A 57,671-nucleotide genomic window follows, 5' to 3' on the forward strand; every position below is an offset into this window, starting at 1 on the left:
TTGATTAATGGTATAATTTTTAAACATAAGGCACACTCCTTTTTGGTTGAGTTTAGTCACTTTAATCTTATAAGGTCGTGTGCTTTTTGTATACCTTAAAATCAAAAAAAGTGGGACAATAATTAGATTTTTTTCTGACTATTGTCCCACACTCATTAAAGAAAGCTTTTTTATGAAGATAGGTAAAATTACTTCTTTCTTTGAAACAAGATTAATCTTGGTGTTCAAACTATTTTATGTTCTATACCTAGTCTTAGAACTTGACTTTTTCCTACTTCTCGATTGGTTCATAATATAAATCTATCTTTGTTGCGTCCTCGTTCTCCTTAGAAAATATCAGCTGGTAATCGATTCCGTCTCTTTCCAGGTTCATAGCTTTTTCTTCTGTCTTTTTCTGTGTTACTTTTAATAAATCTTCAGCATAGACATAAAATCCATTATTTTCATCCAAATAGACCGTACTGCTAGAAGTTGCTGAATCAGAGGAACCCTTATTACCACATCCGACCAAAAGCATTAAAAAGACAAATGAAACCAAAGTTATTCGTTTTTTCATATAGTTCACCTCATATTCTTAAAAGTCCATTGACAAAAAAAATAAACAATATATAATTAAATTATGACTAGGTTGCATTAATAATACCATAGAAGGAGCGTTTTATCATGTTTAAGATAAATTTTTTTACTTATTTGTTTGCATCTTCATTTTTAGCTTTATTATTAATCACTTCTCCAGTTAGTACTTCTGCTTCAGAAACAGTTACTCCGGCAGCCAATTTCTCTACAGTTTCAATTCCTGTTTCTAGTGATTCTGTCACCGTTACTGATGAAGCTGGAAATATAGTTGACAGTTCTGAATATACTATTTACGAAGAAGTCTCACTCTCTCGAGCTTTAATTATTGAGCGATCGTACACAATGTATAGAAACTTTAGTATTGCAATTTTTCCTAGATACTACCACGTTAGTTTTGAAAGCGGTTACTTAACCCCTTGGTCTGGATACGTTTATTATCAAACGTACTACAAAATATCAACATTCGCTGGAACTATTTATCAAGCCAAATACTCAGGAACTCTTTATTCCAAAACAAATTAGTTTGTAGTATTCATTCTAAGCTGCTTAATAAACACCGCACTGAGTGTAGCCTTAGTTTTAAGGAACGAAAAAATCCCTCCGATAGCGGATTTCTTCGCTCTTTTTTAATTTCATAAACACCAATTTTTGAGAAGCATTATTTTACTCTAAAATTGACTCATGGATCACCTCTAGAAAAAAATAGCTGCTTGCTATTTTTGGCGCTCAGTCAAAAGTATTTTCTTTTACTTCAGAATCATCTTCAATCTCAAACAAGTCTTCAGTTATATTCTCCCAATTGAACATGAATTTTCCATCTTCAAAAGATACTACTCCATATGTTTCCCAGCGATCACGTTCATAAATCTCAACTCCTGCACGATCATTACGACCGGAGTATTGACATAAATTCCTACGCTCAATTGGAACAGCAATGACCTTATTCTCTTTCTCACTATAGTACATAATTAAATGGTTCCCCATACCTTCATCAACATAGTAGCCATTCACCAGTTTCAATACTTTTCGCTTTAAATCTGATCTCTCTCATTTGATTTTGGGGTCCACATATCAATAGAACGAAATTTTACGGTATAAAGTCGAATGTTTTATCTTTCTCTTCAGAGATTGTCTGTCCTCTTAGTTGAAGTCTATCAAAAGCTATCCTTCAGCAGCTTTTATCTCTTCAAAATCTAATTGAATCTCTTCTAGTGTTCGTTTCATCCTCTCACTCCCACGCTTTCTTTTTGTTAGATTCGCTTTATATTCTGGATAAAAATATAACATCGGTCCTGGTAAGTTAACGACCTATTTAACATATAATCCTATTCCAGGTTCCTGGTATAGAGTATCAAATATCAATATATAGAAAAATGGACCCCTTCCCTAATAAAAAAGCACTCTAAATAAATTTTTAGGGTGCTTTTTCGCTTAAGTATGTTTATAAAAATTTATCTCACTAAATTTTACCATTGAATAAAATGAACTTATTCATTTTTAATTTCAAAACTCCCTATTTCTTCAATTAATTGTGTATTATTATCTATTTCATTCAGCTCTATTCTGTAAACTGCGTTTGATTTATCCAATGCACTTAAACTAAAAGTCAATTCAAAATCTCCAGTTGTAGGATCATGTATCTCTGTAGAAATAAAATTATCCACTTTAACACCGTCTTTATAAATAATAACCATAGGTCTGCTATCCTCTTTTTTTAGCAAAACAGTAAATTTAGCCTCTGTCTGCAAAGCATCACTAACCACGTTAATATTCTCAATATTGTGTATGTTCATAACTTCTGGTGTTACTGTTTGTGGTAAGGGTCTAGAATCAATATCGAATACCCAATCCCCTTCATATGCCGCTGCATAATCTACTGAAAAAGGGGCCATTGGATCAATAGCAGTAGCTTCCGCCTTTGCTCTTGCAACTTCTTCATTATCTTGCCAAGCTAATTGGGTAATATGCAACGTCAGCTTAGTATTATCTGGGATAGTATCACTAGCAAAAACAGCCATCACGGAACCATAGAACATGTCTCCTTCAATTCGGCTGGTTGAGCCCCCCGCAACACCCCTATATAAATTTTCATTGCTTCCTTCTGCATAAAGTTCAATATCTATAAAATCAAAGTTTTTTGTTGTAGACTCACTTGATTGACTATTCCGCTCCAATAATGTCTTCAATTTTTCATCTTCGATTTTAAATTGGTAATCAAACGCCATTTTGCGTTTTGTTGCAATAAATTTCGTTAACGCTATCTGCATTCCGTTAGATTCACTCACTAAGTTTAAATTACTTTCTATCCCATTCTTCTCTGCTGAACTAATACCTGGATCTTCACTAATCCCTAATACACTTCTTATTGCTAAATTGATCTGAGGACTAGCTATTAAAAGTACTGCTATTGCTGCTAATGCAACAAGTAAAACAATCGGTTTCTTGTATCCAACTACTTTTATTTTTTTATTATCCTCATACTCTACCATCTTCTTACGATTTTGATTTAGTTTTTGCATAACATCTTCTGGAATTTCTTTTTCTCTTTTTATCAAATCAATATTTTTTTTCTCCATCCCATTCTCCCTCCAATAAGATTTTTAATTTTTCTCTTCCACGTGCTAATCTCGTTTTCACCGTATTTTTTGGCATGTCTAACTGATTAGCAATCTCCTTAACATCAAATCCTGCATAATAATGTAATACGATAGGGATTTTATATTTTTCCGGTAAATACATAAATACCGTCTCTAAATCTGAACCCACATAACGCTTATCTACCACAGACCAATCATTATCATCATACTGGATCATATCCACCCTTTTTTTTAGGATAGTCTTCGCAACATTGATCATGATTTTAAAAATCCATGTGTTAAAAGCTGCGTCATTCTTAAGCTTTTTAATTTTCTCCCAAGCACGAATTTCTGTTTCTTGTAGACAATCTGCAACATCTTCATTATTTTGAAGTAGTTTATAGGCGGAATTGTACAGCACCACTTGATACGCTTCACAAAGTTGAAAAAACGCTCTAATATCTCCCTTTTTCGCTTTTTTGACTAATGCTACTTGTAAGTCATTTTTCATTATAGTCATTTTCCCCCTCCCACGCCTATTAGACTTCAAAAACCTTGTAAAGGTTTCATTATAAATACTTTTTTTGCAAAATTTAATTTGAGGGATTCCAGTATTAACGGAATGAATTTTTGCGGTATAGAGTGACACACAAACATTTATTAAAATGGAAAGGTTTCCAATTAGTACTTAAGCAAGACATGTTTCGCTGAAGATATTAGAGTTTCAACACTCATTTTTCTACTCATCATAGAACCATCTATTCTAACTTAAGTAGGCGGTTTCATCTTTTATGAATATAAGCAAAATGGATAGCTGCACCTTCAGAAATAACCTGGAATACATCCATCCATTTTACATGACTATTTTTGTGGATCAGAGAAAACATTTTTAATGTCCGATAAAATACATCGTTTTTGATTATTTTAGATAAAAAAGAGTGCATACAAAGAAGGCTTTTCGCCTTCCTTCAGTGACCCTATTCAAATGTTTTCTTCACTTGAAATTCTCTATTTAATCCAAAAAAATCAATTAATAAAGAAATAACAAAAACACCTTCAATTCAACATTGCTACATTGTGTGTCCTAAAAAAAATTGGCTTCGCTACAAAATAGCACTTTACCTTTAATCAAAGCAATTGTTATTCTAAATACATATTAAGAAGGAGGAATATTTATGAAAAAATATATTTTCACTAGTTTATTGATAGGGTTTCTATTCTGTCCATTAGGAGCTGTTAGCGCCCAAGCAGATAACACATATTCTAACGAACAAGAAAAAATTGAACAGGCAGCTAATGAACCTGTAATTCCTATTCCCTTTGAAGAATTATCTGAAGAGACAAAAGTTACAATCCTTGCAGAGAAAATTGACATAGAAAATACAACATTCTACAAAAGTATATTTGAAACTTATGAATTACCTACTATTAGAACCTTGGGATATATAGGAACAGTTGTAAATTATTATTTTGTTGATCAAACTACTACATTTAAAACTAACAAAATTTCAAAAGGAGCGCCATATGGACACACATATAAGACGATAAATGTCCGAAAAGGTTACACTTTTACTTCTGTTTACTACTATGTATCAACAAAAGCAAAAACTAAAAATTATAGAACTGACAAATTAAAAGTTATACTACAATACAAAACTTACTAGATCATAGAAATAAATGAGGTGGCGCCTTAATATCCCACCTCATTTATTTCTCCCCATTTATTCTTGACTTTTTCAAAAGTATCTTGGAAATATGAACTCTCCTTTTTAAGGATATCATTCACATTTTTTCTAATTTCGTAGGAATATCTAACCCTGTTACTATTCTCAGCTTCATCATTTAAAATAAAATTTTTATCAAAAATAAATGACATACCCTCAATTGGTCCGCTCCTAAAAGAAACTTGAATGTCGTCATCATTTCCATTATAAATCATTGTTATTTGACTATTGTCATCATTAGATCTATCTGCTAATAGTCCCAATTCATTTGATATGTTTCTAATATCTAGTGAATCAGAATAACCGACCATATAAGTCATGTCTTCTTCAGTAAGAGAATACGCCCCTCCAATCCTCTGCCATTCATTTACATTTTTGTAGAGATTATTTTTCTTGATATACACTGCTGAAAAATATACTACTAATAGCACTAATATAGCAAGCAACACTCCTAAATAGTATTTTGACTTTCTTCCTCTTCTCACACTTTTGTCTAACTCACTCACCATTTCAACATCCCCTTTCAGAAGATAATCAACAGAAGTTTCAAATACGCCACTCAACGCAATCAGCATAGATAAATCTGGGTACGTTCGGCCAGTCTCCCAACTCGATATAGTTGTTCTAGATACCCTTAATTGATCCGCTAAGTTTTGCTGAGTATAGTTATATACTTTCCTTTTCTGTCGTATAACTTCTCCTACGTTCATTATTATCCAGCTCCTTCTATATTTATTATTTTCTACCAGTTGCTGATAAATATAAAGTTTAAATTTGTAGCATTTCCTAAAGTTACAAACCATCACAATGAAGATCACACTATTTCAAGACTACGCTGCTTAATCTCTTGGACTCTGCATTTTCCAAGGAAGTTTAACTTCATAGGGCTCAAAAAGAGTGTTAAACAGATTAACGATTGGAGGTAAGATAACTATCAGCATATTTGTTCGTACCCTGTTGTTTTGATAATTGAACCACACCAGCATTAGAGATAGGATTCCAATTGAGATACCTCCATATCTTTTGACTCTACTGTCCATAAAATACAATCTTCTCCATCGTGGCGTATAACTAAATCTATTGTTACAAAGTTTATCGTAGTTATCTGATAATTCAGGTCTAACTAGCTGATTATTGATAAATTCTGGCGGTTCCCAATATTTTTCTATTTCTATTTCCAAATGATTACAGCTTTTTTTAATCCCTGAGTATTTTTTTGCCAGAATACAACGAACCACTATGTACAAGAAAAAAACACCATATAGCAATCGAATAATCATTACTGATCCTCTTTCTGATCCTTTTTGATAAATTGATAAAGTCCTTCTAAAGAAGGCTCTTTAGTCCCAGCAAGATACTTTTTTGTTATTGAATTTTCTTTCAATAAGTCCGAATACTTATCAGTACATCCAGTTTTTTCTAATTCAGCGTATTTTGCTGAATTAATTTGATCTGCTGGGAAAGCTCTATATGTATATTTGAGTATATACTTACATTCCTTTCTGATCCTTTTTGAGAACTAATAACTTTTCCGTAGTTTGCTTACTCATCGTCTTAACTCCTAATTTTTTTGGTCTTTTCTAAAATTATGCCATTGGTTCTGATTTCAATTTCCTATATGTGAAATGAGATTCTTGAATCAAGTGACCAGGACAAACCTCGTTCGAGATTAATTTCATCGCTGGTCCAACATAGCCGATTAAACGTTCATGTACATAGCCAGATTTTTTTTTCAATAAAATCGTTATTTGATTAATATCAATTATTACATCTTTTTCTACGTAATACTGATCAATTAACTTTATAATATCTCCTAAAAATTCATCATCACCAATACTTTTTGGTCTTTTCCTTGACTTCAACCATTCCTCGTGACGCTGTCGTTCTTCTTCACATTCTTTTTCCCTTTGAATATGTTTAAAATCAGCAATAATCTGATTCACTTTATTAGTATCCTTCGTACTCATAGGCAAATCAACTTTGTAAAACGCATTCATTCTTTCTTTTAGCATATCAGGAAAAGCTACCTGCCCATTGTAGAAACCAACAGCATTAGCTATGAAAGATTGGAAGCCTTCGCCACGACTTACTCTTATCAAAATATCATCCAAATGCCTATTGATTTTCTGAATACCCTCGCGCACATTTCTGGCTATTTTCTCTGGGATATTCGTATGATCAGAGAAATGCTTCAAACTAAGACCAATAATCTCATTCTTTGTTTTTGCTCTTAAAAGATACTGATATTTCACCTCTCGTCCACAAGCACAAAACAAATGATTTTCCACAGGAACTTTTTCAGCTTGATAACAGTCGCTTTCTTTATAATCGTAAAACTCCCAACAATCATCTTTTGTAAAAATTTCATTTAGAAACATTGACTGAATGTCCTTCTTTTTATAGTAAAAAAATATTTCCTTTTGTTCGACAATCATCGTGCTTAAAACCACGCTTCGTTCTCTTTCTGTCAGAATAACCAAGTATACCCCTCCTTAAAGTCATTTGCCTTTTCTCTTACTGATCCTTTTTGAGAAGACACATTTTTATAATCTTTTGTTGGTTGAAGCACATGAAGAAGATAGTGAAACATTAAAATTTTCAATTGGAATTGAGAAATTAAGTACTTAATTAACTAGCACTATGGGTATTTAATACTATTTTCTAACTTTTCTAGTTGAGTTTCTCTCCGCATTATTTTTCTTTCTCCCCTTCTTAGCAAAGTCTTTGTTTTTAGTTGATATCCACTAGCCAATCAAATTATACTATCAACTATTGATCCTTTTGAAGAAGTATCATTTTTTCCTTATTCTCTTGAATGTTTTTTATAGTGAAAATAACTGTAAACACAACTGCTATAAATAGTATTCTTAGAGCTAAATCAAATAAATTCATTTCTTGCTCCTTTCAATTTCATTCTTTTTGAGATACTCTTCAATTAACAGCTGATAATCTTTCCCAAGTACATTTTGAGTTATGCTTTTTCTGTAGAACCTTTTAAAATCTTCTCGTGTATAAACGGCCATAAGCTGCTGTATATTTCCATCAGAAATCACGCTTTCCTTTTTTCTTCTAGAATTTCAGTCCACATAGCTTGTTTCATTTGAACTCATTCTATTATTATTCCAGATCACGCTACTGTCCCATTGATCATCTTCAGTTACTGATTATATAAACTAAATTTTTGAGCAATAGGCTGTCAACTCCTGCATCTCAGAATAAAATGGAAAAGATTTATTAAGTACCAAACCTATTGTAATATCTTTTACTTCAGACTATCTATATCCTAAATAAAAAAAACGCCCTAAATTATCATAGAGCGTGTTTTTCATAGTCATTTAATAATCAATATTCTCAATTGCTTCCCTAATTTCTTTAAGTGTTGCGGCATCAGGATCAACATCAGTATTCCAGCTTTCACCAGTTTCCCGGACTGATCCTTCCCCATTTAAGAAACCACCATTCGGCATAACAAGAAAGGTAGCTTGTTCTCCCAACTGGTTGTAGTAATCTGTGTACCAAACATCTTTACCATATATTTTAGCCTCTTCAACAGCAGCTAAAATGGTTGCATTTGTTTCAGATTCTACTTTGACTTCTTGTATTTCCTGCACTTCCTCTACTTCAACAATTCCTGAATTTGTTGATATCTCATCAGCAAAGAACGCATATCTACTTAAAAAAAACGTCAAACTAATTGAAGCAATTAGACCTGCTAAAAAAAGTATTCTTTTAATGAGTTTTCCTTTCATGCTAGTCCCTCCATCTTTATTTTTTGAAACCAATATATTTTTTACCAATTACAAACTAAATAGTAGGATCCACTAACTGGATTTTTTGAGTAATAAGCCATCAAACCTGATCTAGTTTTGAAATAGTATTGATACCCTGGGTAAATAGCATACTCCCCCATACCATTTCCCCATAAAGATAGGTCATTTTTGCTTGATCCTGATCTCCAATTAGAGCAGAATCACGAAAAGTTTGCCATAATAAGTATTCTCCGGTACCAGAAGCAGCATAAAAATAATATCCTGAAAAAACCCATCCACTACCACTAAAACTATTTGATCTGTAAGAAGCATTAGCTTTTAATTCATAAACATAGTTAGGGGTATCCGGTCCTCTCAGCAAACTATTTTTTTATTTTGGTACTAATTTTGAAGGATCATCTTTGAATTCTTCAACTGTTATTGCCTGTGGATCAGTATCACTATTAACTACTGTTACAATGTTAGAATCAATACTAGGACGCATCTCTACCTCACCATGAATAACCGCTCCATCGGACAGCATAACAATAGAATCTGAATCTTCCAGTCCATAAGTAACGATTTCAACATCATTCGTAGGTATTTCGGTGGGAGCTGGTTCTTTATAGTTTGCTGCTTCCACACTTTCTACAAATGAAACACTAACGATTAAGCTGAAACCAAACATTAATAGTCCAATAATTCTCTTTTTCATGATATAATTTCCCTTCATTTTTTTACATTTTGATTATATCATAAAAACGTGTCAATAAGTATGGATAATTTTAAATAAAAATATCTTTTCTAATTTACATAGCTAAAAAAATGCAAATAAAAAATATATCTCCTAATACTACATAATTGATCTTTTTTTAGAAACCGAACTATTTTCAGCCTCAGGAATTTTTACCGTTCATCTATAGAAAAAATATCCTGGTAAATTCTCAGCTATTGCAGGAGAATTTTTGCTAGGAATTCGAACTATCCTTTTTGAATCTGATTCAACTATCAGCTCCAGTTACTGACTATTTTTAAGATAATCACTAAGTAACTTTTGAATGTCTTTATACCTGCTACTATTTTTTTGTAGTATCTTAATTTTTGCAAATTCAGGTTGAGCATTTGCAAAAAACTCTTCTTTAAGTATAGCTGTGCCCTGTTCATCATACTCAAACCTGTAAGAAACATCGGGGATTCCTTCTAAAGTAAAAAAGCCGATTTCTGTTCTGTTACTGTTCTGTATTCTACAGCGTACACGATATCCGTAAATTTTTTCCAATTACTTATATTTTTTATAAAGAACACCAGCTTTGTTTAACATCAATTTAGTTATAAAATTTTCCAACTTTATTTCTGTTCCGAATTTGTTCGTATCCGGAATTAGAACTATTGACTCTTTGCTGTCTTCAATAGCTGCTATCTGATAAAATTGATTATCAACCTCCAGGAGTACTTCGGAGCTATCTAAATAACTGAAGTCTACTTGCAATATTGTTAACAGATCTGTCGCTATCAATTCTTTCACTACTTTCTTTCGATGATATAAAAAAGTAGTTTCAGATACGAAATTGTGCTATAATATCAATGAAAAAGGAGATATGCTCTAACATATCCCCTTTAACGTAGAACCGCTTAAGACGGCAGCATAGTTTTTGTTAAAAAGATAACCGTAAACTCACTAAAGTTTAACGACGGTTATTTTTTTGTCATTTTTAAGCAGATTGACTAAAGCAATAACAAGCATGCTAAAGCTGAATAGTAACTGGATTGTCTCTAATGCTGACAAAAGGCGTTCTCCTTTCCTAGAATTAGCACTTACTTTCATAAGCACCACCTCCTCAAGAAGTAGCCACCGTCACAAACTTTCCTACCGCATTATTATAACATAGTTTCGAGCTATCATTATTCAATCCACACCCTCTAATTCTTATTAAACTTCCCCATTATATTCTGCAAAATACAAGACACCCTATCTTTTTACCCGGTATGTTTTCAGCTCTGATAAGGTTTCTTCCTCTATCGGTGCAGGGGAAATAACGTACAAATCATCACTGATTTTTTCAACTGTTGAATTCATTCCTACATCAAAAAATCCAGCTGAAAAAAATCCAGTTCGAACAGCACTACTGAACCAGTTTTTACAGAAACTTTTTATGAGCACATTGGGTACAAAGTACTTGGAGGGTTACTTGGAACGAATTTCTGTACAACTCATTTTGTTCCCAGAACATACTTTTGCAAAGCCTTTGATACGCCATTTTCATTATTGCTGAAGGTTTTAATATCCGCAGCCTCCTGAACTTCAATAGGAGCATTTGCCATTGAAACCCCCAGTCCTGCGAGCTTTAGCATTGGGATATCATTAAAGTTATCGCCAATCGCCATTGTTTCCTCCAAATCAACCTGATAATACGACGCCAACTCCAGTAAAGCTCTCTCTTTTGAGACATCGCAATGTGTCACCTCTAAATAATTTTCCTTTGAAAGGTAGAAGGAACTGCTTTCCAATTTCAATGCCTGACAATACGCTTGCAGACGCTCAATTTCCTGCGGTGTTCCAATCAACAAAAGTTTATGAACAGGCATCTCTGCACTCAACATCAGCAGCTGCACATTTTTTTCAATTGGTGTTTCCTTTGTTATACCTGCTTCAATCTCAGCCCATCTTGTATATTTATCGACATACCAGTCCTCTCCGGAATACAAGTTAATCGTAATCTCCGGAAACCTATCTTTAATGATATCAACAATCACACCCACCTCTGTCTTATTCATCTCATGACTGAGAATAGGCTGATGGGATTCGCTATCCGCTTCTTTCAAAACCAATGCGCCATTATAGCAGGCAAGCGGACTTGTCCTGATACCCAACTCTTCTGCCAATGAATACATTCCTTTGGGTGAACGTGCAGAAGCCAGAATAAAAGGAACCTTCTGCTCTTTTAAATGTTCCAGCGTTTCCTTTAATCCATCATCCACTCTATGTGCAGAGTCCAAAATTGTACCATCAATATCACTCATAACCAGCTTTATATTGCTACCGCCTGTTCCCATTATCGTCACCCTCTAATAAATAATTTCTAACCCGGAAGTAATGAGAGACAGCGTTGATCCTTCCAGTTTCTATCTGTTATAAAATAATCAAAATCACTCAGCTTTCCAAAGGAATATGCCGTTGTCTTTTCAAGCTTGCTATTTTCTGCAAGAAGGATTTTATCTTGGGCTTTCTTTAACACCGTTTTTTTAAGTATACACCTCCCAGATCATCAGAACTGATAATACTGTTTTCCAGTCCCGCAGCTCCAAAAAACACTGTATCAAAAGTAATTTCATTCAACAATACAGCTTCATTTACTGCATAATAAAATCTGTTTTTAAAATGAAGCTTTCCACCCGGCGAATGTAAATAAATAGTCCACTCACTAGAAACGTACACAACAACCCGTTTTTTATGCCCTATTAACAACTTACCCACAGCTTATCAGCAAGTATATATTTAGAAAATATTTTTGCTTAGATTTTTACCGAATACACAAGAAAACGTTTTGAATTTAACAGCAGACCATGCTCATCTAGGAAAGCAATCACTGTAAAAAAACACCTTCCATCGTTTGGAAAGTGCTGCTTGTTACTTGTATGCTGTTAAAAGCGGCTATAATCAACCTATCAGTTCCATATCAAAAATTTTCTTTTTTTTCAATTGCGAAGCAAATTATTAAGAATAGGTTCGCTGCTTCACCTTATAACTTAAACAAATATCCAGCTTACTTATTAAAAATTTTCGGACCTTTTCGCATATTCTTGCGGTCATTCTTTGGCGTCTCCATCTGTTTTGCTCTGCCGCCGCCCTGCTTCTTCTTTATAATTTCCAGCATTTTCTCTTTTGTATTCATTTTCTGCACCACCTTTGTCAATCAAACTTCACTCTCTATCGAGTAAGAAAACATCAGTTGATTATGACATAAAAATGGAAAGTTCGCAAAGTAAATTTTGAAATTCTTTAACAATACATAAAAGCCAGGCAAACACCCTCCTTACTTTTTATCAAAAAAACCTTGGCTCTCATTTCACCTTCATTCCTTCTCATATGATATAATCGAGCAAAAAGGAGGGACAGGAAATGGATAAGATTCGAATCAATAACTTAAAATTTTATGCCAAAAATGGGGTACTGCCTGAAGAACGGGTGTTAGGCCAGCAACTGGAATTCGATGTTGAGCTGAGACTTTCTTTGAGTAAAGCCGGACACAGTGATGATGTGGCTGATACAGTCAATTACGCTGAAGTAAATGAGAAGATTGCCTCTCGGGTAAATAATTCTTCTTACGATTTAATGGAAGCCCTAGTTTCAGCAATTTTAGATGATATTGAAGCAGGTTATGGAACACAATTAGATAGTGCTATGGTTCGTGTCCGTAAATACAGTGTCCCAATGCCCGGTGTTTTTGATAATATCGAGATTGAAATGGAAAGAAGGTTTAGCGTTTGAGTATCGTTTTTATAGCTTTAGGCAGCAATCTTGGAGATAGATTGGCGAATCTAAAAAATGCCCGTCAGGCACTGGCAGAACATCCCCGCATTACCGTCATGGATTCTTCTCAGATTTATGAAACAGAGCCTTACGGCAATGTAGATCAGGATGATTTTTTGAATGCAGCAGTTAAGATTGAAACAGATTTATCACCGCAGGAATTGTTGGCTTGTATCCAGCAGATCGAAGCAGATTTAGGGCGTAAACGGCTGATTCACTGGGGACCGCGTACCATTGATCTGGATATTTTATTATTTGATAATTTGCAGATTCAGGCAGAGAATTTAACCATTCCTCATGCTGAACTGATAAAGCGTTCTTTTGTATTGGTTCCGCTCAAAGATATTTATAATCAAAAAATTTTTGGAAAAGATTTGGTCGAGTGGATAAATATCAGCGGGAATGCAGAGGAAGTGAGAGGAAGTGACTTGGAATGGTAAATGATAAGCAGCAGGCAATCATCGAAAAAGCTGTCCGCGACATCTTGGGAGCGGTAGGCGAAGATCCGGATCGTCCAGGTTTAAAAGAAACACCTGCTCGTGTAGCCCGGATGTATCAGGAAATTTTCAGCGGATTAACTGAACCGGAATTTTCCGACTACAAGCTGTTTGACAGCCGCAATCAGGAGGACATGGTTCTGGTCAAAGACATTCATTTTTACTCCATGTGCGAGCATCATCTGCTGCCGTTTTTTGGAAAGGTTCATATTGCCTATATTCCCGATGGACAAAAAGTACTTGGACTGAGCAAACTGCCCCGACTGGTAGATTATTGCGCCAAACGTCCAAGTGTTCAAGAAGATTTAACCGTGATGATTGCTGAAAATTTGGAGAAACATATCCCGGTAAAAGGAATCGCAGTTGCAATTGAAGCGGAGCATATGTGTATGGCAATGCGTGGCGTTAAGTCTCCCAACAGTTTGACGAAAACATTTCATTATCGTGGCATTTTCAAAGAAGAACTGGAAGCTAAGCATGATTTCCTGCGGGCAATCGAAAAATGAACATCATTTATGCAACACATAATCAGGGAAAAGCTTCCGAATTGAGACAGGCTTTACGGCTTTTTCAGCTGGAAGAAAAAATACATTTATTCTCTTTAGAAGATATTGGGGATACGCATGTTCCTCTGGAAGAAACAGGAGCAACCTACCTTGAAAATGCCCGTTTGAAGGCCCGCAGCTATGCTCAGTACCTTGATCTGCCTGTCCTGGCAGACGACGGCGGTCTTGAACTATCTGCTTTTCCGGATATTTTAGGCGTTAAAACGCAGCGCTTTTTTACCAGTAATGATCCCGCTCAACAAAATATTGAGCTCTTGAATTTATTTACCGACAAGCCTGATATTTCCAGAAAATGTACGCTGCACGCTTGCTTAGTCTATCACGATGAGGCAGAAGAAGTTTTTTCCGAGGCAGAAATATCAGGAGAAATCACAACACCGCGCGGAGATGACGGTTACGGCTTTGATTCCATCATTTTTTTACCAAAAAAACAGAAAACCTTTGCCCAACTTCCACAGGAAGAACGTCTCTTGATGAGTCCCCGGGTACAGGCATTTCAAAAATTACTGGAAATGGAGGTTTTTAAATGACTGATTTTTCACGTCCTTTTCAAATCATGGGTATTCTGAACACCACACCGGATTCTTTTTCAGATGGCGGGCTTTACCATAAAAAAGAAACCGCCTTGGAGCACGCACAGGAGATGATCGCAACTGGTGTGGATATTATCGATATCGGCGGTCAGTCTACCCGCCCGAACTATCAGGAAGTTCCAGCCGAGATTGAGCTTGAACGAGTCATTCCCCTAGTTGAAGCAATCCGCAAAGAAACAGAGCTTCCCATTTCAATCGATACGTATTTTCCCGAAGTGGCTAAAGCAGCGGTCATTGCCGGTGCAACAATCATTAATGACGTACGTGGTCTGGATACTCCGGGAATGGTCGAAGTTGCAGCGGCTTTTTCAGAAATCGGGCTGATAATCATGCATTCACGTCCACGCAGACCTGTATCACTTCAAGAGGATATTCAGGATTTCTATCAGGAAAAATTTGAATTGTGTCAAAAACATGGAATTGTAGAGAATCGTATCTGTTTTGATCCGGGACTTGGTTTTGATAAAACACCAGAAGAAAATCAGCAAATTCTGAGAAATCCCGCTGCTTTCCGCTTTCAGAATTTCCCTTTACTGTACGGCATCTCCCGAAAAAGAACAATCGGTGCATTAACCGGTGAAAAAAATCCGGCTGATCGGGATTTCGGTTCTGTTGCCGCCTCTCTATTCGCAGCCAATCAGGGAGTGGAAATTGTGCGTGTTCACAACGTCAAAGGAATGAAACAAAGTTTTGATGTTTGGAAAGCGCTTAAACTTGAATAATTAAGTTTTCTCCAGGATTGAGTGGCAGCTCCTATTCCATACTTTATTAGAAAGCTGCAGGAAGGTTCACTTGTTGAACAGTCCTGCAGCTCTATTTGGTCTATCTAGTTTTCTTCTGCTTGCTGTTTCAGAATAATAAAAAATAATTGTTACAATAGCCGCTGCAGCAAAAAGTACACTCACTTAATAAGCCAATTGTCGCGCCAAATATGAAAAAGCTCCCATTTTTCCACTGAGCTAATCATGGGCAGAAAAAAATGAATCTGCAACTTTATTTCAGAAATGAGCACAGATGATACTTTTACTACTGCCTAAAATCTACTATTCTCTCAGCTTTTTTATATAAGATTTTTTGCAACAAACATCTAAATTTTGCAACTAAACACAAATAAGAAGTAATAAATGCGCTCAGAGGGTATATTGATTATGAAAGGAGGCAAACAATGAAAATTAATTATTTTTGGGATAAAGATTATTCATTAAATGAAATTGGCATACAATTAAATCCTCAAAATCAACACTTAACCACAAAACTGGATTTAAATTTAAATGGATATCCTAAACTTGAAGTCATTAATCCTATGAATGAACGAAAGTCAACAATCAACTATTCTGAAATTTACCTGATCGAGGCAATGGATCATCTTTCAAAAATTTATACAATTGATGAGAAAATATTCTATGCAAAAGGACGTCTCAAGGAATTCGAGGCACTATCTATCAATGGGATCATCCGAATCAACAACTCTGTTATGTTGAATTTAACAGAAGTTGTAGCCTTTAACAACGGGCAGTATGCCCGACTTGAAGTTCACACAAAAAATGGACAAACACACATTGTCAGCCGTCACTATGCAAAACAAATCAAGGAGGAATTTCAATGTTTAAAGAATTAAAAAATCAATTTATGCAAACCAGTTTTCTAACAACTATTTGGGTACTTGGAATTACAACACTCGTATACGGGAACTCCACCGTTAAGTTGAGCAGTTTTTGGTCTATCATAGGAATTTCAATTATTATAGCTGCAATTTTCGGTATCATTTATCCTTATATTTGGAACTATGGTACTTGGACAGCACCAGTGAATATTACAATAACAACACTGGTCAATTTTTTGAGCGGATTTGCTGCTGTTTTTCTTTTTTCAAAAGATATGTTTGAACTGATCACACCTTACTGGTGGGCAATATTACTGCTGAATTTGCTCCTTCATATCATTGCATTCTATTTTTATAGAAATTATCAGAATAAAAAAATGGTCACTGAACTGAATCATTTAGCTAAATAAGAATCATTGAGAGTGTCCTATTAAAGAGTTGATACTAGAAAAATCTAGGTATTAATCTTACTTAAAAACCAGTAATACTAATTAAACAGCAGAGCTTGGAACACCTTTCCTGCCCCTCCCAAGCTCTGCTGTTTCTATAACTAAATAATAAACACTTGAAACGCACAATTTCAGATTAAGTGCCTATCTCCTCTCCAGTTTAGTGCAGCCCTAACTCACACAAAACAATACTCTCCGGAAAAATTGCGGTTCTAAATTCAGCAGCTGTTATTTATGAGCAGCACTCATAAAACCTTTATTAATCTTATCTTCTAATTTCCATTGTATCCCCTGCTTAAATCAATCAAGCTCATCAAATCAAACCCTGTATTCATACTTGAGTAGATGGAACACACCACAAATAATTCCTTTCCGGCAAATATCACCTTCTTGAACCTGCCCGAAGATGGCGGAATATGGTGATGCCCATGGACAGCCCCGAGGATATTGTATTGTTCAAACAGGGTCTCAATTTCCGGCTCTGTACAAACATATTCCTTGTTGTATGCATTGCTTTTCGGCGAAAGCATACTGAGCTCATTAAACAGAGGCGCATGCGAAACAATAACAGTGGGTATCTCATAATCTTCAGCAAGCAATTCTTTTAAGGCTTTGAGAATAAAGCGTTGCTGCTGTTTTTTTCGTCTGACCTGTGCAACAGGAATAGTAAGCCCTATATAGCGAATGCCATTATGAACAAGACTGCTGTTATTCAGCAGATTAACTCGAGGAAAACGTTTCTCCACTTCCCCTTTTACCACCTCATAATAAACATGATCACCTGGCGGCAGCAAATACCAGGACTCATCCGGATTGACCAAAAGTACTTTGAACCAGTGCTCTTCGAAAAACGGCCGCCATTTATCCCACTGTTCACCTTTTTTGTATCGACTGTCCGGCAAGACATCCACCAGTTCATGATTTCCCAGAACATAAATTCCCCGAATGTCTTCATTTTCTACATGAGAATCCGAAATATCTCCGACCAGAATATTGAAGTGATTGTTCGTAAATGGAAACTTGCCGTCAATTGTATGCATGTCAGAAACCACATTGACAAGATTTGTATTTTCCGTTGAATGCACATTTTCAAAATATTTCATCAGCTCATTTGGATCAGTACTATGTGCAACATAATTTTTTCGTATCTCAGACAGCTCTTTTCCATATTCTGAACGTAACAGCGGTTTATTATTTGCCGGCACAGATTCTTTCGTAACAAGCATCGATTCTTCTATCGTCTGTTTCACTTCCTGAGGCAGCAGCGCCAGCGCCGGTTGTATATCGGAATCAAACGTCAGTCGTTTATACATCGTGTGCTCATCAAAAAGATGTGTCTGCACAGCGGTTTCCAGCAACTGGATATTTTTCCCGTCTGTTGTAATCGGCAAAGCGTGCGTCAGCTGTACAACAAAATTTAGGAATTCTGAAATATAGCCGGAGATTCCCGTTTTCACATTTTCAGTAAATAAAAATTTCCCGGGAAGATTTGCGGAAAGAGGACCTGTTTCATCATGCTGCAGCAACCGCCCCAGAATTTGGATCATAAATAAAGGCTGTTCAAAAATTGCGTTATAGGCCTGAACAACTTCAGCAGAGTCCTTGTCTACTCGCTTATTCATCACCTGAAAAATACTCAGCATTAAATATTTCTCCAGATTGGTTTTATGTGATTCAATATATCGCTGTACTTCTTCCGGATGAAGCAAATACTGGATTGCTGCGCGCTGAATATAGTTTCTGGCAGTATCATAAGGAATCGCCGAATATACAAGATCGCCTCTGGAAGACAGCGCCATGGAATCCTCTCTTACATTGTAGGTCAATTGAAAATAGTCATTTTTAAAAAGCGTCTTATTAACAGGACGTCGTTTATTCTCTGGATAAAGATCGAAACGTGAGACAAGCTCTGATGGCAGTACACTTGAACTTTTCACTGATGTCAAAGCATTCATATTCTCTTGCTTTATTGATTCAAACGGCTGCTGTTTTCCAACAATTAAATAATCATTTTCACCACTTGTTTCCATATAATCACCTCACGCTTTCGAATGAATAACCAATCCATTCTCCTGATTTTTATTCCATAACTTTGTCATGTCTTCCCTTCATTATATCATCTCTTCAATCATTCGAATTAACGGGATTAAAAAAACACACTGAAATGAATGACAAACAAGGCTCGATGCCCTACCCGCGCTCAATCCAGTATGTTTTCTTGTTTCGTACAAAAGTTATGACAAAAGCACTTAGCTCCGAGAACTAAGAACAGGGATGCTCACCGCTTGTAAGCTCTAAACTGTACCAAGCATTTATGCGAGAAGACATCGAATCACTTCTTTCTTCGTGATTCGACGCCATAAAAAGGACAAGCTGAAAATTGCCAAAAAAGCTTATGAGAGCGTATCACTTTGTATTGAGAACCAAAACGGAGTCCTTCAAGAGACTGTGACCACTCTGTTCGGTATAATGATTCTTAATTACCTAAAACCACCTGAAAATTTTGATTTGTTTCAGCTTTAATTATCGGGTGCTGCTTTAAGTAATCAGCGATCAATTCTGTCATATCGATTTGAATCTCCCGCACAATTTTTCCTGCATTAAACATCTTATAATTACCTCCGCCAACTGCACGGTACTGATTCACAACTACTTCAAGCTCCTGCTCCGGAGTAACTGCTTTTTCATAAAATAAGAGCTGAGTAATTCTTTGTCCCGGCGGCTCACTCATATCAATCGTATAATCAATACCTTCATACATGTCATAGTTATAATACTGCGGCTTTGGTTTGATAAATGCAGGATTAAAAATAATCTTCCCATCCTCAACTGCCAAATAATTTGCCGTTTGCTCCAAAGCTTCCCGCAACTCGGCTCCGGTAATCTTTATCACCGCCAAAGTATTAGGATAAACATAGTTAGTAATAACATCCCGCATGGTGATTATCTGATTGAAGCCTTTTCCTTCATTGTTGAACAGTGCTGTTCCAGATATCTCAGCGCCGCTGGCAGCCATTTGTACATGATTGATAAATTCTACATAAGGATGCTCAACGAGACGCGCCTGCATGGGATCTGTAATCTGCATCGATCCTTCAACCTGTCCCAGAGGCTGATCCAGCCACTTGTCCAAATCATCTTCCAATGATTCGACTAAAGTAAGAATTTCTGGATCAGCCGCAGTATTCTCAACTGAGTGCAGAGCCGCACTGCTGTCAACAACAACCACTTTCTCCCCCTTCTTCTCCACCGTTAACTGAATCTCTCCGATATGACTGCCTCGATAGCCTGGCTGAACAACAGGTACACCATTTAAGAACGCAGCGATTTGTCGATGCTGATGTCCTGTAAAAAGAGCATCAATTCCCGCCACTTCCTGTAACAGCGCATAGCCTTCATTTTCACCGGTCAGCACTTCTGTTGCTTCCCCAGTCTCTAAATCTCTTTCAAAGCCTCCATGATAACAAACAATCACAAGATCAGCCATTTGTCTCAGCTTCGGAATATATTTTTTAGCCGTTTGGATAATGCTCTCAAACTGCATTCCCTGAATTGTTTCTGGTTGTTCCCAGTGGGGGATGTATTGTGTTGTCAGTCCCAGGACAGCAATTTTTATTCCCTCTTTTTCAAGGATCGTATACCCTTGTCCAAAATAAGGCGCCCCCTGTTCATTGAGGATATTGGCTGCCAAAATAGGCGCCGTATAGCTGCTGAGTGTTTTCTTCAAGTATGCTTTTCCATAGTTGAACTCATGATTGCCCAACAGCTGAACATCATACCCCATATGATTTATAACACTTGTCAATTCACTTGCTGAAGACCTTTTTTTTGCAACATAGTAGCTCAAAGGAGACCCCTGAATAAAATCGCCATTTTCAATCATGATTACCGGTCCTTCAGCTTGTTCACGCAGTTCTTTCATTTTAGCGGCAACCTTTGCTGCGCCAATCGCCAAATCCTGCTTGCTTATATAATCAGTTGGATAGACATACCCATGCATGTCACTTGTTTCAAGAAAAGTAATTTTCATTTAATCGCTCCTTTAAAATAGATAAAGAAAAACAGTCGAGACAGCCTCTTGCTTGTCTCGAATAACCGCAGAAACAGAAATGTTCAGCGCTGTCTCTATGAGTTTCACTACACTACATTTCGTTTCGATCTCATCAATTTCTAAATGGCAAAGCCGTTAAGTTTTTGAAGGACTTCGTTCCAAACCTCGAGACAAAAGCTTGAAGCTTATTGTTTTTTCTGTCCCGTCGTTTATTTGAGTTTTCCAAATACTATAAGTCTAAGAACCTTTGTATTTCAGATTCCTGTTTGTATCTTTTGCTTTTATTCACATAAAAGTCGGCAGCTCTGCAACAACTAAAATTAGAGACACTCGAAAAAATCTCTTTCAGCACAAGCTGTGTGGCTTACACACTCAAATCAAGGGTTTTCAGCACATGACCCGGTTTGAAGTTTTCTGACAGCTGCCTTGTCATCTCTCCCTGCTCGAAATGGTACAAATTATAGCCATATCCTTCTTCAAAGCGAACAATTCCAGCACCCTCATCTTCTCCGATAAACGACATGCCGGCAACCGTATAATATGGAATCCCGTTAATTCTTCCTATAAAAGGATGATGAGTATGTCCATTTAATATACAACGAATATCATAGGGTGCAACTAGCTCAAGAAATCGGTCGGTTCCCGACCACTTTGGTGTAGCACTTTGCTGCGACAGAAGATGATGATGTGTCACCAAAATAATTGGTCGGTCTTTTAGTTTATTCAGCGTCATTTCCAGCCACTGAAACTGCTCTTCATTTACACAACCATCTGCCTGAGCATAACATGAATTGTCAAAAGCCAGAACAGTGAAATCAGGGTAGTCCACAACCTGATTATAAGGTAAGTCGGATGCTTCTTCCTCACACCAGCCTGAGCGGAAGTGTCTCTTGATATCATGATTTCCTAAAGTAACGATCACATCCGTATTCCCCAATGCTTCATACAGCCATTCTTTAAAAAAACGATAGTCTTCTGCCTCTCCATCCTCTGTCAGATCTCCGCTGATAATAACAATATCCAGCACAGTCTGCTGCTGAACACGCTCCAAACATTGTGCTAAAGGGATCAAAGGACTCTGCATACTAGCGAGCATTCCTTTATACCCTTCTTCACATGCTTCGTAGGTTCTGCGAAAATGAATATCTGATATATGCAATATGTTCATGGTTATCTCAATTTCTTTCTAATAATTCCAGTGATTTGATCCAAAATAAACACAGTAACAACCACTCCAATCAAAATAATACTGACTTTCTCCCAGCTGCGCGTCTGAATCGCAAAGATTAAGGGCGCACCAATTCCGCCGGCACCGACCAGCCCAAGCGTTGCTGCACTCCGAACAGCGATTTCAAAATGATTCAGCGCCAGCGAGCTATAAATCGGCAGCAGATAAGAAAAACGGACAGAAAACAAGGTCTGCCAAAAATTGGCGCCAACTGCATACATTTCTTCCACCGACCGTTCATCCATTGCTTCCATTTCTTCTGTAAACAGTTTTCCCAGCATGCCGATTTGATGAACACCAATTGCCATAACACCGGCAAACGGACCCGGTCCAACCACTTTTACAAAAATAATTGCAAAAACCAGCTCAGGAAAAGCACGCAACACATTACAGACAAACTTGCCGACTCTTGTAACCATTGGATGTGCAGACCATAGATTGACGGCACTCAGCAACGTTAACGGAATAGCCAGAACAGTGGCAATCATTGTCCCCAGACAGGCAATACCGATTGTCAGCAGCAAAAGACTGACCAAATCTTCCCCGCTGCCGTCGTAGAAAAAGCGCCAGTCCGGCTGGCTCAGTCCTTTTAATACATCCATTCCCATCGAAAGCGAAAAAGTACTTAATCCGGAATAATCAATACTCACAGCTGAAATCACAACGAGAGCAATCAGAACACTGATTGACAGTATCGTTTTTTTGCTCATTTCACGAATCATCATTTGAACGACCTCCTAACCCGTTCACTTAGTTTGTCGACAATTGTTACAGTTACTAAAATCGTAAGAATAATGATTGAAACACGCTCATATTTTAACAACGCCAGAGAAGAATTCAAAATCACACCGATTCCCCCCGCACCAACATAGCCTAGAATAGTCGATGCACGGACATTCACTTCAAATGCATAAAAGGCATACCCGATAAACTGATTGATTACCTGCGGGACTACTGACCAGACAGCTGTCTGTATTTTATTGGCGCCAACTGCTGCTGCTGCCTCCAGCGGTCCAAAGTCAATCGTTTCAATCACCTGAAACATCAACTGGGAAACCATTCCAAATGTAAAAACAGCAATCGTCAAGACACCAGCCGCTTCACCTATCCCAAAGATCGCAACGAAAAGAGCGGCTAAGAGCAGCGTAGGAATCGTACGGACCAAGCCAAGAAAAAAACGAATAATCGTTGAAATCAGGCGATTGTCTGTGGCTACCGTTGTAGCTGCGAAACTGACTGGTATAGCCAGACCTACACCAAGAACAGTCCCTAGCAGCGACATTGCCAGAGTTTTGAGCATCGGACTGATCAGTCTGGGCAAATAACCAAAATCAGGGTGAATAAATCGCGACAAAAAAGCCGTCATTTGGCTTGAATTCGAAATGACTTTTGAAAAATCAGCTCCCGTAATCCAGACACTTCCCTGAAAACAGAGTAGCAAAAAAAGAAGCAGCAGTAAATGCTTATACCAGTTAAAATGTACAGTCTCTTTCAATTTCATATGCTTTCCCTGTCCTCTTCAAAAATAGCTTTGCCGTAAATCTTTTCCAAACGAGCTTCTGTCAGTTCCTCAGGATTCCCATCAAAAACCACCTGCCCTGCATTCAATGCAATAATGCGTGTGGAAAATTCTCTTGCCAGCGGTACTGAGTGCAGATTGACAATCACGGTTTTATTCATTGTCTGATTAATACTTTTCAGATCCTGCATTACTTTTTGTGTCGTAATCGGATCTAATGACGAAACTGGTTCATCCGCCAAAATAACAGGTGCCTGCTGTACCAATGCACGGGCAATGGAAACCCGCTGCTGCTGACCTCCGCTCAGCTCATCACTGCGTGTATGTAATTTATCTGACAAACCAACTGTTTCCAGCGCATCTTTTGTCCGCTGATAGTCTTCTTTTGTAAACAATCCAAAAATACTTTTTAACGTAGAATAATAGCCCAGCCTTCCGGACAGGACATTCTTTTGGACAGTACTTCGTTTCACCAGATTAAAGCTCTGTGAAATCAGCCCGATTTGTCGGCGAATCAGCCGCAGCTCTTTCTTGCCTGCTTTGGTAATTGAGGTTCCATTAACACGGATATCCCCTTCTGTAATGGGTACCAGACGGTTGATGGAGCGCAGCAGCGTACTCTTGCCGGCACCGCTTAACCCGATAATTGAAACAAATTCCCCTTCTTCTATTGTCAGGTTGATCTTTTGCAGACCCTTCACACCATTTGGGTAAACCTTTGAAACATTGTCAAAAATAATCATGAACTTTCCTCTTTTATAATGAGGTCGGGACAAACACCCTTATGAATATTTGCCCCGCCGGTTATTTAATTTTTCCTTATCGCATGTGTCCGGGAATCCGCAGCCTTTCCCAGACCAATTACTCATTTATTCTGCTGCTTTTTCAGTATATGCTCGAATCGTATCATAAGCAGAATCTGCCGCTTCTTCATAGCCCTGATGTCCCCACAATGACATCGCTTCAGCACCTTCTTCATCAGCTTTCATCCCCAGAAAGACTTCTTTAATTTCTGCCTTCAGTGTCTCATCCATTTCCGGTTGAACAGCAATAGCATCATTCGGGATATCCCCTTCTGTCAGATACAGTACGCTTAAATCCTTAAACAAATCATCATCAGAAAAGCTTGATGCAAATACATTTCTGGCGCCTTCAAATACAAATGCCGCATCCATTTGCCCATTTAATACAGCCGTAATCTCACTTGGAATATCATTGACTGTTGTGATCGTTGCATCGGTTGTCGGATCAACGCCTGCATCCTTCAGCTCCGCCACTGGATAGATATATCCGCTGGCTGAGTTAGGACTCAATGCTGCAATTTTCTTCCCTTTTAAATCCGTTAATTTCTTTATATCACTGTCTGCCCGAACCAGAATTTCTCCTTTAAAGGTATTTGTCAGCTCCCCCTCTAACGGCAAGCCGGTTTCCTGATCATAATCCCCTAGCTGTGAAGTTAAAATAGCCTCTGCTGCATCCATATCTTTGGCCTGAACATAAGCTGCAGGCGGCATAATTCCTATGTCAACCTGTCCTGAAGCCATCGCTTCGACAATTGTTGAATAATCAGTAGCCAAGGTTACCTCTACTTCACGATCCAGTTTCTTTGATAAATATTCGGCAAATGGTTTTGCTTTTGCTTCCATACTGCCGTCATTATTTGTCGGCACGAATTGAACAGTTAATTTGTCCTTCTTTGACTCATCTGAACTGTTGCTGTTTCCTGAATTACACCCAGATAAAGCCGCTACTAGTATAATCCCCATAAACACCTTAGCCAATTTCTTAAAATGCATTTTTTCTCCTCCTGTTGGAAAATGATTTCTAGTACCTCTAAATCATATCAAGAAATGAAACTTTTTGAAGTGACACACGTCACATTTACACGATTTTTACATACAATTTACAAAAAAAGATCATTATCGTTCGCATTGAGACTAAATCCTTTCTACGTTATAATAAAGAAAAAGCACAGGAGAGACTTTCCATGAAAAAAATTAAGGATGCGGAACGATTGTCTTCATATATCGAAAGTCATGATCTTCAGTCCTACATGGATTCAGATCTTTTTGCGATGGCTTCTTTATACTCTTTTGAAAAAGACGAACATCTTATACATACCGGAACCGTTTCTGATTTTCTTTATTTTTTAGTTAAAGGAACAGTCATGGTGTATTCTTATTCTACTGATGCACAAAATATTTGTATCGATTATGCCACACCGGCAACTCCACTGGGAGAGGCCTCCTCTTTGTGGGAACTTTTGCCAAAAAGCAGTGTAAAGGCTGTTACTCCAAGCATTTGCGTCTGTATCTCGTTAAATCGTTATCGAGCAGCACTGCAGCAAGATGTTCGTTTCCTGCAAAATATCTGTCAGCTCCTCAGCTGCCGGTTAAACTCAGGCATCAATCTGGCAAATTCTCTGACTGAATCTGTCGAAATCCGCCTGGCCAAATTTATTTTAGCACACCAGAAGAATGAGACCTTCTCTTTTCAGCTCACAACCTGCGCAGCTATCTTAAACGTAAGCTACCGGCATCTTCTGAGAACCATTACCAGCTTTCGTGAAGCAAATATATTGGAGAAGCATAAAAACTATTACCTGATTCGTGACGCTGCCGCTCTGAATGAGCTGGCGGAAAATCTTGGAGCTTCAGTGAAATAGCAGTATGTGATTGAATATAAAATTAACAGAGGATGACACAGCCCTGCTGTTGTCATCCTCTGCTTTCAGTTTCACCTATTCGTCATTCGCTATCTGCTGCTCTAATTTATCCAGCAACGACGTATAGTCTACCTTTTCATAGTCCGTTACGTCAAACTCGTACAATGTCCCCAATTCAAATGCATCATAATTTCTGTCTGAAATAATCTTTTTAAAGGCTTCTTTTGTAATGTGGTTAGTCGCCAGTCTCCGATCGTCCAGAGAATCTCCATAATGATAATGATCCATGATGTAGCTCAGATGACGTTCATGTTCACGGTCACGCGTATAACGGCGTTCCCACAGCACATCGAAATCTGCTGTCAGTCTGATTGTAACGACTTCATAGCCATATGTTTCTGCCATCTTTTGAAGCTGCCCCTTTTGTTTGTCGCTAAACGGATACTCGGAAACAACGACTTTCTTTCCCGCCTCCATATAGAGAGCCAAAGCCTTATAATAGAATGGATACACCTTACTTCGTTCCTGTTCAGCCCGTTCTTCCAAATTATCAAAACCAATTGAATCGGCATAATATTCCTTGATTTCGTCTAATGTGATTTCATACATATCCGGAAATCGTTCACGAAGCTTGTTCATAAGATATGTTTTCCCTGTGCCGGGACTACCGGCTAGAAGAATGAAATACTTTTTCATTTTTCTTACTTCCCCAAATTAGTTGGACTTTCCAGATTCATAAATAAACCAATCTTATGAGAAACAATTTCCTTCACTGTTCCATTTGCCGGAATCACGTTATGACGAAGGGATTTATTGACCTCGGTTTGGCTGAACGACTCTTTCGCTGCTTTTGTCCAATTTACCAACAGCTCCGTGCCCACATTAAACTTACGAATCCCGTTATTGATCAGCTCAGGATAGTCTTCCTCTTTAACCCCTGTTCCGCCATGAATCACCAGAGGAACATCTACCACTGCATTAATTTCTTTTAACAAAGGAATGTTTACTTCTGTTTTAGATTTAAACTGACCGTGATTCGTTCCTATGGCAATGGCCAGCGCATCCACACCTGTTGCTTTTACAAATTCTACAGCATCCTCAGGCTTCGTATAGACTTTATCATCCTCCGCTACGTGGATTCCCTCCTCCGTACCGCCAATCGTTCCCAGTTCACCCTCAACAGACACACCCTTTGCATGAGCATATTCAACAACGGCTTTCGTTTTTAGAATATTTTCTTTAAAGGGTAAATGAGACCCGTCATACATTACAGATGTATATCCGCTGTCAATTGCCTCTTTAATATCATCAAAATTGCGGGCATGGTCCAAATGAAGAACCGCATCCACCATCTCCTCATCAGCGATAGCTTTCACAACATTGACCAATACGTTCATTCCAATATATTTTGCTGTATCCACACTAGTCTGAATAATAATGGGTGCACCCATTTCTTTTGCTGCTCTCAGCATATCCGGCAGCATCTCCAAATTATGTGTATTAAACGCTCCGACTGTAAAATTCAATTCTTCTGCTGTTTTAGTGACTTCCTTTAAAGTTGTATACATAATCAAATCCGCCTTATCTCTTATTTATAATTATTGATTTCCACTAATCGTTACTTGTTTGGCAATTTGCCGCATCTCATCCATTTTTCCCATATAGTAGTCGATCCCCTGATCATCCCCGGCCCGTGCTGCTTCCGCCCGCTTTTCGTTATACAGGCTCATCAGCTTCTTATATCCGTCGCCGATGCTCTTTTTATTTTCCAAGCTTTTTTCAAGCTGTTCGATTGCCTGATCTTTTTCATTCAAATCGGACAGTTTAAGTCCCACTTGCTCAAAAAGCTCTGCCAGTTTATTATTATCTTGGGTAGTTGAAATTTCCTGATTCAATCGGTTAATCTCTGATCGAATTTTTTCCGCTGCCTCCGGAGACAGAACTTCTACTTCTTTCTCCGGTTCTTTTTTTTCTTTCTTTTTAAAAAGTCCGAACATTGGATATCCCTGCTTTCAGTTTAAAATGCTTTCAAAATCGGGCTCAAAAGCCATGCATACAATAGAGCTGCTGCGACAGTATCCACATCAGTTGCTGTTGCATTAACAAAGCCCATTGAATTGAAAATGGTAACCAGCAGTGCCGGCAGCAATGTGATAAAGAAGCCGTGCGCAATCCCGCCGATAATCGCTCCCCTTCGTCCGCCTACAGCATTTCCGAAAATTCCTGCAGTTCCGCCTGCAAAAAAGTTTGTTAACATTCCCGGAAGGATCATGGCAAGTCCGAACATCGGCAGTGTAAACATCGCGATAATCGTTCCAATCGTTGTAGTAATGAATCCCAGTATGACTGCATTTGGGCTGTACGGGAAGAATACCGGACAATCCAATGCCGGAATAGCATCGGGAACCAGCTTCATTGCAATCCCTCGGAATGCCGGTACAATTTCTCCCAGCAGCAGACGAACACCCGCCAGCAGCACATAAACCCCAACAACAAACTGAATTGCCTGAAGAAATGCGAACATAATATAATTTTGACTGCCGGATAATTCAGAAGCAAATGACTCTCCTGCAAAGACTGCTGTAATAATGTACAGCGGAACCATAACGACCATCACAGACAAATACGTATCTTGTAAGAACTCAAAGTGTGACGGCAGCTTGATATCTTCAATGGATTTTTTATTTTCTCCTTTTTCACCAAAAATCTTGGCAACCCCTGCTTCAAACAAATAACCAATCGTACAAAAATGTCCTAAAGCAATATCGTTGGAGCCCGTAACTTTTCGGATAATCGGCTGAGCAACAGCCGGCATCGCAATGGCAAACACTCCGCCGACAAAGCCGCCAACCAGAATCAGAACAAATCCCCGTAAACCGGCAAAATACCCAAACACTGTTGTCATCGTAGCCATCCATAAAATTGCCTGTCCAGTTAAGAAAATATATTTCCATTTCGTGAAGCGGGCCAGTAAAATATTAAACACAAAAATTGCCAGAAATGTTAACGCAATGTCTCTGCCCAACCCTAGATCATTCATTGCCTGTCCATTGATCGCTTCAATTGAAGGAATAATCCCCTGCATCTGGAAGCCTTCAGTAAATATTTCACCAAAATATGTCAGACTGCCCACAATAATACTTGAGCCGGCACTCAGTACCTGAAAGCCTAAAAGAGTTTTCAATGTACCTGAAATCACCTGACCTGCCGATTTCTTTTGCAGAAGCAAACCCAGCATTGCTATTAACGCAATGGTGATCGATGCCTGTGTCAAAATGTTTTCGATAATAAAATTGATAATCCCCATTTCTCTTTCCCCTCATTTCTTTTTTTAAATAACCCCTTTGTCTTTTAAGACTGGAGTAATTTTTTCCTCAATCTCATCTTTAGAAACAATATTTTTCAGATAAATCATTGCCGTTTTAGGATCTACCTGAAATTTTTCAAATTGGGAACGGAAATTCTCAGCTGTAATAATTACATCCGGCTTCATGGAAGCAGCCGATGAAATATCGCAGTGATCCAGCTTTGCTTCTACGCCCAGTTTATTTAATACATCCTCTGCTGACATTTGTGCCGCAAAGCTGCTGCCCAATCCTGCTCCGCATACGAATAAAATATTTAATTTGTTCATGTTCTCCTACCCCTTTTCTTATTTGTGAAAACTACTCAGATAACTTCACAGTTTCTTTATTCCGGTGACTTGATATTTTTCCGATTATTGACTTCATTTCCATCGTTATTGGCTTTGAATCGATTTTATCTGCCCAATACTTAAGCTTAAACGATCCTCCTCCTTCCTGTTATTCTTCCGCTTCTGAAAACAGCAGCTGCTTGAACTGGGTCATGTTTGTACAGTTGATCAACTGGTTCAGCTTCGATTCATCATTAATCAAGGCAATCAATTCTTTCATAAGATTTAGATGTGAATAAGAATCAACTGCTGCCAGACAGAAGATGATCTTCACCGGGTCCATGTCTGGATTTCCAAAATTAATCGGGTGCTCAATCGTAGCAACACTGAGACCCAGCTTCTTGGCACCGTCTTCCGGTCTTGCATGTGCTAAAGCCAAATGCTTGCCAATCACAATATACGGTCCGAATTCTTCCACGGCACGAACCATGGCATCAACATACTGTTTTTCAATAATGTCGTCTTTCACCAGTGGTTTTGCAACCAGCTCAATAGCATCTTGCCACGTCGATGCATTTTTCTTGATCATAATATGATTGTCTGTCAGGATGTCTTTTAACATTGGTTGGATCTCCCTTTTATTTATTTCTAAGCTGTTCCTCTCAAATATCGCCTCCAGCTTGCTGTAGATGTTCCGATTAACCCGGCCACCGCTTTCTTCAATGATCGTTAGAATATTCGCAAACAGCTCTGTTGATTCATTTCCATGCGGCTCCAATCGCTGAAACTCATTATTTTTCTTTAAAAACTCTCCAACTATCGGAATATTTGCATCCGTAAGAATTGGATCAATGACCAGAACCGGCTTGTTCTGATAAGCTACATTAAACGTAGTAAACACCAAATCCACATCCAGCTTGTCCACCAGCTTCACTTCTTTGGAGCTCAACACCGCGACAACCTTAATTTGAGGGAACTTCTCTTTCAGGTTCTCTGCAAGCAAATTACCAGTAGCTATACCGTGGTTACAGACCACAACAGATTTATAAATATATGTCAGATCACGATTGATTGCGCTGGCAACAGTGGAGAAATGAATGACCAGAAAGGCGATCTCATCTTCAATGACTTTCCCGCCAACTACTTCTTCAAGAGTCGGAATAAACTGCATCACAGCACGATAGATAGGGTGATAGTTAGCTTTGATGTTATCCTTTAACGGGTTAAAAACCTGAATATCATTTTTGATTCTGACGATAAGAGCCGCTATATGCTTGTACAAATTCTCGCACAGCATTTCTTCTTTTGAATTAAAAGGAATATGTGTCTCATTTTCTACAAATTGAATCAGTTGGATTGTGAGTAACTGAGCTTGAACCCATTCAAGCGTATTTGATATGTCTCTTGTGTTAAATGTTTCAATTGTAAAACGAATATAATTACGTTCTACTTGCGGCACATCTTCCAGTTGATAGCCTTTAATAATTTTATCAATAAAATCAGAGAAGACATCATCTTCAAATTCCGCATTTTTCCAGCTTACTGCTGAGATAAGCTCATGCTTTTTTACCCGCTGAATCCAGATCAGAGTGAACAGAAGAATTTGATTTTTGTAGATATCATTTTCCTGCCTGGGGTGTTCACCAGAATAAATCTCGGCAAGCTTTTGGATTTCTTGTATATTGAAATACTTGTTAAAAACCTTTTGTGCTGGTGTTACGCTGGAATCTTTACTCCTCGAGAAGTCGATCATACCCAAATTCTGATTAATCAAATCGTAAATCATTGTTCGTATGGAGCGTTCAGGACCTTTATAGGACAACCCCTGCTTTCCATAGCTGACAATTTCTATTCCGTATTTCAATAAATCTGCTCTCAGCCGACGCATATCTTCATCCATGGTACTTTTAGAAATTTGAAATTCCTCTTCTTTGCGGTTCAAATACACAGGATTTTTTTCATAGGCGATAGACAGGACGATATCAAAGGTCCTCTCATTCCGGTTTAACAGGTCTCCATTTAGGTTTAACAGAGCCGCTTCCAGTACCTTCTCTTCCTCCGAAGTCATCTTCAGCAAAAACCCTTTACTGCGGATGGTCAGAATTTCAGGCAATTCTTTACTGGTCAACCATTCATTAGCCTCAAGAATCTCTGTCCGAATCGTACGCTGACTTACATTAAAATCAGCTGCCAATACCTCTGCTTTGATTGGATATTCAGATGCGCTGATTCTTTGAAGTAATTCAACTGTTCTTGTTTTCATAGAAGTAGGTTCCTTTCTGATTTCAGTATATGCCCTTGCCAATAAATTAAAAAGTGGAGATTTCTTCCAACTAAAACGGAAGTAATGCAAACGCTGCCAACACAAAACTATTTCATTATTAATTCTGTTAATTTCAAAATGAAAACTAATAATGTACTAAAGCAGAGCAGGATTACCAAAATTGTGCATTTCCCTATGGATTTCCTCTATCTTACTACGATAATCAAAAATTAAAAATTAAAGCCCCTTTTACTAACACTTGGTAAAAAGCAGCTTTATTATTAAACGAAGCCTCATATTTTGACAGTGGCTGATCAAAGGAATTTGAGACAGTAAATCTAAAATAGACGATTAGTGTTATGTCCGGATATTAATCTACTCTATTACTGTTAAATAAGATCAGTCTGGTAAGGGAAAATTTTGGGATGCGACAAACGGATGTCACAGTCCCATATACAAAGAAATAGTTGTATGCAGACAACAAGCTTTGAATGTGAATCTTTCAAGCTTTAAGCGGAGTCTGCCTCTTGATCCAGCAAAATGCTAGACGACTGACAATCGCTGTTAATTTATATTGGCATGTATCCAGCAGTCTCATATGTAATACTATTGGATATACTTCACATTTCTTGAATTAGAAACATAACTTAGCTTTAAATCGGTCAAGATATTAGTAAAAAAACTCAAAAAAAACACCCTCCAGAATATGGAAAGTATCTTGAAATCCTTGATAATACAAAGAGTAACGTTTTGATAATTGGTTGAAAAAGTTGGTAAACCCCAAAGTACTATTGCAAGAATAGAAAATGATACAGTGAATGCTAGTTTTAAAATCCCCTATGAAACTGCTATCAAAGCAGGTAAAAAGTTACATGTAGAATTTAAGTACTATATCAGAAATGATTATTTTCTGAACACCCGATTATTTAGCTGCTGCTTTTATAAGCATATAAAGCTCATCTTAAAATCTCCCTATTGTACAAAGAGGAGCTGCACAATATCCCAGAAATAATTCTGATTATTGTGCAGCTCCTTTTATCTAAACTCTATTCTCTGTACTTTTTAGTAAAGAATGGCAGCCTTCCTTTATACAATCCATTTCCCATTAGGACTTGATTGCCAAGCTTGGAACAGATCTCCATTTTTCTTAATTGCAAATAAGTCTAAATGACCATCTTTGTTTTGCTTCATCATTGCATTTTTCTGGAAAGGACCAGAGATAGTGATACTTTTCCAAGGAGCAAAATTTGGTGTTGCTTGTTCCGAGATAAAAAGATCCCCATTTTTCTTTAAAACAGAAATAACGAGTCCGCCATTTTGATTGGTTGTTGCAAAGACATTTCCGTCAAATGGTCCGGCAATCGTTTTAGATTCCCACTTGGTGCCCCCATTTACTTTGGTTTGCCAAGCTTGATACATTGAGCCGTCTTTGTTTATAGCAAATAATTCTAAACGTCCATCTGCATTTGAAACTAGAGTTACTTCTGATTGAATATTATTCGTCAAGATTTCCATATTAAATTACCACCTTTAAAATTATTTTTGTTCTACACAAGAAAAATTTAAATGTCAGTCATTTCTTCCAGCTCTGCCTTACCATCTAATGGTTTATAGATTGTAACGATTGAAAGCTTTGGTTCAGGATTTGGAGCAACAAGAGTTACTTTACAAAGGATCTTATACTTCACACCAGCAACAACTTGAGTGCCTATTAAAGCAAATGGTTCAAAAATTGAACCCTGTATACTACTTGTTGCTTCTTCTAGAATTTCTTTTACCTCGTTACTAACCATTGGAGTTTCCGGAATAGTCCAGCTGCCTGCGTTTGTCATAAGTAAATCCTCCTAAATTTTATTTACAAAATGAATGATCCATCCTGTGAATAAAGTATACAACAGCATTCTTTTTCATACAAGTAATTATTTATATTTTATTTATAGATACACAAAACTTTCTTTTAATTCACTTTTTATCAACAAATAGAATGGTTCATTTACAAATCCTTCACTATCTGTTCACATAATGATCTTTATTTGATTAAATTGAACATAAAAAAATAACAAATGAGACTGATGAAAGTAAACATACTTTTTTCAGCCCCATAGTTATTTTTAGATAAAAACATATTATTTTCTGAGATAAGATTGAATTGCGACACTAAATTTAACAGAAAAAACCTTTCTGCTTTCGGTCTGACAGAGTTGTACAACACTAAATGTCTACGTTCCAGATCACAGAAGCAAATCCTCCCTACATGTCCTCAATTAAAACATTTATGTACATAAACCCTAGTCAATATAATTTTTCTCTGTTCAAAACAGATCCCAGTTAAATGAAAGCTTAATATAGGTAATTATTTCTACAACGCTTCCAGTTTTCTCTGATCAAAGAGGATAAACACTCTCAACACTACTATCCCAAAATCTATCAAATTATATTTTTGTATAATTTTATCCATATTAATAATGGTGTTGTTGGGTAAGGCTTAAGAGGAAAACTCTTCCTGTGCTCATTTTTCCCTTCTACGGTTGTCCAGCCATGATTGTCCAAGTCACTACACCAGAATAGGTACCGATACTTGACACCGTGGTTTTAGTTGGGTCTGCAACTAATTTCAATCCGGGCTCTGCTGACGTATCGCCCCATGTGCCAGTGACATCAAAGGTACCCCCAGAGGCATTGGTATAAATAGGCTGGCCGCCGGAATCCAATGTTAGAGAGATTTCCTCTCCCGCACTGTCCACATACCAAAGCGCTTCGTTCATTACAGAACCTGTTTCATCATTTTTCATGTTTGTAGTTAATGCGGCATACAATGTCCAGCCATCGGCTTGATTGGCACGAGTATCTGTAACCACCAAATCACCATCTGTACTTGGGTTGTCTACCCGCTGCACCTTCGCATTGTACGTGATGCTGCCAAAGTCAACGGTTGACGGGGCTGATTTTAGAAACAGCTGCCCTGTGACTTTATAGGTCACCGTTTGTGCAGTCTCTGTAATAGAGAAATTGGTTTCATTCTCCGGTCGTACACTGATCTCATACCCTGCTGTTTCCAGCGCTGTCAGCTGATCCTGAACCGCTTGGAACTCACTGCCGGTTAAGTCAATCACATCCCCCACATTTAAAGCAGTATCAATGGTTTGACCTTCCCCAATTGTCAGGGTATAGCCGGATAATACTGTTCCGCTCTCATCTTCAAACTGAACGGTCAGTACAGCATCCATGTTGATGACAACGACCTGAATCGTTGTTGTTAATGGCGTAGACAACCCTGTTGCTGCGTTTGCCGGCACCGTTAACGTCACCACATACGGCGTATCCGGTTGTAAATTACCGTACTCATTCAAACCGCCAAAATCACTAACCTGAACATACTCTGTTAAATCAGTGAACGTACCATTAGCAATATTAAATGCTTCCGGCTGACTGTTCGCCAGAATATACGCTGCTAATTCTGCATCCGTCAGGTCTCGAATATCGACATAAGCTACTTCTAAATCATCGGCAGTAATACCTGAAGCTTTTTCATAAACAATTAATGTCGCTTCAATCACCGCTGTATTCGGTGCAGCATTGCCGTCTGCATCTGTAGCCCGATCCGATACATTGATTTTAATGGTGTGTGTGCCTACAGTGTTTCGTTGGATCTCAGCTTCTGCTTCATCCGTATAGGCATAATCAAAGCCGGTATTGATTGGACTGGTATCCGCTGCATCCTTCACGAACGCACTTGGATCAGGCAGATCATCTCCCTGACTGATATAGAAAGTCACCGGTGTGGCTGTAGGCGGCGTCTTATCCAAAACAACCTGTGTCGGTTCTTCTGATTTCAGATTGGCGAACCCATACGCATGGATGACATTTCCAGCAGTGAAATAATTTCCAGAGCTGATTGTATACGACCAGTTGCCGTCACTGTCCGCCTGAACAGTAAAGTTATCACGCGTTTCCTGCGCCATTCCGGTATCTTCAACGGGTGATTCAATCGTATCATTAACTCCTTTTTCTTTTGCGGAAGTCGTCCCGTTCAGTGCTTCTTCCCAAAGTCGAATGTAGGTGCCCGGAACTGCATACCCATACACTGTATACGAGCCCGGATCATCAGGATTATCATTCGAGATACTATGAATGGAGACACTTGGATCTGGAATTCGGGTAAACAGCACACGCTGTTGTCCTCGAGTTGTAAAGTTTGCCCTAAAGCTGTTCAGTGTAGCATTTGTCATAGAGTTGGCAGAGGTAATCGTTGGAGTATAGCCATTATAGGTTAAAAGCATGCTTGACATTGGTATATAAGAGTAAGTATAACCTTCGTCACCATCTACTCCTGTTGCCATGTTTCCATCAGCCCATTGATATACATTCTGAACGGAAACATTTAGTACACCGCCATTCCTCATATAAATCAATCCATTAGAACCGCTTATTGATTTTGTTTTTTGTAAATTAACTCTTTCGGCATCAGAAAATTTAAAACTTGATGAAGTATTACCTAAATACATCAAATTTTGACTTGTAGAAGTGCTATCACTAATGATATTTAGTATCCCTTTTGATGCAATTTCAAAATCTACTGCTGCATTAGCATAAAATAAATGTGTACCTGATCTCACCATATTTTCACCAGTAATATTTAACGTTCCTGAAATTGAAACTTTACCGCCTGCCATATAAAAAGGATTATATCGGGCACCATTAGTAGAATCACTGTATCTATCAGTAATCACTGATAAAACAGCCCCTTCTTCAACAAGTAAATTGGAATTGCTATTTTCCATATAAACGACAGTAGGTTGAACAGTATGATGTGAGACAGCTGTTACTTTTGCTCCACTTCTTATAATAAAATTACCCGAGCTGATATCTATTACAGATGCGTACCCTTGGGTAAAATTCTCAGGGTTTCCTGTTTCGCTTTCTCTAACAGCTGTTACGACAGCATTTTCACCAATTTCAAGATTACCGCTTTCTCTTAAATGGATTGGCACTCCACTTAAAGCAGAGAAATATGCATTAGAATTGGGTGCAATAGTTGCTGCAGCAACACTGATCGTCTGATTATGAGTATAATTGACATCAAAATCTCTTATAACAGAACCATCTTTTCTAACTGAAGTATATGTAGCAACTTGCTGCACATGTACATCTCCACCAAAAGACACTTTTGAACGTTGAGACTCAATTAGCTGTGAACCAAAATTGGTAAAGTCAATATAATTAACTGTCGTTCTTGACTGATAAGCATTGGATAAATCCCAAAACTCCATTATTCCCCAATAATTACCATGGAAGGTGTTCATATTTTGTAAAGTGATACCCCAAGCTTTGGACGTAGTAGTCATCGTTCTATTTGTAAAACACCAGGTTATTGATCCTTGATCCCATGTATAACCATCGCCTTCAATTACAACATCCCTTGCAATACCTAAAGCATTAAAATAAATAAAGGTTGTACCGCCATTAGTATTGCTTGACGAATTCCTATATGCAAACCGTTCTGCAGCATTATTTATATTCGCTACTTGTCTGGATGTGTCATTACGACCTAAAGGAACAACGATATCATCAACAAATTGAATATTGGTTACACTAATGGTTGCTAAAGCGACATTTAATTTTTCGTAAGTATCAACGAAACGAGTATGTTTGTATTTTTCACCATAAGTCAGTTTTGAATTACTTAGATAACTTGTCATCCCTTTTGATTCAGCTAAAACTGGATAGAAAAACGGAGCGTAATAATTATTAGATTTCACATTGATATTTTGCAACGTAATATCCCAATAACTAGAAGTATTTGTCGCTGCATTCATAAAGCCGATTGCTAGATTTCCAAAATCAAAGGTATGTCCATTTCCGTCAATAACCAGTGATCTGGAAATCGCAGGCTTACTGACAAACAGATACTGGTAACCAGTATCAAGATTCACAGAATCTTTATCAAACAGACCCTCATAGTTATTGAGTGTGCCTGTAAGCTGGATATCATTTGCTAATAAAATCGTTGTGATACTTGAATCAGCTAAGGCTTCAACAAATGTTTGCCAGTCAGTGACTTCTGCCGTATCGGCTGCAAACAGATTTACTGCTCTCTTCTCCACCGGAAAAACAGCACTTTCTTCTGTCTCTTTTTCAGCTTCTTCCTGAGCTTCAGAAGTCTCTGTCCGCTCTTTCTCCACCTCATTTCTCAGCATGCTGCTGTCTACTGTTGGTAACATATCCTGCTGCAATAAATCTGTTCCGCTGGAGCTTATTTCAGTTTTAACGGCCTCTTCATTCGCCTTAATCGGAGTACTCAAGGTCCACTGGAATACTAAACCTGTAAGTGCAATAGACAAAACAGCTGTCAAACTTTTTTTTCTGATTTCCATATTTTTTCAACTCCCCCCCTTTTCTATTTTTTTGTGTCAGACGGCATACTATATTTCATTTTTCTGACTATCCAATCCTATCCTTCTAATCAACTGGAACAACTTCCTCTCATACCTCTTATTCTTTACCAGAATAAATCCGATTTGATATTGATATATGGGAGTATTTATTTGTCCCAGTCTTATAGTAAGATGATCTAATTTATGACAGCAGAAAAAGTGAAACCAAATTATTCACATTACATCTATATAAATCAAATCCTCTGGTTTTCTTCGATTAAAGAAGATAAACACAAGTAATACCACTATCCCAAAATCTATCAAATTGTCTTTTTGTATAATTTTGTCTGTATTACTAATGGTGTTAGTGGATAAGACCCCAGAGGAAAGCTCTTCCTATGCTCATTTTTCCCCTACCCTTCTACGGTTGTCCAGCCATGATTGTCCAAGTCACCACACCAGAATAGTTACCGGTACTTGACACCGTAGTTTTGGTTGGGTCTGCAACTAATTTCAATCCGGGCTCTGCTGACGTACCGCCCCATGTACCAGTGACATCAAAGGTACCCCCAGAGGCATTGGTATAAATAGGCTGGCTGCCGGAATCCAATGTTAGAGAGAGTTCCTCTCCTGCACTGTCCACATACCAAAGGGCTTCGTTCATTATAGAACCTGTTTTATCATTTTTCATATTTGTGGTTAATGCGGCATACAATGTCCAGCCAGCGGCTTGATTGGCACGAGTATCTGTAACCACCAAATCACCATCCGTGCCTGGATTGTCTACCCGCTGCACCTTTGCATTGTACGTGATGCTGCCAAAGTCAACAGTTGACGGAGCTGATTTTAGAAACAGCTGCCCTGTGACTTTATAGGTCACCGTTTGTGCAGTCTCTGTAATAGAGAAATTGGTTTCATTCTCCGGTCGCACACTGATCTCATACCCTGCTGTTTCCAGCGCTGTCAGCTGATCCTGAACCGCTTGAAACTCACTGCCGGTTAAGTCAATCACATCCCCCACATTTAAAGCGGTATCAATGGCTTGACCTTCCCCAATTGTCAGAGTATAGCCAGGCATCACCTGATTTTCTTCATTAACAAACACTGCTGTTAAAACGGATGCTCTGGTAACCATAAGGGTTGCGGCAGGCTCAAATGCGGTATCATGAAAATCAAAGGATTCTGCCGGGTTAATATTTCCACGCTCATTATTGGTTGCAGGCGGGGCAATTACACCAGCGTTGCCTGCCAACCCTTCATTATCTCGTAAAAACACTTGTATTATATCGTCTTCTTCCAAGGTCAGTGCCGTTAAATCAATGGTGAAATTCCCATCATCATCCACTGTTACACCAGAGGTGTCAAAGGCTTGCCCATTATGAGCAGCCGTCACTTCCACTTCCTTATTTTCAGAATGTCCCTGAATGCCGGCAGCCGTTTTTCCAATCATTTTCGAGGAAAATTCTGCTGGTTTTGGCGGTACAATTGGGAACACCTCCACCGTATCTGTAAGAATCAGATTTTCCATTCCCGGGGTTAATTCGCCTGAAACCAGCTTTACTTCCTTGATACGAACTTTGTCGCCTGCTTCCAGGAATTCATCTAATTCAATGTCAAAGAGTCCTCCTCTTGGCTCTTCACCGTAAACGCTGAGTCCAACTTCGTCCTTAGTATGCCCCACAGTGGTAGCAGTATATTCTTCCAGTGAACCATTCTTTCGTTCCACTTCTACAATTACTTCTGCTTCATCAGTCCATGCTGGACGAGTTGCTTCCAGTCCTACAGGAACACTCACACGTCCATAAATATGCTTATCCGCATTGGTTGGTACACGTAATTCATCTGCGATTGCCCAGCGCCCATTGTTTGAGCTTATTCGTGCATATTCCTGCAACCCTGTCGCACCAATCGTTGACGTATTCAGCTCTTCTTCATTGCTGGTGGATACCAGTGTCCTTAAATTAACCCCGCTAAATTGATAATCTAAATTTCTAAAATTCAAATATGGATCACCGTCTAAATCTGAACCGCCTTCCCAAAGAGCCAAGTCACTATTGATACCTGTTAGTTGTGAATTAGCAGTTGTAGAAAACACTCGTCCGCCGCCTTGACGATCATTCCGAAAATCTAGGAACAATGGATTATCAAATATAATGTTCGCAGCTCCTATATCGAAAATAGCCAAATTGGAATCTGTATTTCCTCGTGCTTCAAAGTAACCATAATTAGATACTTCCAAGTCCACATCAAATTTAGTAAAATCCAATACATTAGTGATTGCCGCACCATCTTTTGCATGAACCCTTACTTCACTCCCCATATCTCTTACAATGAAACCACTTCGCAAATTACCATTATCACCTACAAACCTCACAGCATCGACACGGTGTGTAGTAGTACCCTGCTTTTCAGTATAAATAGATAATTTCCCTCCTGATTCAACAGTCACAATAGTACCAGTCCGATTTCTCAAGCCTCCAGATTGAGTAGAAGTATTGTAATCAGTTCTTTGAATATCCACAATAGCATTGGTTTGAATGGTTACTTCTATAGCTTCCAATCTGCTACTTCCCATGACTCCTTGCAATATTTCAGCCTCAATCGGATGCGTTACCTGATAACCAGAGCCTGAACGCGTGCCATCATGATGAAGTTCGAGGTAAGAGTGATTTTTTATCACTGTCTCTAGAGCATTGTAAAGGAATCGAGGTGAATTAATTTCAGAATTATCTATGACTATCGTCTCTCCTGCCACAAACCATAACTGTCCAGATAGAACATGTATTTTACTATCTTTAACTACTGTACTCCCTTTTTCTCCTAAAGAACCTCCTATGGCAGATTTATCTAGGGCTGCTTTAACTATAACCTCACTATCGACAATAGACATATCTACATTGTCTCCCCAAAAAAGTATTCCGTCTTTATCCTCAGCTGTAATATCAATTGTTGATTCACCACTAATATCTACCTGCGATCCTTCACCATTGACATAAATCGCCCTACCACTATTCATAGTAAATCTACCTGGATTATTAATAGATATTTCAGACCCGCCTGATAGCTTCAATGTCGGATTAGAAGTACGATTTCCAATGCTAATATCATCACCATTAATCACAGAACCTCCCGTATTAATATCAATCTTACTTTTATTTTCCAACAAAAGAGAAGCATCTGTTCCTAACAAGTCTATTCCCGTCATACCTGTCATTACTATATCGCTATTATTCAACCTCATCTCAGGAGCCGTACCGTTCATAAGAAAAGTACGACCGCCAGTTACAGCTGCATTCATATTAAATACACTATTAGTCAGCAATACCTGAGAATTATCCCCTTGCAGGTTGACCCGTTGTCCACTAGTACTTTCAACTATTCCTTTACTATCTTGAGCGATTATTTTTGGCTCCTTGCCAGATAGGTAAATTCCTTCACCTGTTGTTGCTGTAACATTTAATTCACCTAGTTCTATCACTATACTTGGTTGGTCGCCAGATAAATTAATTCCTTTACCTGTTGTTGACACAACGTTTAATTCACCTAATTCCATCATTACACTTGGTTGATTGCCTGATAAAAAAATTGCTTCCCTTGTAGCAGAACTTGTAGAAATCTTTCCATCATCAACTTGTATTTTGGGCTCTTCACCAGATAAAAAAATTCCGCGTTTAGCTGCGGTACTTGATATTGTTACGTTTCCTCCCGAAAAAACAGAGACTTTGGGGTTCGCTCCAACTAATGCGATAGTATTACCATTCGTATTTGTAGGAGAAGCTGTTGTCCCTATGGTACTCACCATCAAGGAAGCGGCCGTTTGTATTAACAGTTCTGGATTATCGCCACGTAAATCGATTGTATTAGCTGTAGCCCACACACCTGCTGTTGGTGCTGCTGTTGTAATTGAGACAGATGCGCCGTCCTCAATTGTTACTTTTGGAGAAGATACCGCTGCAGATGAGAAAAAGACTGCAGTATTTCCACGACTGATAACAACTTCTGCATGATTTGATGCGATTATTTCTTTTGCTTCAATAAATGTTCTCGTCGATTGCGACCGTATGAAGCTGGAATTACCTCCAGTGAAGTGGACAACGCCTTGAGGAAGAGCCGCTAATTGCATGGTATTCGCATCTACTTCTTGAATATCTTCCAATTCAAATGTCCAATTTCCACTCGCTTCTGCTGAAGCGTTCACCAGTGGAGTCGTTCCACTTTTTGCAATCATTGCATTTTTCATACGGAAAACAGACGGTTCAGCTACTTCTCCTAATTGAAAATAAAGACCATTAAAATTCAACGTGTAGTCGTTCCCTAGAATTAGCAGGGAACGATTTATCGTTATCATACTTGCTGAACTTCCAACTAAATTCTCTTGTACTGAAATAATCGAAACCTCAGACCTGCTCACAGCTTCTTTAAATTCATCCATCGTTGAAACCATTACCGTCTCACCAGTAAATGAATTAATTTCTTCGGCTGATTGAACATTAGTGCCTACTTGTGTACGTTCTACAGTTGCTTGATTCCTAAGAGTCAGTACCTCTGGCTTAATCTGAATAGACAGGGGAGCATCCTTTTTAGCTTCAATCGGCATTGCTGATTTATACAAATACCCTATTGTTAATAAGAATGTTATTACTAGCAGCAGTTTAGTAATTTTTTTCATCTTTTCGCCTCCATGCGCAATTAATTACTTTGTTCTTGTCTCTTTTTTAGAAAGCCGTCAAGTCATTCAAATGATAAATTTCTCATCCACTACCTCACCATTCACATAAAGAAAATTCCCTGAATCATTGATCTGTTCTTCCAGCAGACCAACGATTCGGTGAACCTGCTGTGTCTCTCCCTCTCCCTAGCGAAATAGTATCAGATCAAGCCGGTCAATCGCTTTCGTCCCTTGAAAAATCGTATTGTTATCCTGTAACACAGGTACCCTATTTTCCCCTCTACGGTTGTCCAGCCATGATTGTCCAAGTCACTACACCAGAATAGGTACCGATACTTGACACCGTGGTTTTGGTTGGGTCTGCAACTAATTTCAACCCAGGCTCTGTTGGCGTGTCCCCCCACGTGTCAGTGACAGCAAAGGTACCACCAGAGGAGTTGGTATAAATAGGCTGATTGCCAGACTCCATTGTTAAGGCAAATTCCTCTCCTGCACTATCCACATACCAAAGCGCTTCATTCATTACAGAACCTGTTTCTTCATTTTTCATGTTTGTAGTTAATGCGGCATACAATGTCCAGCCATCTACTTGATTGGCACGAGTATCTGTAATCACCAAATCACCATCCGTGCTTGGATTGTCTACTCGCTGCACCTTCGCATTGTACGTGATACTGCCAAAATCAACAGTTGACGGTGCTGATTTTAGAAACAGCTGCCCGGCAACTTTATAGGTCACCGTCTGTGCAGGTTCTGTAATAGCGAAATTGGTCTCATGCTCCGGTCGCACATTGATCTCATACCCTGCTGTTTCCAGTGCTGCCAGCTGATCCTGAATCGCTTGGAACTCACTGCTGGTTAAATCAATCACATCTCCCACATTTAAAGCAGTATCAATGGTTTGACCTTCCCCAATTGTCAGGGTATAGCCTGACATCACCTGGTTTTCTTCATTTATAAATTCAACCTTGACTTGCGCTGACTGAGGAACATTCACAATTAAAATAATTTGATCTTGTGAGAACGATGGCAACAGTTCACTATTGTATACGTCCAACGTAAACACATTTTGTCCCTGCTCAAGCCGCTCCTGAGGAATTGTTAAACTTGCAGCAACGAATGACTCACTACCAAGTGCAGTAGCACCCCAAGTATCTATTACAGCTCCTCCTTCTTTCGCCAAAACAAAATTCAACGAGTCTCCTGTGTCAGGGTCCTTCCAATAAAACGGGATTGTTAAAACATCGGTTCCACTGGTTATTAGTTCTTTTTCTTTTACTGAATTCTGTGGAGTCCAAGAAAGTTCAGCACGTCGATCTTCCGCATTTACCCAAAAATATGCAGGGAGACTAAAGAAGCTCTGAAAATTAGAAACACTGCTCAGTTCTCTCCCTTCGATATAACTCATAAAATTGGTCTTAAAATGATTGTTTACGAATCTTCTGATTTTTATATTATCAATAAAAAATTCTACACTTTCACCTGACAACAGCCGTAATTCACCTGGATTAAACGCCACTTTTATCTGTCCATCAACATCCAGTATTGCAGACTTATGTTGAGTAGATCCTATGACTGCTCCAGCTCCATTACGCCTAATATAGCTAATTAATACTTCCTCACCTTCATTTTCAACTATCCCTGCCTCTACAATTCCATTCCATTGAGATACCTCATAAGGTAGTTCCCCTCTTACAGAAAATGTGCTTTTTAAACTAACACTATCATCAGATGACACAAAAACCGAGCCCAATTCATCTGTTTCAGCAACTACAACAGAACTCTCCTGTCCAGTTCCATCCTTTAGAACCACATCACTCTTTACTTCACCACTTAGTTCAACAGGTACTTGCGTAAATACAAAAGCTGTTTCTCCTTGAAATGTCCCATTTGCTGCTGAAAATCCCCAATATGCTTTATATCCATTCGTAGCCAACTTCAGCTCTTGGTTCAAATCTGCCCAAAGAATTTTGACAATTGGTGTTGCTTTTCCTGTAACAGGATTCCTTAACTGATAAGAAAATGATTTTGTCCCTGTTTCAAACGAATAAATAAACTCATACCAAGTACCATCTTGAATACGATCTCCTAAAATACCTGGTAATGAATAGGTCTGATAATGCTTTATTCGTGCATCTCTGGTTTCATTTAACAAACCTGTAAACCACCATCCTTCATCTGCTAATCCAGATCCTACAGCTTGATACCCTTTTTCTAAATTTCCAGGAAAAGAATAAGCCACATGCGGTCCACTACTGTCTCTCACATCATATACAGAGCCTCCTCCTCTATTAGCATATAAATCAAATTCCACAGCTACAGAATTTTTTATTGCACCTTCTTCTGGTGTATGAAGCGTAGTCCCCAAAAAACCTGATTTAGAGCTTTTGGCAGCCCCATACACACCTAAATTCTGACCATCAGTTGATTCATTATTCTCTGTTGTTAGGGCTTGTCTACCATTGGGATCATTATGCATGACAAACGCAAACCCATCTGCTTTCGTTGTACCAAAATTCACATAAGCTCTTCCATTGAAAGATTTAGTAAAATCTAAACGATATGTGCTTTCTGACCAAACAGACACCCAATTGCTTTTTCCTGATAATTTAAGTTCTGTATATGGAAATCCGCCGTTTTGACTAGGATCATTAATATTATTGACTTGAATTCCACTCCCATTAGGCGAAGTAAACAGTCCCTCAATTTGGATAGCTCCTTTAGGGATCTTATCAGCACCTTTCTCTGCTGCAGCAACTCCTTGGCCACAATAAAAATAAATTATCATCAAAAAAAGAGCACAAAGTACCTTTCTTTTCATTTCTTTCATACCTCCCCATTAATAAGTTCTAACTTGTACTATTCTTCCTTAAATTTCCACTATAAATCTGATTCTCTGGTTTTCTCCAATTAAAGAAGATAAACACAAGTAATACCACTATCCCAAAATCTATCAAATTGTCTTTTTGTATATTTTATCTGTATTACTAATGGTGTTAGTGGATAAGACCCCAGAGGAAAGCTCTTCCTATGCTCATTTTTCCCTTCTACGGTTGTCCAGCCATGATTGTCCAAGTCACTACACCAGAATAGGTACCGATACTTGACACCGTGGTTTTGGTTGGGTCTGCAATTAATTTCAATCCGGGCTCTGTTGGCGTACCGCCCCATGTACCAGTGACATCAAAGGTTCCCCCAGAAGCATTGGTATAAATAGGCTGATTGCCGGAATCCAATGTTAGAGAGAGTTCCTCTCCTGCACTGCCCACATACCAAAGGGCTTCGTTCATTATAGAACCTGTTTTATCATTTTTCATATTTGTGGTTAATGCGGCATACAATGTCCAGCCAGCGGCTTGAGTGGCACGAGTATCTGTAACCACCAAATCACCATCCGTGCTTGGATTGTCTACCCGCTGCACCTTTGCATTGTACGTGATGCTGCCAAAGTCAACGGTTGACGGTGCTGATTTTAGAAACAGCTGCCCTGTGACTTTATAGGTCACCGTTTGTGCAGTCTCTGTAATAGAGAAATTGGTTTCATTCTCCGGTCGCACACTGATCTCATACCCTGCTGTTTCCAGCGCTGTCAGCTGATCCTGAACTGCTTGAAACTCACTGCCGGTTAAGTCAATCACATCCCCCACATTTAAAGCGGTATCAACGGCTTGACCTTCCCCAATTGTCAGAGTATAGCCAGGCATCACCTGATTTTCTTCATTAACAAACACTGCTGTTAAAACGGATGCTCTGGTAACCATAAGGGTTGCGGCAGGCTCAAATGCGGTATCATGAAAATCAAAGGATTCTGCCGGGTTGATATTTCCACGCTCATTATTGGTTGCAGGCGGGTCAATTACACCAGCGTTGCCTGCCAACCCTTCATTATCTCGTAAAAACACTTGTATTATATCGTCTTCTTCCAAGGTCAGTGCCGTTAAATCAATGGTGAAATTCCCATCATCATCCACTGTTACACCAGAGGTGTCAAAGGCTTGCCCATTATGAGCAGCCGTCACTTCCACTTCCTTATTTTCAGAATGTCCCTGAATGCCGGCAGCCGTTTTTCCAATCATTTTCGAGGAAAATTCTGCTGGTTTTGGCGGTACAATTGGGAATACCTCCACCGTATCTGTAAGAATCAGATTTTCCATTCCCAGAGTTAATTCGTCTGAAACCAGCTTTACTTCCTTGATACGAACTTTATCGCCTGCTTTCAGGAATTCATCTAATTCAATGTCAAAGAGTCCTCCTCTTGGCTCTTCACCGTAAACGCTGAGTCCAACTTCGTCCTTAGTATGCCCCACAGTTGTAGCAGTATATTCTTCCAGTGAACCATTCTTTCGTTCCACTTCTACGATTACTTCTGCTTCATCAGTCCATGCTGGACGAGTTACTTCCAGTCCTACAGGAACACTCACACGTCCATAAATATGCTTATCTGCATTGGTTGGTACACGTAATTCATCTGCGATTGCCCAGCGCCCATTGTTTGAGCTTACTCGTGCATATTCCTGCAAGCCTGTCGCACCAATCGTTGACGTATTCAGCTCTTCTTCATTGCTGGTAGACACCAATTCAGTCAAATTACTCCCGCTAAATTGATAATCTAACTTTCTAAAGTTCAAATATGGATCACCGTCTAAATCTGAACCGCCTTCCCAAAGAGCCAAGTCACTGTTGATACCAGTTAGTTGTGAATTACTAGTTGTAGAAAACACTCGTCCGCCGCCTTGACGATCATTCCGAAAATCCAGGAACAATGGATTATCAAATACAATGTCCGCAGCTGCAATATTGAAAGTACCTGAATTATTTGTAGCTGTATTTCCTCGTGCTTCAAAGTAGCCATAATTCGATACTTCCAGCATCATATCAAATTTAGTGAGGTACCATGAGTTAGTGATTGCCGCACCATTTTCTGCGTGAATTCTTACCTCACTTCCCATATCCCTTACAATGAAACCACTTTGCACATTACCATTACTACCTCTAAACGCTACAGCCGCATTAGGAGCCGCATTTTGACTATCACTAGGCACACCATCTCCTTTATTGTAAACAGATAACTTCCCACCTGATTCAATAGTCACCACAGCACCAGTCGCATTTCTTAATCCACTATTATTATTAACTTTTCCATCGGTCCTGCTAATATCCACAACAGCATTGGTTTGAATGCTTAAAGTAGTATTTGACAATCTGTCAGATCCCATGACGCCTTCATGTATCCCCTCCAGGAGATTATTACCAATGGATGAAGTGCTGCCATCATGATAAAGTTTGAGGTAAGAATAATTTCTTATTACTGTCTCTAGGGCATTGTAAAATAGCCGGGGTGAAACAATTTCAGAATTATCTATAGTTAATGTCTCTCCTGTCATCAACCATAAATTCCCCATTGGAATATGTATTTTACTATCTTCAATTACAGTATTCCCTGTTTCTGACTTAGTACTTTCTATTGCAGATGCCTCTCGAGCTGTTTTAACCATAATCTCACTATCAACAATAGAAATATCTCCGTTCATTCCTTGGATAAATAATCCTGCTTTACTACCAGATACAATATCTATAGAAAGTATTGACCCATCACTAATATCTACCTGCGGTTTTTCACCCGATAAATAAATCGCATTCCCACTACGCCCCATGCTCTCAATAGATATTTTAGACTCATTTGATAACTTTAATATCGGATTAGACTCAGCATTTCCAATTCTAATATCCGAGTTAATAGTCCCAGCTCCTCTACCCACAATATTAATCGTACTTTTATTTTCTAATAAAAGAACGGCGTCAGCGCCTGATAAGTTTATTCCATTAGAATCGTCTCTATCTGTTATTATTATTTCACTATTGTTCAATCTCATCTCAGGAGTCGTACCTCCCATGAAAAAACCTTGACCATTAGTTGCTTTCATATCAAATACACTATTAGTTAGCAGTATCTGTGAATCATCCCCTTGCAGGTTAATCCGTTGTCCACTAGTACTTTCAATTATTCCTTTACTATCTTGAGCAATTATTTTTGGCTCCTTGCCAGATAAGCAAATTCCTTGACCTGTTGTTGCTGTAACATTTAATTCACCTAGTTGCATTACTAAGCTTGGCTGATCACCAAATAAAAAAATTCCGCGTTTAGCTGCGGTACTTGATATTGTTACGTTTCCTCCCGAAAAAACAGAGACTTTGGGGTTCGCTCCAACTAATGCGATAGTATTACCATTCGTATTTGTAGGAGAAGTTGTTGTCCCTATGGTACTCACCATCAAGGAAGCGGCTGTTTGTATTAACAGCTCTGGATTATTGCCACGTAAATCGATTGTATTAGCTGTAGCCCCCACACCTGCTGTTGGTGCTGCTGTTGTAATTGAGACAGATGCGCCGTCCTCAATTGTTACTTTTGGAGAAGATACCGTTTCAGCTGAGAAAAAGACTGCAGTATTTCCACGGCTAATAACAACTTCTGCATGATTTGATGCGATTATTTCTTTTGCTTCAATAAATGTTCTCGTCGATTGCGACCGTATGAAGCTGGAATTACCTCCAGTGAAGTGGACAACGCCTTGAGGGAGAGCCGCTAATTGCATGGTATTCGCATCTACTTCTTGAATATCTTCCAATTCAAATGTCCAATTTCCACTCGCTTCTGCTGAAGCATTCACCAATGGCATTATAACGCTTTTTGTAATCGTTACATTTTCCATACGGAAAACAGACGGTTCAGCTACTTCTCCTAATTGAAAATAAAGATTATTATGTGCAAAATTCAATGTGTGTCCATTCCCTTGAATTAGCAGTGAATGATTTACCGCTAGTTCACTTCCTGTATTTCCAACTAAATTCTCTTGTACTGAAATAATTGAAACCTCAGACCTGCTCACAGCTTCCTTAAATTCATCCATTGTCGAAACTTCTGCTATTTCACCAGTAAATGGATCAATTTCTTCAGCTGCTTGAACATTAGTGCCTACTTGTGTAGTTTCTACAGTTGCTTGATTCCTAAGCGTTAGTATCTCTGGCTCACTTTGAATAGAAAGGGGGGCATCCTTTTTAGCTTCAATCGGTATTGCTGGTTTATACAAATACCCTATTGTTAATAAGAATGTTATTACTAGCAGCAGTTTAGTAATTTTTTTCATCTTTTCGCCTCCATACGCAATCACTTACTTTGTTCTTGTCTCTTTTTTAGAAAGCCGTCAAGTCATTCAAAGGTAATAAACGCATGCGAACAACCCCTATCACCTGCTCCTTGTCAATCAGTCCATAATCTCGACTGTCATACCCATATTCTCTGTTGTCTCCTAAAACCAAATAACAATTCTTGGGGATGACCGCTTCCCGGCTGATATCATACTGATCAAAATCAGCCGTGTACTGTCCCCCATTTTTTTGGGCTTCATTGATTTCATCAATGATAAATTTCTCATCCACTACCTCACCATTCACATAAAGAAAATCCTCTGAATACTTGATCTGTTCTTCCGGCAAACCAATAATTCGGCGAACCTGCTGCGTCTCTCCCCGACGAAACAGTACCAGATCAAACCGGTTAACTGCTTTCGTCTTTTGAACCAGAACCGTATGATTATCCTGTAATGTCGGCATCATGCTGTAGCCGGAAACTTTGGTGATTTTAACAAATAACGAACTGACAAACAGGAAAAGAAGAACCGCAGCTAGGAATGCCGCCCACAGCGCCCCTGCCCCTGTTCTCATACGGTGTAACAGGGGTCGCTTTTTACGCAAGACTCTTTTGGGGGCACTTTTACTCTCCCGTGGCTTATTTTTCCTCGTTGAAGCCGGTCGTTTCGTCAATGTCTTTTGATTAGAAGACACATTGGTTACCGGTTTCGAACGCTTCTTTTGACCGATCACTGCAACAGCCTTTTTCTGTGGTCTGCTGTTTGCTTTTCCTGAACGGCTTTGGCTGGCAGAAGCAAGTGCCGGTCGTTTTCTTTTCTTCTTGGCGGACGAGTGCTTCCCGACTTCCCCTTTTTTATTGCTTGGGGTGTTTTGAGGGGAGGAGGGTCTTCGTTGATGAGGCGAATTCTTTTGCTTTAATTCTCGACTCATTCATCCTCACTGGCTCCTTCTTCCTCAAGCTCGGACTGGTTCACCTTGTAATACTCAAAAGCAGTTGTCTCATAGGTGATCGTCTTCTCAATGTCTGCCAAAAACTCTTCCGCCAATTCACCATTCCCGTAAAAATTTCCGCTCATCATTGTTGCATTCATCCCTAGCTCAGACAAGGAGGCATAGTACCGGTTTAGAGCCGATTGCCCCTCCGGTGTATTCACAGTACTGGCCTTCTTGGTAGAATAAGCCGCCAAGGTGGTCGCCAAATAGCGAATGTTCTGCTGTGAAGCTACCTCTGTCTCTTCCTGCTGGGCAGCTTTCGTCAATTCTGCTTTGAAATCTCTAAGTAAATAATACGAGCGAACAATTAACGCAGAATCACCAGAAGACAAATTAATCGACTGATAATAACTGGCATAGCCTGCGCCGCCTCCACAAGCAACAGCCGATATTAATAGAACAATGACGAAAAGCAGCGCCCGTTTGCGTCGTTGTTTCAACCTTGCGATGGCAGCCGTCCATCTTCTTCGCTTTTTCTTATTCTTAGGCGGTCGTTTCGGCAATCGTTTTAACTTCTGACTTTGAAAAAAGATCTGAGCTAAAAAGTAAAGGGTCAGCAGCAGGAAAATAATCGCTCCAGCCACAGCTCCCATAATAATCCAAGCAAGTATTGTCATTTTCAGTACTCCTACTCTTCTTTAACGTCTTTTCTTCTTGGGCGTTCCAGTATGACTATTCTTTGACGGTTGTTTTTTCTGCGTACCTTTTGCATTCTGCATATCTCGTTGTTTCTTTTTGCGGGAAAGGGTAATCAATCCAAAGATCACCACAACTGCTGCGATAAAGCCGCCCACAATGAGTGCAATCAGCTGCCAGTTGATTCCTGTTTCCTGCGTCAGACCGACATCCCGCTCATTGTATTTCTGTGCTTCATCCTCTGTAATCTCAAAGTCTTCCGTCCATTCCCAGCGCTGTTCCCCGGAAGTGGCCAGAACATGAGTCGTGTAAGAGCCGGCTTCCATTCGCTCCCCATTCATACTAACCGGAAACTCCATAAAGGAGTTTGGCGCCATTCGCATAGAAGTCTTTTTCGCTTCATACAAAACGGTATTGCTGTCCTTTTTCATCACCTGTGCTTCCACGGTCAAATCATTTAAATACGCCGCAATCACATTAGAAAAATTAATGTACACAGAGTTGCGATAGTTTAACTGCCCTCCATAGGCACGGTTAAACTGAAGATCAGGGACAAGCTCTGTGTCACTCTCTTGTAATAGAATGGACACCACATAGGCATACTGATTGACAACCTTAGACCCTCCGCTAGAGTCTGCGTCCTCTGTCTGCCCCGCCTTCATCATTTGCAGGCCACCGGCAATGACTCCTTCAAAGCTGGTTTCAGGCATCTTAACAGTAAGCGTCACTTGCTTTGTCTCACCGGCTGCCAATTCCACCGATTCAGGACCCGTTACCAAGTCCTCAAAAGCGAAAGCCAATGATGCATCATTTTCAATGTCACGATTGGCATATTCAATAACCCCTGTTTTATTGGTTTTGGCGCCATTCAATGCCAGATTGACAGTGATTGCTTCTGAGCCTGGATTACTAAGAATAACAGCGAGGCTCTGTTCCTGACCAGGGGTCATCATTAGCTGATAATAGCCCAGATTCGGGTTTAGTTGATTTTCCGGAAATTCAAGACTATAAGTAAAGCCCCCTATAGAAGAAGATTCCCCTTCTGCCTCCGCTCCCCAAGCAGTTATGTTCGTTGCTGCCACTGTGAAACTCAGCAAAAAGAAACTGATGAACATCTTAAAAAAATTATTTACATTCTTTTTCTGAAAGTCTTTCCTCATTATAATTATCCTCATCATTTTTATTTATAGTGAAAACAAGAGACGTGTTCTATGTATATACATTGATTGAAAAAGCAAGCTGGTAAATAATTACCAGCTTACCCCAATAAAACATAAAACTAATGGTTCTTTATTATGCAGTAGCACCCATTGTCCAAGTAACTGTTGCAGTATATGTTCCTACAGTCATTGCAGATGCAACACTTAAAGGAATATCCAATTGAACAGCATCTTCAGCTGTTCCAGGAGTACCTGCTTCAGAAGTCGCGCTTTGACCAAATTCCAATGTCCATAGACCGCTTCCTTCGCCTTCTCCTGCAGAAACAAATGTTTGTGCACCTTCTTCTGTGCTCAATACAACGGATGCCGGAACTGCTGCTGCAATTGTTCCTGTTCCTGATGTTGCCAATAGTGGGTTTGTGTATGTGATTGATGCGCCATTAAGCGTTGTTGTATCGTTTGTAAATTGGCTTGTCAATTCACCGGTAATTGTATACCCAGTATACGAACCAGTCACATCACCAAATGATACGATATTCCCACGTGTTTCACCTGTTTCTTCGCCCTCCTCATCAATTAAGGCGATAGATCTAGCATTTACAGAAGTTGTCCCAACTTCAACACTGCCAAATTTTAGATTAGAAACTGCAATAATCCCTTTGCTTTCAATATCCGGGTTTGGTATTATCCCTGGTGTTTCCGGATCGATTCCAGGTCCTTCTGGATTTTCCGGGTCAATGATGCTGCCTGGATCTTCCGGGTCAATGATACCGCCGCTTACTGTTACAGTACCTTCTGATCCCAGAGAGTTTTCGGCAGCACTTGCTGCTGATCCTACTGTTGCTGCCCCGATTGTTGCCACTAAAGCAATTGCACATAATTTTCTTAATTTCATTTTTTGTTCCTCCTAGATTTCATATGATATATATACAAATGGAATGACTCCAATTTGCCGAATGTTAAGTGCTGCTTTATTCTGTTGGTGCAGCTTCCAACCCCCACGTTAATGTGGTGGTATATTGAACCGGATGAATATTAATCGTTTCCGGTACGCTTAATGATACTGCTGAATTACTGTAGCTGGGCTTGTTAAAGATTGGATCAATAATGGCATTGCCATTTTTATCCGTCAACGCAGTCAGAGTGTTCTCCTGATTCGAAGTATTTTCACCTGATGCGCCGAAGGCAATCGTCCAAACCCCTTTCCCTTGACCGCTTCCAGCAACTGCCACGGTATACGCTGTGTTCATTTCATTGATAATCAAAGTATCCCGACTAACCGTTGGCGTTTGACTGTTTCCAGCCGAATTTGCCCAACCATTGCCAAAAGACAATACTGCTCCCTTTAAGCTCTGATCCTCAAGCGTTTGAATGATCGAGCTGGTAAATGGTGTATCCTGAGACAAGGTTAACGACCACCCGGAGGGTTCCGAACGAAAATCACTCACTTGGATATAATACCCGCGAGCAGCCGTATCACTGTGAAACAGCTGGGCCAATGACTCATACGTTCGATTCGTCTCTGTTATTTCAGCCGCCGCAAAATTCAGACTGGAAACAAAGTCAATTCTGAGATCACCGAGGGTGGATGGTCCTTCACCGGGATTGACTTCGTTCCCCGGCTTTTCCGGATCAACAGGCGGACTGATGTCCTTACCTTCCACGCTTACAAAACCCCTGTCATCCAGACTGGAAGCGCAGGCCTGTTCTCCAACAGCTGCCGTCATACCGGTGAAAAGAAGCAGAGCAAGCGAACACTTGAAATAAGTAATAAGTTTCATAGCTCCTCCTTCTTTCTCCGACGGAAGAGAAGGAAGGCGATCAACGCCGCGATTAGACCTGCTCCCATCAGGCTGTACTTTTGTACAATTTCACCTGTGCTGGGAAGGGTTCCTCCTCCTTGTGGTTTTGTTACTGTCACTGCACGGCTGCTGGAAGTTTGCGTTGGTTCAGCGGTCGATGGTTCCGGTAGTGATGATTCAATAGTTCCCTCATAAAATGTAATTTGTCCTTTAGTCTTGACTTGCCCTCCAGCACCCATTGTTGCCAATGCAGTTGGCGAGAACCCAGCTATACCAACCAGGAACAGGGCAAGGCTCAGGAGGAAAGCTTTTCTTATATTCATTTTTTTCCTTCCCTTCTACGGTTGTCCAGCCATGATTGTCCAAGTCACCACACCAGAATAGGTACCGGTACTTGACATCGTGGTTTTGGTTGGGTCTGCAACTAATTTCAATCCGGGCTCTGATGATGTATCGCCCCATGTACCAGTGACATCAAAGGTACTGCCAGAGGCATTGGTATAAACAGGCTGATTGCCGGACTCCAATGTTAAGGCAAATTCCTCTCCTGCACTGTCCACATACCAAAGCGCTTCGTTCATTACAGAACCTGTTTCATCATTCTCCCCAGTAAATAGGTTGCTTTCTTCATCAGCTTGGACATGTTCTATAGCTGTTCGTTCCATAGGAATTGGCACTTTCGACTCGATTTGTATTGGAGAAAATCCGCTGTTTTCAGCTTCAATTGGCGTTTCTTCTCCATATATATATCCTATCGCCAGCACAAACGTTACTACGCCTAATAGTCTAGTGATTTTTTTCATATTTCCCCCATAAGACTAATGATTCTTTATTATGCAGTAGCACCCATTGTCCAAGTAACTGTTGCAGTATATGTTCCTACAGTCATTGCAGATGCAACACTTGCGGGGATAGCCAATTGCACAGAGTTTGCATCTGTTCCAGGAGTACCTGATTCAGAAGTTGCGCTTTGACCAAATTCCAATGTCCATAGACCGCTTCCTTCGCCTTCTTCTGCAGAAACAAATGTTTGTGCACCTTCTTCTGTGCTCAATACAACGGATGCCGGAACTGCCGCTGCAATTGTTCCTGTTCCTGATGTTGCCAATAGTGGGTTTGTGTATGTGATTGATGCGCCATTAAGCGTTGTTGTATCGTTTGTAAATTGGCTTGTCAATTCACCGGTGATTGTATACCCAGTGTATGAACCAGTCACATCACCAAAGGATACGATATTCCCACGTGTTTCACTATCCGCACGCATCCCACGTGTTTCATCTGTTTCTTCGCTATCCTCATCTTCTCCATCATTCTCACCAATCAAGATAATAGGTTTAGCATTTACAAAAGTTGTCCCAACTTCAACACTGCCAAATTTTAGATTAGAAACTGCAATAATCCCTTTGCTTTCAATATCCGGGTTTGGTATTACTTCTGGTGTTTCCGGATCGATTCCAGGTCCTTCTGGATTTTCCGGGTCAATGATGCTGCCTGGATCTTCCGGGTCAATGATACCGCCGCTTACTGTTACAGTACCTTCTGATCCCAGAGAGTTTTCGGCAGCACTTGCTGCTGATCCTACTGTTGCTGCTCCAATTGTTGCCACTAAAGCAATTGCACATAATTTTCTTAATTTCATTTTTTGTTCCTCCTAGATTTCATATGATATATATACAAATGGAATGATTCCAATTTGCTGAATGTTAAGCACTGCTTTATTCTGTTAGTGCAGCTTCCAACCCCGTGTTAATGTAGTTGTATATTAAACCGGATAAATTCCAATTATTTTCGGCATATTCAATAATAGCGTTACCATTATACTAGCTGTATTTCCAGCTCCAACTGACGTTTTTCTATCCTATATAAAGTGCAACACTTCGCGATGCTCTTCAAAGTGTTTTGTTCAATAGCTATCTTTATTCTTTTAGACTCAACATGTAGCCTTGTGAACGTACAGTAAGTATAATCTCTGGTTTTACTACATCTGCCTCAATTTTTTCCCGTAAACGAAAAACTAAATTAGCTACTCGATGCTTCTCATTATTAGCCACTTGATGCTTCTCGTCGTTAAATCCTTCATTCCAAATTAATTTGAATAACTCTTTATAAGTGACTGTGCTGTTTTTACGTTCGTAAAGCAGCTCAATTGTTTTGTATTCCAACCGCGTTAAAAGAATCTCTCTTTCTCCGTTAATTTTTACACTCTGATTTCTAGGAATTAACTGAATCTTTTTCGTGGCTGCCGTAGTTTCCTCACTCAATGTCGAATAGTCTATTCCATAAACTCGACTTACTTTATGTTTATTCAGATTATTGGCGATAAACAATTGCAGTTCCCCTGATTCATAATCTTCAGACATCGTACCTAGAGCACCCAACTGTAAATAAATACTTCGCATGGACTTCTGCAGATTGGGAGAAAATATCCACACAAGTGCATTTGGTTTCTTTTTTAATTTTAATAAAATACTGCATGTACGAGCCATATCCTTTACGGCATCTTCACAAATAATCAGACCATCGCATTCAGACTCTCTTTTTTCAAAGTCCTCTATCGTCAAGGAAACCACATTGATATCATTCTTTTTTAGCTCTTCTGAATAGGATTCTTCAAGTTTGATTGATAAACTAATAACACCTACATTCATAATTGATTCCTCCTTT

52 protein-coding genes and 1 pseudogene are annotated in these 57,671 nt (G+C 39.1%); 10 read left to right on the forward strand and 43 right to left on the reverse strand.

Translation table 11 applies throughout. The annotated features are described in order from the left end of the window. Positions 1-271 precede the first annotated feature (271 nt). Positions 272-556: a hypothetical protein gene (locus IW492_RS03065; RefSeq protein WP_202065069.1), complete on the reverse strand. Its 285-nt coding sequence runs from the start codon at positions 554-556 to the stop codon at positions 272-274. 107 nt (positions 557-663) lie between these two features. Here IW492_RS03065 and IW492_RS03070 point away from each other — a divergent pair, with 107 nt between their 5' ends. After that, positions 664-1,098, forward strand: a complete 435-nt coding sequence (locus IW492_RS03070; RefSeq protein ID WP_202065071.1) for a hypothetical protein — start codon at positions 664-666, stop codon at positions 1,096-1,098. A 204-nt stretch (positions 1,099-1,302) separates the two neighbouring features. Here the strand turns inward: IW492_RS03070 and IW492_RS03075 are convergent, their stop codons facing one another. The 3 genes from IW492_RS03075 to IW492_RS03085 form a co-directional block, all read right to left on the reverse strand. Further along, positions 1,303-1,587: a YopX family protein gene (locus IW492_RS03075; RefSeq protein ID WP_330927518.1), complete on the reverse strand. Its 285-nt coding sequence runs from the start codon at positions 1,585-1,587 to the stop codon at positions 1,303-1,305. 476 nt (positions 1,588-2,063) lie between these two features. Beyond that, positions 2,064-3,152, reverse strand: a complete 1,089-nt coding sequence (locus tag IW492_RS03080) for a hypothetical protein (protein WP_236671762.1) — start codon at positions 3,150-3,152, stop codon at positions 2,064-2,066. Further along, entirely contained in the window at positions 3,133-3,663 is a 531-nt protein-coding gene (locus tag IW492_RS03085; RefSeq protein ID WP_202065605.1) for a sigma-70 family RNA polymerase sigma factor, read from the reverse strand. Before IW492_RS03085 ends, IW492_RS03080 begins: the two co-directional genes overlap by 20 nt. Before the next feature lie 664 nt (positions 3,664-4,327). On the opposite strand from IW492_RS03085, the gene IW492_RS03090 reads away from it, so the two are divergent. After that, complete coding sequence (locus IW492_RS03090; protein WP_202065076.1) at positions 4,328-4,816, forward strand: hypothetical protein; 489 nt, start codon at positions 4,328-4,330, stop codon at positions 4,814-4,816. Between the two features lie 26 nt (positions 4,817-4,842). Here IW492_RS03090 and IW492_RS03095 read toward each other — a convergent pair whose 3' ends face one another. From IW492_RS03095 to IW492_RS18285, 11 genes are all read right to left on the reverse strand, one after another. Beyond that, on the reverse strand, positions 4,843-5,586 hold the full coding sequence (locus IW492_RS03095) for a helix-turn-helix domain-containing protein (protein ID WP_202065077.1): 744 nt from the start codon (positions 5,584-5,586) through the stop codon (positions 4,843-4,845). A gap of 129 nt (positions 5,587-5,715) precedes the next feature. Further along, entirely contained in the window at positions 5,716-6,156 is a 441-nt protein-coding gene (locus IW492_RS03100) for a hypothetical protein (protein ID WP_202065079.1), read from the reverse strand. Between the two features lie 306 nt (positions 6,157-6,462). After that, the gene (locus tag IW492_RS03105) at positions 6,463-7,254 is read right to left on the reverse strand and encodes a hypothetical protein (protein ID WP_202065080.1); all 792 of its coding nucleotides are present in this window, start codon (positions 7,252-7,254) and stop codon (positions 6,463-6,465) included. A gap of 957 nt (positions 7,255-8,211) precedes the next feature. Next, complete coding sequence (locus IW492_RS03110; RefSeq protein WP_202065082.1) at positions 8,212-8,625, reverse strand: hypothetical protein; 414 nt, start codon at positions 8,623-8,625, stop codon at positions 8,212-8,214. 391 nt (positions 8,626-9,016) lie between these two features. Further along, complete coding sequence (locus tag IW492_RS03115; protein WP_202065084.1) at positions 9,017-9,340, reverse strand: hypothetical protein; 324 nt, start codon at positions 9,338-9,340, stop codon at positions 9,017-9,019. A gap of 564 nt (positions 9,341-9,904) precedes the next feature. Beyond that, positions 9,905-10,150 carry a hypothetical protein gene (locus IW492_RS03120; RefSeq protein ID WP_202065086.1) on the reverse strand — a complete coding sequence of 82 codons (246 nt, stop codon included), beginning with the start codon at positions 10,148-10,150 and terminating at the stop codon, positions 9,905-9,907. 153 nt (positions 10,151-10,303) lie between these two features. Then, positions 10,304-10,450 carry a putative holin-like toxin gene (locus IW492_RS03125; RefSeq protein ID WP_202065088.1) on the reverse strand — a complete coding sequence of 49 codons (147 nt, stop codon included), beginning with the start codon at positions 10,448-10,450 and terminating at the stop codon, positions 10,304-10,306. Between the two features lie 386 nt (positions 10,451-10,836). Next, positions 10,837-11,679, reverse strand: a complete 843-nt coding sequence (locus IW492_RS03130) for a Cof-type HAD-IIB family hydrolase (protein ID WP_202065090.1) — start codon at positions 11,677-11,679, stop codon at positions 10,837-10,839. A gap of 26 nt (positions 11,680-11,705) precedes the next feature. Beyond that, positions 11,706-11,861 (reverse strand): hypothetical protein, encoded by a 156-nt coding sequence (locus IW492_RS18585; protein WP_202065092.1) that lies wholly within the window; start codon positions 11,859-11,861, stop codon positions 11,706-11,708. Beyond that, positions 11,855-12,100: a hypothetical protein gene (locus IW492_RS03140; RefSeq protein WP_202065094.1), complete on the reverse strand. Its 246-nt coding sequence runs from the start codon at positions 12,098-12,100 to the stop codon at positions 11,855-11,857. The genes IW492_RS18585 and IW492_RS03140 overlap by 7 nt, the downstream gene beginning before the upstream one ends. A 289-nt stretch (positions 12,101-12,389) precedes the next feature. Continuing rightward, positions 12,390-12,518, reverse strand: coding sequence for a hypothetical protein (locus IW492_RS18285; protein WP_267491458.1), 129 nt, complete (start codon positions 12,516-12,518; stop codon positions 12,390-12,392). Between the two features lie 227 nt (positions 12,519-12,745). Between IW492_RS18285 and folB the strand changes: the two genes are divergently transcribed. The 7 genes from folB (at position 12,746) to IW492_RS03175 (ending at position 16,825) form a co-directional block, all read left to right on the forward strand. Beyond that, positions 12,746-13,114: a dihydroneopterin aldolase gene (folB, locus tag IW492_RS03145; protein WP_202065097.1), complete on the forward strand. Its 369-nt coding sequence runs from the start codon at positions 12,746-12,748 to the stop codon at positions 13,112-13,114. Next, on the forward strand, positions 13,111-13,596 hold the full coding sequence (folK, locus tag IW492_RS03150) for a 2-amino-4-hydroxy-6-hydroxymethyldihydropteridine diphosphokinase (protein ID WP_202065098.1): 486 nt from the start codon (positions 13,111-13,113) through the stop codon (positions 13,594-13,596). The genes folB and folK overlap by 4 nt, the downstream gene beginning before the upstream one ends. Beyond that, complete coding sequence (folE, locus tag IW492_RS03155) at positions 13,590-14,159, forward strand: GTP cyclohydrolase I FolE (RefSeq protein ID WP_202065099.1); 570 nt, start codon at positions 13,590-13,592, stop codon at positions 14,157-14,159. Before folK ends, folE begins: the two co-directional genes overlap by 7 nt. Further along, positions 14,156-14,749 carry a non-canonical purine NTP pyrophosphatase gene (locus IW492_RS03160; protein ID WP_202065100.1) on the forward strand — a complete coding sequence of 198 codons (594 nt, stop codon included), beginning with the start codon at positions 14,156-14,158 and terminating at the stop codon, positions 14,747-14,749. The genes folE and IW492_RS03160 overlap by 4 nt, the downstream gene beginning before the upstream one ends. Beyond that, complete coding sequence (gene folP / locus IW492_RS03165) at positions 14,746-15,534, forward strand: dihydropteroate synthase (RefSeq protein WP_202065102.1); 789 nt, start codon at positions 14,746-14,748, stop codon at positions 15,532-15,534. Before IW492_RS03160 ends, folP begins: the two co-directional genes overlap by 4 nt. A gap of 443 nt (positions 15,535-15,977) precedes the next feature. Continuing rightward, positions 15,978-16,430: a LytTR family DNA-binding domain-containing protein gene (locus IW492_RS03170; RefSeq protein ID WP_202065104.1), complete on the forward strand. Its 453-nt coding sequence runs from the start codon at positions 15,978-15,980 to the stop codon at positions 16,428-16,430. Then, complete coding sequence (locus IW492_RS03175; RefSeq protein WP_202065112.1) at positions 16,415-16,825, forward strand: hypothetical protein; 411 nt, start codon at positions 16,415-16,417, stop codon at positions 16,823-16,825. Before IW492_RS03170 ends, IW492_RS03175 begins: the two co-directional genes overlap by 16 nt. 311 nt (positions 16,826-17,136) lie before the next feature. Here the strand turns inward: IW492_RS03175 and IW492_RS03180 are convergent, their stop codons facing one another. From IW492_RS03180 to IW492_RS03210, 7 genes and pseudogenes are all read right to left on the reverse strand, one after another. Beyond that, a complete protein-coding gene (locus IW492_RS03180; protein WP_202065607.1) occupies positions 17,137-18,819 on the reverse strand; it encodes a metallophosphoesterase family protein in 1,683 nt (560 codons plus the stop codon). A gap of 521 nt (positions 18,820-19,340) precedes the next feature. Further along, on the reverse strand, positions 19,341-20,894 hold the full coding sequence (locus IW492_RS03185; protein ID WP_202065113.1) for a bifunctional metallophosphatase/5'-nucleotidase: 1,554 nt from the start codon (positions 20,892-20,894) through the stop codon (positions 19,341-19,343). A gap of 385 nt (positions 20,895-21,279) precedes the next feature. Next, positions 21,280-22,083: a metallophosphoesterase family protein gene (locus tag IW492_RS03190; protein WP_202065114.1), complete on the reverse strand. Its 804-nt coding sequence runs from the start codon at positions 22,081-22,083 to the stop codon at positions 21,280-21,282. A gap of 2 nt (positions 22,084-22,085) precedes the next feature. Further along, the gene (gene phnE / locus IW492_RS03195) at positions 22,086-22,868 is read right to left on the reverse strand and encodes a phosphonate ABC transporter, permease protein PhnE (protein WP_202065115.1); all 783 of its coding nucleotides are present in this window, start codon (positions 22,866-22,868) and stop codon (positions 22,086-22,088) included. Further along, entirely contained in the window at positions 22,865-23,644 is a 780-nt protein-coding gene (gene phnE / locus IW492_RS03200; protein ID WP_202065116.1) for a phosphonate ABC transporter, permease protein PhnE, read from the reverse strand. Before phnE (IW492_RS03200) ends, phnE (IW492_RS03195) begins: the two co-directional genes overlap by 4 nt. Continuing rightward, positions 23,616-24,405 (reverse strand): annotated as a pseudogene (gene phnC, locus IW492_RS03205) (phosphonate ABC transporter ATP-binding protein). The gene phnE (IW492_RS03200) and the pseudogene phnC overlap by 29 nt, the downstream one beginning before the upstream one ends. 126 nt (positions 24,406-24,531) lie before the next feature. After that, entirely contained in the window at positions 24,532-25,458 is a 927-nt protein-coding gene (locus IW492_RS03210; protein ID WP_202065118.1) for a phosphate/phosphite/phosphonate ABC transporter substrate-binding protein, read from the reverse strand. Positions 25,459-25,649: 191 nt separating this feature from the next. On the opposite strand from IW492_RS03210, the gene IW492_RS03215 reads away from it, so the two are divergent. Further along, the gene (locus IW492_RS03215; protein ID WP_202065119.1) at positions 25,650-26,327 is read left to right on the forward strand and encodes a cyclic nucleotide-binding domain-containing protein; all 678 of its coding nucleotides are present in this window, start codon (positions 25,650-25,652) and stop codon (positions 26,325-26,327) included. A 75-nt stretch (positions 26,328-26,402) separates the two neighbouring features. Here the strand turns inward: IW492_RS03215 and IW492_RS03220 are convergent, their stop codons facing one another. The 21 genes from IW492_RS03220 to IW492_RS03320 all read right to left on the reverse strand — a co-directional run bounded on the left by IW492_RS03220 (position 26,403) and on the right by IW492_RS03320 (position 57,655). Next, on the reverse strand, positions 26,403-27,023 hold the full coding sequence (locus IW492_RS03220; RefSeq protein WP_202065121.1) for an AAA family ATPase: 621 nt from the start codon (positions 27,021-27,023) through the stop codon (positions 26,403-26,405). 5 nt (positions 27,024-27,028) lie between these two features. Then, complete coding sequence (locus IW492_RS03225; protein ID WP_202065123.1) at positions 27,029-27,895, reverse strand: class II fructose-bisphosphate aldolase; 867 nt, start codon at positions 27,893-27,895, stop codon at positions 27,029-27,031. A 30-nt stretch (positions 27,896-27,925) separates the two neighbouring features. Continuing rightward, positions 27,926-28,324: a tetratricopeptide repeat protein gene (locus IW492_RS03230; protein ID WP_202065126.1), complete on the reverse strand. Its 399-nt coding sequence runs from the start codon at positions 28,322-28,324 to the stop codon at positions 27,926-27,928. A 20-nt stretch (positions 28,325-28,344) separates the two neighbouring features. Continuing rightward, a complete protein-coding gene (locus IW492_RS03235; RefSeq protein WP_202065129.1) occupies positions 28,345-29,634 on the reverse strand; it encodes a PTS sugar transporter subunit IIC in 1,290 nt (429 codons plus the stop codon). 24 nt (positions 29,635-29,658) lie between these two features. Then, on the reverse strand, positions 29,659-29,961 hold the full coding sequence (locus tag IW492_RS03240) for a PTS sugar transporter subunit IIB (RefSeq protein WP_202065131.1): 303 nt from the start codon (positions 29,959-29,961) through the stop codon (positions 29,659-29,661). A gap of 169 nt (positions 29,962-30,130) precedes the next feature. Then, positions 30,131-32,224 carry a BglG family transcription antiterminator gene (locus tag IW492_RS03245; protein WP_202065133.1) on the reverse strand — a complete coding sequence of 698 codons (2,094 nt, stop codon included), beginning with the start codon at positions 32,222-32,224 and terminating at the stop codon, positions 30,131-30,133. A gap of 1,086 nt (positions 32,225-33,310) precedes the next feature. Beyond that, the gene (locus IW492_RS03250) at positions 33,311-33,739 is read right to left on the reverse strand and encodes a hypothetical protein (protein WP_202065134.1); all 429 of its coding nucleotides are present in this window, start codon (positions 33,737-33,739) and stop codon (positions 33,311-33,313) included. A 47-nt stretch (positions 33,740-33,786) separates the two neighbouring features. Further along, complete coding sequence (locus IW492_RS03255; protein WP_202065135.1) at positions 33,787-34,056, reverse strand: hypothetical protein; 270 nt, start codon at positions 34,054-34,056, stop codon at positions 33,787-33,789. A gap of 690 nt (positions 34,057-34,746) precedes the next feature. Next, positions 34,747-38,598 (reverse strand): pectate lyase-like adhesive domain-containing protein, encoded by a 3,852-nt coding sequence (locus tag IW492_RS03260; RefSeq protein ID WP_202065136.1) that lies wholly within the window; start codon positions 38,596-38,598, stop codon positions 34,747-34,749. Between the two features lie 421 nt (positions 38,599-39,019). Beyond that, entirely contained in the window at positions 39,020-43,267 is a 4,248-nt protein-coding gene (locus IW492_RS03265; RefSeq protein WP_202065139.1) for a pectate lyase-like adhesive domain-containing protein, read from the reverse strand. Positions 43,268-43,547: 280 nt separating this feature from the next. Further along, a complete protein-coding gene (locus tag IW492_RS03270; protein WP_202065147.1) occupies positions 43,548-46,088 on the reverse strand; it encodes a lectin-like domain-containing protein in 2,541 nt (846 codons plus the stop codon). A 226-nt stretch (positions 46,089-46,314) separates the two neighbouring features. Then, on the reverse strand, positions 46,315-50,412 hold the full coding sequence (locus tag IW492_RS03275) for a pectate lyase-like adhesive domain-containing protein (protein WP_202065148.1): 4,098 nt from the start codon (positions 50,410-50,412) through the stop codon (positions 46,315-46,317). A gap of 46 nt (positions 50,413-50,458) precedes the next feature. Beyond that, a complete protein-coding gene (gene lepB, locus IW492_RS17945) occupies positions 50,459-51,346 on the reverse strand; it encodes a signal peptidase I (RefSeq protein WP_236671763.1) in 888 nt (295 codons plus the stop codon). Then, positions 51,343-52,026 carry a hypothetical protein gene (locus tag IW492_RS03285; protein ID WP_202065149.1) on the reverse strand — a complete coding sequence of 228 codons (684 nt, stop codon included), beginning with the start codon at positions 52,024-52,026 and terminating at the stop codon, positions 51,343-51,345. Before IW492_RS03285 ends, lepB begins: the two co-directional genes overlap by 4 nt. Before the next feature lie 21 nt (positions 52,027-52,047). Further along, positions 52,048-53,205, reverse strand: coding sequence for a DUF916 and DUF3324 domain-containing protein (locus tag IW492_RS03290; RefSeq protein ID WP_202065150.1), 1,158 nt, complete (start codon positions 53,203-53,205; stop codon positions 52,048-52,050). Positions 53,206-53,338: 133 nt separating this feature from the next. After that, the gene (locus IW492_RS03295; protein ID WP_202065151.1) at positions 53,339-54,100 is read right to left on the reverse strand and encodes a WxL domain-containing protein; all 762 of its coding nucleotides are present in this window, start codon (positions 54,098-54,100) and stop codon (positions 53,339-53,341) included. 76 nt (positions 54,101-54,176) lie between these two features. After that, complete coding sequence (locus tag IW492_RS03300; protein ID WP_202065153.1) at positions 54,177-54,986, reverse strand: WxL domain-containing protein; 810 nt, start codon at positions 54,984-54,986, stop codon at positions 54,177-54,179. Further along, positions 54,983-55,330: an LPXTG cell wall anchor domain-containing protein gene (locus tag IW492_RS03305; RefSeq protein ID WP_202065154.1), complete on the reverse strand. Its 348-nt coding sequence runs from the start codon at positions 55,328-55,330 to the stop codon at positions 54,983-54,985. The genes IW492_RS03300 and IW492_RS03305 overlap by 4 nt, the downstream gene beginning before the upstream one ends. Before the next feature lie 15 nt (positions 55,331-55,345). Next, on the reverse strand, positions 55,346-55,810 hold the full coding sequence (locus IW492_RS03310) for a hypothetical protein (protein ID WP_202065156.1): 465 nt from the start codon (positions 55,808-55,810) through the stop codon (positions 55,346-55,348). 29 nt (positions 55,811-55,839) lie between these two features. Continuing rightward, positions 55,840-56,646 (reverse strand): WxL domain-containing protein, encoded by an 807-nt coding sequence (locus tag IW492_RS03315; protein ID WP_202065158.1) that lies wholly within the window; start codon positions 56,644-56,646, stop codon positions 55,840-55,842. 277 nt (positions 56,647-56,923) lie between these two features. After that, positions 56,924-57,655, reverse strand: coding sequence for a winged helix-turn-helix domain-containing protein (locus tag IW492_RS03320; protein ID WP_202065160.1), 732 nt, complete (start codon positions 57,653-57,655; stop codon positions 56,924-56,926). Positions 57,656-57,671 lie beyond the last annotated feature (16 nt).

Origin of the sequence: Enterococcus sp. BWB1-3 (assembly GCF_016745275.1) — a bacterium.
In the GTDB taxonomy this organism is placed as follows: Bacteria; Bacillota; Bacilli; order Lactobacillales; family Enterococcaceae; genus Enterococcus_L.

Excerpts from the sequence above, each read along its gene's own strand:
- IW492_RS03065 (WP_202065069.1), bottom strand. The coding sequence starts at position 556 with ATGAAAAAACGAATAACTTTGGTTTCATTTGTCTTTTTAATGCTTTTG.
- IW492_RS03070 (WP_202065071.1), top strand. The coding sequence starts at position 664 with ATGTTTAAGATAAATTTTTTTACTTATTTGTTTGCATCTTCATTTTTA.
- IW492_RS03080 (WP_236671762.1), bottom strand. The coding sequence starts at position 3,152 with ATGGAGAAAAAAAATATTGATTTGATAAAAAGAGAAAAAGAAATTCCA.
- IW492_RS03085 (WP_202065605.1), bottom strand. The coding sequence starts at position 3,663 with ATGAAAAATGACTTACAAGTAGCATTAGTCAAAAAAGCGAAAAAGGGA.
- IW492_RS03090 (WP_202065076.1), top strand. The coding sequence starts at position 4,328 with ATGAAAAAATATATTTTCACTAGTTTATTGATAGGGTTTCTATTCTGT.
- IW492_RS03095 (WP_202065077.1), bottom strand. The coding sequence starts at position 5,586 with ATGAACGTAGGAGAAGTTATACGACAGAAAAGGAAAGTATATAACTAT.
- IW492_RS03100 (WP_202065079.1), bottom strand. The coding sequence starts at position 6,156 with ATGATTATTCGATTGCTATATGGTGTTTTTTTCTTGTACATAGTGGTT.
- IW492_RS03105 (WP_202065080.1), bottom strand. The coding sequence starts at position 7,254 with ATGTTTCTAAATGAAATTTTTACAAAAGATGATTGTTGGGAGTTTTAC.
- IW492_RS03110 (WP_202065082.1), bottom strand. The coding sequence starts at position 8,625 with ATGAAAGGAAAACTCATTAAAAGAATACTTTTTTTAGCAGGTCTAATT.
- IW492_RS03115 (WP_202065084.1), bottom strand. The coding sequence starts at position 9,340 with ATGAAAAAGAGAATTATTGGACTATTAATGTTTGGTTTCAGCTTAATC.
- IW492_RS03125 (WP_202065088.1), bottom strand. The coding sequence starts at position 10,450 with ATGAAAGTAAGTGCTAATTCTAGGAAAGGAGAACGCCTTTTGTCAGCA.
- IW492_RS03130 (WP_202065090.1), bottom strand. The coding sequence starts at position 11,679 with ATGGGAACAGGCGGTAGCAATATAAAGCTGGTTATGAGTGATATTGAT.
- IW492_RS18285 (WP_267491458.1), bottom strand. The coding sequence starts at position 12,518 with ATGAATACAAAAGAGAAAATGCTGGAAATTATAAAGAAGAAGCAGGGC.
- folB (WP_202065097.1), top strand. The coding sequence starts at position 12,746 with ATGGATAAGATTCGAATCAATAACTTAAAATTTTATGCCAAAAATGGG.
- folE (WP_202065099.1), top strand. The coding sequence starts at position 13,590 with ATGGTAAATGATAAGCAGCAGGCAATCATCGAAAAAGCTGTCCGCGAC.
- IW492_RS03160 (WP_202065100.1), top strand. The coding sequence starts at position 14,156 with ATGAACATCATTTATGCAACACATAATCAGGGAAAAGCTTCCGAATTG.
- folP (WP_202065102.1), top strand. The coding sequence starts at position 14,746 with ATGACTGATTTTTCACGTCCTTTTCAAATCATGGGTATTCTGAACACC.
- IW492_RS03170 (WP_202065104.1), top strand. The coding sequence starts at position 15,978 with ATGAAAATTAATTATTTTTGGGATAAAGATTATTCATTAAATGAAATT.
- IW492_RS03175 (WP_202065112.1), top strand. The coding sequence starts at position 16,415 with ATGTTTAAAGAATTAAAAAATCAATTTATGCAAACCAGTTTTCTAACA.
- IW492_RS03180 (WP_202065607.1), bottom strand. The coding sequence starts at position 18,819 with ATGAATGCTTTGACATCAGTGAAAAGTTCAAGTGTACTGCCATCAGAG.
- IW492_RS03185 (WP_202065113.1), bottom strand. The coding sequence starts at position 20,894 with ATGAAAATTACTTTTCTTGAAACAAGTGACATGCATGGGTATGTCTAT.
- IW492_RS03190 (WP_202065114.1), bottom strand. The coding sequence starts at position 22,083 with ATGAACATATTGCATATATCAGATATTCATTTTCGCAGAACCTACGAA.
- phnE (WP_202065115.1), bottom strand. The coding sequence starts at position 22,868 with ATGATGATTCGTGAAATGAGCAAAAAAACGATACTGTCAATCAGTGTT.
- phnE (WP_202065116.1), bottom strand. The coding sequence starts at position 23,644 with ATGAAATTGAAAGAGACTGTACATTTTAACTGGTATAAGCATTTACTG.
- IW492_RS03210 (WP_202065118.1), bottom strand. The coding sequence starts at position 25,458 with ATGCATTTTAAGAAATTGGCTAAGGTGTTTATGGGGATTATACTAGTA.
- IW492_RS03215 (WP_202065119.1), top strand. The coding sequence starts at position 25,650 with ATGAAAAAAATTAAGGATGCGGAACGATTGTCTTCATATATCGAAAGT.
- IW492_RS03220 (WP_202065121.1), bottom strand. The coding sequence starts at position 27,023 with ATGAAAAAGTATTTCATTCTTCTAGCCGGTAGTCCCGGCACAGGGAAA.
- IW492_RS03225 (WP_202065123.1), bottom strand. The coding sequence starts at position 27,895 with ATGTATACAACTTTAAAGGAAGTCACTAAAACAGCAGAAGAATTGAAT.
- IW492_RS03230 (WP_202065126.1), bottom strand. The coding sequence starts at position 28,324 with ATGTTCGGACTTTTTAAAAAGAAAGAAAAAAAAGAACCGGAGAAAGAA.
- IW492_RS03235 (WP_202065129.1), bottom strand. The coding sequence starts at position 29,634 with ATGGGGATTATCAATTTTATTATCGAAAACATTTTGACACAGGCATCG.
- IW492_RS03240 (WP_202065131.1), bottom strand. The coding sequence starts at position 29,961 with ATGAACAAATTAAATATTTTATTCGTATGCGGAGCAGGATTGGGCAGC.
- IW492_RS03245 (WP_202065133.1), bottom strand. The coding sequence starts at position 32,224 with ATGAAAACAAGAACAGTTGAATTACTTCAAAGAATCAGCGCATCTGAA.
- IW492_RS03250 (WP_202065134.1), bottom strand. The coding sequence starts at position 33,739 with ATGGAAATCTTGACGAATAATATTCAATCAGAAGTAACTCTAGTTTCA.
- IW492_RS03255 (WP_202065135.1), bottom strand. The coding sequence starts at position 34,056 with ATGACAAACGCAGGCAGCTGGACTATTCCGGAAACTCCAATGGTTAGT.
- IW492_RS03260 (WP_202065136.1), bottom strand. The coding sequence starts at position 38,598 with ATGGAAATCAGAAAAAAAAGTTTGACAGCTGTTTTGTCTATTGCACTT.
- IW492_RS03265 (WP_202065139.1), bottom strand. The coding sequence starts at position 43,267 with ATGAAAAAAATTACTAAACTGCTGCTAGTAATAACATTCTTATTAACA.
- IW492_RS03270 (WP_202065147.1), bottom strand. The coding sequence starts at position 46,088 with ATGAAAAGAAAGGTACTTTGTGCTCTTTTTTTGATGATAATTTATTTT.
- IW492_RS03275 (WP_202065148.1), bottom strand. The coding sequence starts at position 50,412 with ATGAAAAAAATTACTAAACTGCTGCTAGTAATAACATTCTTATTAACA.
- lepB (WP_236671763.1), bottom strand. The coding sequence starts at position 51,346 with ATGAGTCGAGAATTAAAGCAAAAGAATTCGCCTCATCAACGAAGACCC.
- IW492_RS03285 (WP_202065149.1), bottom strand. The coding sequence starts at position 52,026 with ATGACAATACTTGCTTGGATTATTATGGGAGCTGTGGCTGGAGCGATT.
- IW492_RS03290 (WP_202065150.1), bottom strand. The coding sequence starts at position 53,205 with ATGAGGAAAGACTTTCAGAAAAAGAATGTAAATAATTTTTTTAAGATG.
- IW492_RS03295 (WP_202065151.1), bottom strand. The coding sequence starts at position 54,100 with ATGAAATTAAGAAAATTATGTGCAATTGCTTTAGTGGCAACAATCGGG.
- IW492_RS03300 (WP_202065153.1), bottom strand. The coding sequence starts at position 54,986 with ATGAAACTTATTACTTATTTCAAGTGTTCGCTTGCTCTGCTTCTTTTC.
- IW492_RS03305 (WP_202065154.1), bottom strand. The coding sequence starts at position 55,330 with ATGAATATAAGAAAAGCTTTCCTCCTGAGCCTTGCCCTGTTCCTGGTT.
- IW492_RS03310 (WP_202065156.1), bottom strand. The coding sequence starts at position 55,810 with ATGAAAAAAATCACTAGACTATTAGGCGTAGTAACGTTTGTGCTGGCG.
- IW492_RS03315 (WP_202065158.1), bottom strand. The coding sequence starts at position 56,646 with ATGAAATTAAGAAAATTATGTGCAATTGCTTTAGTGGCAACAATTGGA.
- IW492_RS03320 (WP_202065160.1), bottom strand. The coding sequence starts at position 57,655 with ATGAATGTAGGTGTTATTAGTTTATCAATCAAACTTGAAGAATCCTAT.